We start from the raw sequence: 57,671 nt of genomic DNA on the forward strand, positions 1-57,671 counted from the left end.
GACCGGTAATAAAACCTACACAAAAAAAGATATACATAACTTATTGGACCAAGAGTTTTATTTCGACATTATCTACCAGCAACATAAACAGGGACGCACGAAAGATGATCCATTTGACTATATCGTGGTCATTTCCGGAGATTATGCTTGGCTGCAATCGACTGAGCGTTTTATCCCTCCTGCGGTTTTTGATAAAATGACCCAAGCGTTAAACGATGCAAATATTGACACATCCTGGTTGATTGTTTCCCCTTTTCAAACCGCCCAAAAACTGTACTAGAGAGCAAAAGCCAACCAAGGAACACTATTATTCCCCTGTAGCTGTAACCCTATCCCAATCGGTACCCCCCTTAACCAAAAAAGCGAGATGAGCTAATCAAAGATATTTGAAGCTTGTTATCAAACAATACAACTTTACACTCACATGTTGTCAACATGCACCTTGTCTACAAACAACTAAATATCAGGCAATTACCCTCATTACGCGCATAATTTTCCTTTCGATCTTGGAAGCGATTTAATAATCGTGTTCAAGCCTGTATAATCCCGCGATTCAAGTTTAACCAATTCTGACCATAGAAGGGTCTGGAGAGTCGTTTGGCACATACCTACATCCCGCTCGAGCAATACACACGAAAATGGATTTTTAACCATAAAGATCTGCCTGTGACCGATGAAGATAAGGCATTTATCAAGCCGCTGGATCAGAAAGGCGCGATGGAAGTTTGGAACAAGTGGATCAGTAATCGTAGCAGCTGTACAGAGCAGTTTTCTAAAGGCGACTGGGCCGCGAAAGATACAGCTTGGGTTGAGTCCGATGACTGGCAGAGTGCTTGGGACAGTGAAAATCCTGCACTACCTGAGATGTTTGCCGCCCATTTCGATTGGGCCGATAATACTCCCGTCTATTTCTGTTATGAGAAGTATCAGGTTATCGAGACGCGTTGGGATGTGTTTGTTCGCAATTGGAAATGTTTTCTGTTCTTCGATGACGGTCCCCTGCTAATATCGACTAAACACAAACAAGCCGCGCTGATCCATCAAGATGGCCACTTTCAGCTTGGTCATCGAGGTTAAGGCTGTTTTAGCCTAGGCTCCCCCATAACCAAATAACAAAAAATAAGAGGTTATATGAAGTCCCTCAGTGATTGTTTAACTAAAACCACACTAGCCACACTCATGAGTGCCATCGTCTTAAGCGGCGCGTTAAGCAGTCAGGTCCAGGCTCAAGAAATATCCGGCGTCGAAGTAGCCGAGCAGATTGTTATCTATGATAGCCAGCTGCAGCTTAACGGTGCAGGCGTTCGCAGTAAGTTTTTTATCGATCTTTATGTGGGAAGTTTGTACCTAACGGCCCCTTCCGCTGATCTGGCTAGTGTGATATCAAGTGACGAGTCTGCGGTTCGATTAAATATCACCTCGGGTATGATCACCTCAGATAAGATGCGTGATGCCATCATAGATGGCTTCGATGATGCGACCGATGGCAATACCCAAGACATCCAAGCTCAAATCGATACATTTATGGCCCTGTTTAGTGACGAAATAAAACAGGGTGACCAGTTTACTCTGTTAACCAGTAAGGTTTCAGGCGTCACAGCCTATAAGAATGGCGTCCCACAGGACACCATAGAAGGTGAAGCATTTAGACAAGCCCTGTTGAAAATTTGGCTCGGTGACAGCCCGGCACAGACCAGCCTCAAGCAAGCCATGTTAGGTCAATAGTAATAGATGACTAACACCTGGTTTAATCCTAGGCCTCAAGCGCTAGGATTAAGCTGCTTGTAGCGACTAAAGCTTATAAGCCTTTAAAAACATTGAAATACAGCCTGTTAAATAGCTAGCACGGCTCTCGAGAAGATCATCTACGTTTAAACCTAGCTCCAACTTTAATCTCATCTCACCATACATCATCAGACAGAGTCGCACGGCGCAGCTGCGGCAATCATCAAATTGGTAAACACCTAGCTTGTGCACGTCTTCAAAATAATGGGTCAATAAGTTGAGTAAGTGTTGTGGACCGGCGTCGAAGAAGAGTGCCGATATTCCTGGGTGGGTCTCAGACTGAGCCACGCAAGTGGTAAATACTTTCAGCGCTTCGGGGCTGACAATCAAGTCACCGAAATATTCGGCAAAACTACTCAGGGCCATTTCAGGCTGACTGGGATCGGTAAATACATCCTCGGATAAGCGCTGAATCACGCATCGTGATTCTATCGATGCGACAAATAATTCATCCTTGCTGCCAAAGTGAGAATACACAGTCTGTTTCGAGACACCGGCTAACTTAGCCACCTCATCCATACTGGTATTGGGAAAACCCTGACCGCAAAAAAGATCCATGGCCGCTTCGAGTATTTGCAGACGCTTTTGCTCACTACGGGTTAAATTTTCGTTCGGAATAACCGATTCCATACACAAGCCTCTTTTAATAAGGTTTTTACATTTTAGACACATTCAATCACAAAGTAGACTAGACAGTCCAGTTCTTTGTAAATAGACTAGGCAGTCTAGTTTAACGTTTTTGCAACCTAACATTAACCAAGGAAGCGTGTCAGGATGAGTATTTTAACAGCCGTCTCAATCTCGAGAGTGTCAATAAGCCTACTGTATGCCCTTGCACTTGCCGGGTGTCAGGGTGAGGTGACTCAGCATGCAGGATCACCAATAGTGCAAACAGTGACTACCGCCACGCTTACCCTCTCCCCCTCTTATCATCATACTCAAGAGTTTACCGGCACGATTAAGGCCGGTAACACCACAGGCATAGGCTTCGAATTAGCGGGGAAAATTAAACTCATTGCCGTGGACAGCGGCGACTCGGTTAAACTCGGTCAATTACTGGCTCAACTGGACACGCGACTGCTCGAAGCCGAGCGAGATGAGCTCAATGCTAGCGTGTCACAAAATAGCGCCGATCTGCAACTGGCAAAGAGCACCTTAAACAGAAGTCTGGAACTGCAAAAACAGGGATACACCTCGGAGCAGACACTCGATGAACTCAAGGGCCAGCTCAACAGCCTAATTGCGGGTCAGAAAAGACTAAAAGCTGCCGTATATGCCAACGCGCTGAGAATAGAAAAATCATCACTGCTGGCACCTTTCGATGGTGTGATCAGCAAAAGAAGCAGCAACCTAGGCGAAGTCATCACCTTGGGCAGTGCCATCTTCACCTTAGTCGAGAACAACAACCCTCAAGCCATCATAGGAGTGCCGGTCCATGTGGCACAACACCTGAGTCCTCAACAGAAAATATCACTGCGTGTGGCTAAAACCCATTATTGGGCTCACATAGAAGGCATAGGTGCCGAAGTAAATTCGGTGACCCGAACCGTACCAGTACGCCTCTCTCTGCCGAAAGATTCCAAGGTACTCAATGGCGAGATAGCCTATTTGGCCTACGAGAAGGAGATCCATCAAGCGGGATACTGGGTGCCTATCTCGGCGCTCACCGATGGCATTCGCGGACTTTGGAACCTGTATGTACTGAGTTCAGAGCCACATCAGAATAATCATGAAACCTTCAATATTGAGCGCAGAGACATAGAGATCCTTTATACCAAGAATGAGATGGCCTTCATTCGAGGCGCGGTTCATGTTGATGAGGCTTATATCGCGCTAGGACTGCATAAGTTGGTCGTAGGTCAAGGTGTCAAACCCACATCTACAGCAGCCACGGCTACGAGGTAAATAAGATGGTTAAAGCTTTAGTAGAGAATGGACGCTTAGCAAGCTTATTTATCGCCCTCTTGATCGTGGCTGGATTAGGCGCAATATCCAGCTTGCCGCGAATGGAAGATCCCGATATTACTAACCGCTTCGCCTCGGTGATCACTCAATATCCAGGAGCATCAGCCGAACGAGTCGAGGCCTTAGTCACCGAAGTATTGGAGAATCGCCTACGTAGGTTAGAAGAAATAAAATTGATCCAATCCACATCAAGGCCGGGGATTTCGGTTATTCAGCTCGAACTTAAAGACAGTGTACAAGATACGGATCCTGTGTGGTCCAGGGCGAGAGATCTCATCGCCGATGCCAAGCCTGCATTGCCTGTATCGGCACAAAATCCACTACTGGACGATCAAATTGGCTATGCCAGCACAGCCATCTTAGGACTGGTTTGGAACGGCGGCGGTGAAATCCGTATCGATATGCTCAACCGTTACGCTAAAGAGTTACAGAGTAAGCTTAGGCTGCTCAGCGGAACAGATTTCGTCAAGCTTTATGGTTCCCCTATCGAAGAGGTATTGGTACAGCTCGATGGCAACAAGGTCAATCAGCTTGGACTCACGCCGGCGTCCATCGCCCGTATTCTCAGTAACGCCGATACTAAGGTGTCGGCCGGAGAGATTAATAACAATAATTTCAGAGCCCTGATCGAAGTCTCCGGAGAGCTCGACTCACTCTCGAGGATCCGCCGAGTGCCGTTAAAGGTGGACTCACAGGGGCAGATTATCCGCTTAGGCGATATCGCGACCATTAACAAACAAGCTAAGACACCAGCCAATTCCATTGCCCTGATAGAGCAAGATCAAGGTGTGATGGTGGCCGCCCGCATGCTCAATAATACCCGAGTGGACCTCTGGCTAGCCAAAGTCAGAGTCGAAGTCGATGCCATGCAGGCGTCGGTTCCGGCCAATATCGAGATCCAATGGCTGTTCGATCAAGAGAGTTATACCAGTGACAGGCTGGGCGGACTGGTAGGAAGTCTACTCCTAGGTTTCATCATTATTCTGCTAGTCTTGATGCTGACCTTAGGTTTGCGCAATGCCCTCATCGTCTCTTTATCCTTGCCTCTGACTGCACTCTTCACCTTAACGTGCATGAAGTACATAGGTCTGCCTATCCATCAGATGTCTGTCACAGGTCTGGTCGTTGCGCTGGGGATCATGGTCGATAATGCCATCGTCATCGTCGATGCCATCGCCCAGCGAAGACAACAGGGTTTATCGAGAATCGAGGCGGTCAGCGCGACACTCAAACACCTATGGTTACCGCTGGCAGGCTCGACCATCACGACTATGCTCGCCTTCGCCCCTATCGTGCTTATGCCAGGTGCGGCCGGTGAATTTGTCGGTGGTATCGCCATCTCAGTCATGTTTGCCCTGCTGGGGTCATACATCATCTCTCACACCTTGATAGCCGGCTTAGCGGGCCGTTTCGGTGTAGCAGGAGATCAAGACAAATGGTATCAAACAGGCATCAGCTTGCCACGAGTCAGCCAGCTGTTTAACGCTTCATTGACCCTGGCCCTCAAGCGCCCTCTGCTATCAGGCTTATTGATTGGCATCTTACCTATCACAGGCTTTATTGCTTCGGGTCAGATGACAGAACAATTTTTCCCGCCCTCAGACCGAGACATGTTCCAAATTGAAGTCTATCTTCCTCCCCATGCGAGCGTGGCGAGTACCCGTCATCTCGTTGAAAAAATGGATCAACAGCTAAGAGAGACTCAGGGCGTGACCCGTATAGACTGGGTCATAGGCGGCAATACGCCCTCTTTTTATTACAACCTGCTACAACGCCAGCAAGGCGCGAGCAATTACGCCCAGGCCATGGTCAAAGTCGAAGACTTCGACACCGCTAACCGTCTCATCCCTCAGCTGCAACAAGCCCTAGATCTCGCCAACCCGGAGGCGCAGATATTAGTCAGAAAGTTGGAGCAAGGGCCTCCCTTCAATGCCCCGGTTGAGCTAAGGGTATTTGGCCCTAACCTAGATCAACTCAGGCTGATTGGCGATGAAGTCAGGCGCATCTTAAGTGATACCCCCGATGTGATACACACGCGAGCGACCCTAAGCGCCGGTGCCCCTAAGATATGGTTCCAGGTCAATGAAGATGCCAGCATGATGAGCGGCCTCAATTTGACTGAGATAGCCGAGCAGATCCAGATGGCCACGACCGGCATCAATGGCGGCAGCATCTTAGAGCAAACAGAATCGATACCCGTGAGAGTCAGGTTACAAGACAGTACTCGGGAGCAGCAGACCAAGCTCTCTGAGATCAACCTGGTGTCCTCATCAGGAGTAGGCATTCCCTTGTCGGCCCTCGCCGAAAGCCAGATCCAAGTCAGCCGCGGGGCGATTCCTCGCCGCGATGGCCAGAGGGTCAATACCATAGAAGCCTATATTGTCAGCGGCGTACTGCCGCAACAGGTACTCGACGATGCTAAGGCGCGAATAGACGGGCTTAACTTACCTGCTGGCTATCATATCGAAGTCGGCGGTGAGAGCGCTAAACGCAATGAGGCCGTGGGTAACTTACTGTCTAATCTAGTGCTAGTCGTTACCTTACTGTTAGCAACGCTAGTCTTGTCATTTAACTCATTCAGGCTAACGGCCATTATTCTGTTTAGTGCGATGCAGTCGGCGGGGCTGGGTTTACTGGCTGTCTACCTGTTCGGTTATCCGTTTGGCTTCACCGTGATCATCGGCCTATTGGGCCTGATGGGACTCGCCATCAATGCGGCTATCGTCATCCTGGCCGAACTTGAGGACCAGAGTGATGCCAGAGAAGGCAATATAGACACCATAGTCAGGATCGTATCGGGCTGTGGTCGTCATATCGGCTCCACGACCATTACCACAATAGGTGGCTTCCTGCCCTTGATTATCGCCGGTGGTGGCTTCTGGCCTCCCTTCGCCATCGCCATTGCCGGTGGTACCTTGCTCACCACCTTACTCTCGCTGATCTGGGTACCAACCATGTATAAACTGGTGATGCGACCAGAGAAAACAGCCAATAAAAATAACCAAGACAAGGTGCTTTTAGCCAGCCACAATTAACCGCTACCTACGACACCGAGGAGCATACAAGTATGTTCCTCTTTTTTATCCTATTTGCGCAATCCTTTCATATCCCCCCCATTCAACCTCTGTTCATACCGGTTTTCATTCCTGTATTGATACACAATAAATGAAAATATATCCGAAAACACACTCATTCATGTCGCTTTTAGATCTATATCAATTCATTGATTGTTGAAGTGATTTAGATTGACACTACAACAATAGGAAAGGAGTTCTAGATGAATTATAAAAACTGGCCAATTGCGAAGCAAATAGGGACATTAGCGTCAATGTTGACGGTTGTAGTATTCGGAATATTGAGTAGCATCTCCTATCTCACAGCCGCCGATGTGTTAGAAGAAAAAGGCATCAGTGCCATACAAGCGCAGATGCAGGGTACCTCAGACTTGATAGAGCTGCAATACAGCAACCTACTCGCCCTCGCTAGGCGTAACGCCGATGTTTTACGGGCCATGTACCCGGGTCAGTTTAGGAAACCAGATAAAACCGTTCGCGTGTTAGGCAAACCCACACCGGCACTCGCTCACGAAAGCGCACAGATCAATGCCTCTAAGAGCAAGGTCGACCGTTATGCTAATCTCACCGGTGGTAATGCCACTGTGTTTGTTCGAGATGGTGATGACTTCCTGCGGATCTCGACCTCACTGAAGAAGGCCAACGGCAAACGAGCCTTAGGGACATATCTGGGCAAGAAGCATCCAGGATATTCACGTTTAATCAAGGGGGAAAAATACGAAGGCTATGCCAAGTTATTTGGCAGAGACTATATGACGGTATATCGCCCGATTAAGAATATCCAAGGCCAGGTCATAGGTATTTTATATATTGGCTTCGATATCTCAGCGTCATTGACTGAGCTTGAGCGATCGATGAATCAACTGAAACTCGAAGAGTCAGGTTATTTCATGCTCATTCGAGAAAGTGATCAGTCTATCCTCACCCACCCAAACTATGAAGTCGGCACTAAGGTGACCGCAGATATGTTGGATGGCCTGACCATGACTCAGGCACTCACTCATAAGGGATCATGGGAATATACCAACTCAAAAAATCAGGCCATGTATGCCTATAGCGTTAAGATCCCTGGCTGGAACTGGGACCTTGTAGGCATAGCAAGGATGAGTGAACTCAATGAAGAGAGCCTTAAATTACTCAGTATTAACGCCATGGTGGCGGCAGTGGGCATCATAGTGATCACCTTCATGCTCTCTTTGGTTCTGGTCAAAACTTTGAAGCCTCTACGCATTTTGCAGCAACAACTGGATATGCTCGGTAAAGGAGAATTAAATCAGGAGTTTGCCAAGCCAAACTTAAACAGTAAAAATGAAGTGGATAAGATCACCATAAGCACCTCGCAGATGGCCGATAGTCTGAAAGAATTAATATTGGCACTGCAGGGCTCCGTGAGTACCCTAGAGACTCAGGCATCACATGCGCAGCAAACCGCACGACTCAACGGCGAAGAAGCTCAGTCTCTGATGACGCAAACAGATCAAATAGCCACTGCCATCGAAGAGATGTCGATGTCAATCAGAGATGTGGCCAGCCATGCCAGCGAAGGAGCGTCCAAGAGCCAGCAGGTCGATATAGCCTCACGCGAAGGACATGAACAGTTGAATCTAGTGGTTCAAGGCTTGGCCAAACTCAGCCAACAGTTAAATGCAAGCCATGTCAGTGTCGAGAGTGTCACCAAGGAGAGTGTCGCCATCAGCAAGGTGACCGAAGTCATCAATGGTATCGCCGAACAGACTAACTTGCTGGCGCTCAATGCTGCCATCGAAGCTGCCAGGGCCGGAGAGCAAGGCAGAGGATTTTCCGTCGTCGCCGATGAGGTGCGCACCTTGGCCCAGAGAACACAAGCGTCGATCACAGAGATAGAGCTGACCATCAATCAACTCCAGTCTCAGGTTAAAACAACCGCAAGTCAGATGGCGCAGAGCCAGCAACTTGGGGTGTCATCGGCAACTCAAGGCGCAGAGGCCAATAGTCAACTCAATCATATCACTAGCAGCATAGGAGAGCTCGCAATAGCCTCGAGCAGCATAGCCAGTGCCACAGAACAACAGAGCGCCGTCGCTGAGGAGATCACCCGCAATCTGCATCAGATCACAGAGCTGGCACGAGACGGCGAGCAAAGAGCCGGTAAGACGGTCGATTCAGCCATGGCGTTGTCGAATATCGCCGCCGAAATAAAGCAACAGATCAGCATATTTAGGGCCTAAATAAGCTAGAAACTCGTTGCGGGTGACAAGATAACAAAGAGGGACGCTTCATTGCTATGGCGTTTCTCTTCTCGTGACTCGTGACCGCAACCAGCCAGTATGTTATTTAATATCGGGTACAAAGGCGATAAGGCGACTTTTACTTAAAGCGAACAGACTTTCAAGCATTCAAGCTGGATTCCGGCCACAAGCATGCCGGAATGACGTGTCCCCTGAGCCTTCTTGGCTCTATCTTAAGCCTTCTTAGCTCTATCTCGAATCTTCTTAGCTCTATCTCGAATCTTCTGGGCTCTATCTCGAATCTTCAGGGCTCTATCTTGAGCCTTCTTAGCTCCAATAAATAAAAAGCCCCGCTCCTTTCTCAGGGGCGGGGCTTTTTTAGTATCGAATAAAGCTAAAAACAATTAATCTTTATTGTCTTCTTTCTCTGCATCTCTGTCCATATTCTCGGTGTTCTCGAGCCAAAGGGCATTGATGATACCGAATGAACAAGCCAGCAATACTCCGAGCATCCAAGCAAAATACCACATAGATTAAACTCCTTATTAGTAAAGTGACGTCTTATTGTCTTCGATGAAACTGCGAGATAGACGGCCAAACATCTTATAGTAGGTATAGATAGTGTATGAAAGTACTATCGGGATAAAGATAATCGCAGCCCAGGTCATCACAGTCAGAGATGTTTCACTCGCCGTGGCATCCCACATGGTCAAACTCACATTCGGCTCCAATGATGACGGCATAACGAATGGGAACATGGCAGCGCCACAGGTCAAGATCACGGCTGCAATAGCCACTGAACTAAACAAGAAGGCGAAACCTGAACGATTCAGGCGACTGGCGACTATGACCAAGAGTGGCATGACGAGCCCCAAAACAGGGAACATCATGGTCACAGGGTACTTGTCATAGTTTGCCAACCAGGCTCCAGATTCTACTGCAACCGTCTTAAGCGTTGGATCCGATATGCCATAAGTATCCAGAGCAGAGGTGATCACATAGCCATCGATACCATTGACCAGCCAGACACCGGCAGCACCAAATAAGACAAATAACAGCAGACTCAGCACTTGTGCGGCCTTAGCAGCACGAACCCTAAGATCAGTCTCAGTCTTCATCTGTAACCAGGTCGCACCTTGCATCATAAACATGCTGACGCAGATAAGACCCGCGATGATACCGAAGGGGTTCAACAAGCCGAAGAAGCCACCATAATAAGTCGCACGCAAGTATTCATCGAAATTGAACGGCACACCTTGAAGCAAGTTACCGAAGGCGACACCTATGATCAGCGGCGGTACGAAGCCACCGATAAACAATGCCCAATCCCATGCCGATCGCCATCTTGGATCTTCTATTTTAGAACGATAGTCAAATCCTACAGGCCTGAGATATAAGGCAAACAACACCAACATCATAGCTACATAGAAGCCCGAGAACGACACTCCGTATACCATGGGCCAAGCTGCGAATAAAGCGGCACCGGCACTGATAAACCAGACCTGGTTACCGTCCCAATGGGGCGCAATGGTATTGATCATAATACGACGATCGGTGTCATCTTTACCTAATATAGGCAAGAGTGCACCGACCCCCATATCGAAACCATCGGTCACGGCAAAACCAACAAATAGTAAGCCAATCAGCGCCCACCAGATAAATCTTAACATTTCATAATCGAACATAATCAGATCTCCTTTTAGGCATCCAGATTTTCAAAATGATAACGACCCGTCTTCAAACTACTGGGGCCAATTCGAACAAATTTAAGCATTAGAAACACTTCGATCACCAACAAAATAGTATAGAAGGCCGTGATTGAGATGATACTGAACCAAAGATCGGCTACGGTGACACTCGATGCGGACATGAAGGTCGGCAAGATCTCTGAGATAGTCCAAGGTTGACGGCCATATTCGGCCACAAACCAACCACACTCTATGGCAATCCAAGGCAAGGGTAAGCTATATAGCGCCGCTTTGAGCACCCAAGGTTTCTCTTCGATACGATGACGTGTGCTCTGCCAGAAGGCGGCAGCAAACACGAATAGCATGATGATCCCTGAGGCCACCATGACGCGGAATGACCAGAAAATTGGCGCTACATTTGGAATTGAATCCTTAGCCGCTGCCACTATCTGCTCTTCTGTCGCATCGACAATCTTATCTGTGTAGCGCTTGAGTAAGAAACCATAGCCTAGATCAATTTTTGCCTCTTCGAAGGCCGCACGCAGTTCATCGGTTTCATTACCATTGCGTAATTCGGTCAACATGGCGTAAGCCTGCATGCCATTTCGAATGCGAACTTCGTGCTCGGCAATCAAGTCATGTAATCCAGTCACCTCTTCATCTAGAGAACGGGTGGCAATGATCCCCATTAGATACGGGATCTTGATGGCGAAATCAGTTTCCATGGTTTCCTGATTAGGGAAGCCTATAGCGGTAAATGCTGCTGGAGCTGGCTCAGTGTGCCACTCAGCTTCAATCGCTGCTAACTTGACTCGTTGCACCTCACCGACCTTATAACCTGATTCATCACCGAGTACTATGACTGACAAGATCGAGGCCATGCCAAAGCTTGCGGCAATCGCGAACGAACGACGAGCAAACGGCAAGTCTCGTTTCTTAAGGATATAATAAGCACTGATAGACAAGACGAACATGGCACCGGCGACATAACCTGCCGCCACGGTATGAACAAACTTAACTTGAGCAACCGGGTTAAATAACACTTCTCCCCAATCCGTCATCTCCATTCGCATGGTCTCATAGTTAAATACTGATCCCACTGGGTTCTGCATCCAACCGTTGGCAATCAAGATCCACAAAGCAGACATGTTAGAGCCAAACGCGACTAACCAGGTGACCGCCAGATGCTGGCGCTTACTGAATCTATCCCAACCGAAGAAGAACATGCCCACTAAGGTAGACTCGAGGAAGAAGGCCATCAGTCCTTCAATTGCCAGTGGTGCCCCGAAAATATCGCCGACGTAATGGGAAAAATAGGACCAATTAGTGCCGAACTGGAACTCCATAGCGAGTCCGGTAGCGACACCTAAAGCAAAGTTAATGCCGAACAACTTACCCCAAAACTTGGTCATGTCTTTATAAACCTGCTTATCTGTCATCACATAGAGTGACTCCATGATAGCCAGCAAGAAAGCGAGGCCCAAAGTTAAGGGAACAAACAAGAAGTGATACATGGCTGTCATCGCAAATTGAAAGCGAGAGAGCTCAACAACTTCTTCTAAAATCATTAGTGACTCCTTAGGTGGTGCAACCATCAACTAAGATTAGATCCCCATCAATCAAAGTTAATGCCTATTGAGGTATTTTATTTTAAGCCTTTTACTCGCTCAGCGGCGGCAAAGACAGGCTAAATATCGTTTTTACAAAATGTTCGAAATAAGCACAATAATATTCTAATCAAGCCAATTCCATGACCAAGTTCACAACAAAGAATATATTTGCGCTAAGTGCATGGGTAAAACATAACAAACTAGAAGCTAAATCTTTATTATCAAAAACTTAACCAAATCACAGACTATTCTCACCGCTATTTTATACCATTCAAATTTGATTCAAATCAATCAATCACTAGGGTTAACATGGGTTTTGTGGCTAAGGACACAGTTCACTACACGACCCTATTGACAAAAAACAACTACCGTGCTAGGCGGCGATTACACTCCAACATAAACCAAGCTTTTACCAGTTAATAACTTATTTCAAAATAAACACCAAGAAAGTCGGTGTAAACAGTAAAAAACATCAAATATATTAAACAAACAAAATGCTGACGATGAAATGAAAAACACCTAACCAACTGTTATGAATGCAATTAAATGAAACCCAACACTATTGCATCATCAACAAACACATATTAATGATTAGTTTTGATAATGACTAACTATAATTTTTCTCGCTTGATGATTAATTCATACAAGAATAATATACGTCTTGTGCTCAGGAACGACTGAGGTGATCCGGTGAAGTAGCCCGGCCTAGTCCAACTCCGCTCACATAACCCTTTAACTGTGTGGAGATACCATTATGAAAAAATTATTGAATCGTTTAGCAAACAACTACAAGCGTGTTTTTGTTGAACTTTATACTGCTAGAGAACGTTAAACTTCCACTAGAGTAGACAGATATATTTGAAGTTTTGTTAGCGCAAAATGGCCACCTGACTGATTCAGCTAGGTGGTTTTTTCATATCTAAACCTTTAAAAGCCCCTGACTCTAGCCTTTACTCAAAATCTAATCAAGTGATCACTTATATACTAGTTGAGTCTATTACTAATCGCTAGCACTCCAATTACACTCTTGCCAATAGATCTACAGCTAACTGTGTATTTATCACTGTTTAGTACACCCTAACTCTCTAATGTGATCCTAACCCTCTATTTAGTAGTGAATAAATTATGGTTATTGCCCTCAAAAAAAAAGAGCACCGAAATTTTCGATGCTCTTTTTCAACAGATTGACTGCCGTTGAAGTTAAAAAAACCAAGCCAAATCTAGACTCGACTAAAAGTCAACTTAACCCAACTTTACTCGCGCATTCCTGAACATTCTCATCCAAGGGCTGTCTTCACCCCATGAATCGGGATGCCACGAGTTTGCCACGGTTCTAAACACACGTTCAGGATGTGGCATCATGATGGTCACACGACCATCTGTGCTACATATCCCCGACAGTGCATTTGGCGAACCGTTCGGATTCTGCGGATGCTTAGTGGCGATCTCGCCTTGGCCATTCACATATCTCAGCGCAATAGTGCCAGAGGCTTCGGCTAATGCCATGGCTTCAGGCGATGCAAACTCGGCGCGGCCTTCTCCATGTGATACCGCGATAGGCATACGCGAGCCTTGCATCCCTTCGAAGAAGATTGAAGGATTCTGCTGTATCTCTACTAAGCTAACACGAGCCTCGAAACGCTCGGAGCGGTTACGGACAAAACGCGGCCAATGCTCGGTGCCAGGAATGATCTCTTTGAGCGTGGATAACATCTGGCAACCATTACATACCCCCAGAGAGAAACTGTCTTCACGCTCGAAGAATTGAGTAAACTGCTCGCGGGCACGCTCATTAAACAAGATTGACTTAGCCCAACCTTCACCAGCACCCAGCACGTCACCATAAGAGAAGCCACCACAAGCCGCTAGGCCCTGGAACTCATCTAAAGTAACCCGACCACTGAGGATATCACTCATGTGAACATCACGACTCTCAAAGCCTGCTCTGTCGAAGGCTGCTGCCATCTCCAGGTGCGAGTTAACCCCTTGCTCACGCAAGATGGCCATCTTAGGTGCGACGCCTTTCAAGATAAATGGCGCGGCGACATCTTGACTCGGGTCGAATTTAAGCTCGACAGTCAAGCCAGGCTCGCTTGCATCATGTTTAAGCTTAAACTCTTCATCGGCACACTCAGGGTTATCCCGCAGTGATTGCATCTTATGGGTCGTCTCGGCCCAGATAGTCCTGAGCTCAGTACGCGACTCGACCAATATTGCTCTGTCACCATCATTGATGGTAATAGTATCGTCGGTCGTTAAGCTGCCAATAACGTGACAGGCGACGCCCGCGGCATTGAACTTAGCTATGATGGCTTCACTTTGTGCGCAGCTTACCTGAATGACACCACCAAGCTCCTCATTGAAGAGTCGCTCAATATCGGTGCCGTCTACATCTGCAAGGTCGATATTAAGACCCGTGTTACCGGCAAAAGCCATCTCAACTAAGGTGGTAAATAAACCACCATCACTGCGATCGTGATAGGCAATAACATCACGCTGCGCGACTAGCGGCTGAATCACCTCGAAGAAACCACGCAGTAAACTTGAGTCTTGCAGATCCGGCGCACTATCGCCAAGCTCACTGTAAACTTGCGCAAGACACGAGCCACCGAGGCGATTATTGCCAGCACTCAAGTCAATCAATAACAGCTCAGTCTCACCTTTATCGCTGCGAAGCTCTGGCGTGACCGTGTTGCGGATATCTTGCACTGCACCGAACGCGGTAATGACCAGCGACATAGGCGAGGTCACCGACTTATCGACGCCCTCATCTTGCCATGCTGTCTTCATCGACATCGAGTCTTTACCGACCGGAATAGTCAAATCGAGTTCAGGACACAGCTCTTCACCAATGGCTTTAACGGCTTCATATAGACCGGCATCTTCACCCGGATGACCCGCAGCAGACATCCAGTTGGCTGACAACTTGATGCGCTTGAATGAACCAATATCGGTGCCGGCTATGTTCATGATGGACTCGGCAACGGCCATACGTGCAGATGCGCCAAAGTCCAGCAGTGCCAGCGGAGTACGCTCACCCAGAGACATGGCTTCACCAGTATAGGAATCGAAACTCGCGGCCGTCACGGCGCAATCGGCAACGGGGACCTGCCAAGGACCCACCATCTGATCGCGGTTAACAAGACCCGTCACACTTCTATCACCGATAGTGATAAGGAAGGTCTTCTCGGCGACTGTGGGTAGTCTAAGGATGCGACGAACGGCATCTTTAATGTCAATCTTACTCTGGTCCACAGCCGGTGACTCGGCTTTGGCACTGACCACATTACGGCTCATCTTAGGTGCTTTACCTAATAACAGCTCCAGTGGCAGATCGATTGGCTTATCGTCGAAATGCGCATCACTCAGTGATAAGTGACGTTCTTCAGTTGCGACGCCAACGACAGCGAAAGGCGCACGTTCACGTTCACATATCGCAATGAAGGTGTCTAGGTTCTCGGGTGCCACAGACATCACATAACGCTCTTGTGACTCGTTACACCAGATCTCAAGCGGGCTCATGCCAGGCTCATCCGATGGCACATTTCTTAATTCAAACTTGCCACCACGTTCGCCGTCGTTAACCAGCTCAGGGAATGCATTAGACAAGCCACCCGCGCCCACATCGTGGATAAATTGGATCGGGTTGTTATCACCCATCTGCCAACATCGGTCGATCACTTCCTGACAACGACGTTCCATCTCAGGATTTTCACGCTGCACCGAAGCGAAATCGAGATCTTCGTTTGACTCACCGGATGTCATCGAAGAGGCTGCGCCGCCTCCGAGTCCGATATTCATCGCCGGGCCGCCCAGTACAATCAGCTTAGCGCCGACGGTGATCTCACCTTTTTGTACATGCTCACCACGAATGTTACCCAGGCCACCGGCAAGCATGATCGGCTTATGGTAACCGCGCACTTCGACGCCGTTATGGCTGCTGACTTCCTGCTCATAGGTACGGAAATAACCTAACAATGCCGGACGACCAAATTCATTGTTGAATGCCGCGCCGCCCAATGGGCCTTCGGTCATGATATCCAGCGCAGTGACGATACGCTCAGGCTTACCGTAATCGGCTTCCCAAGGCTGAACGAACCCAGGGATCTTAAGGTTAGATACGCTAAAGCCCGTTAAACCGGCTTTGGGCTTAGAACCACGACCGACCGCCCCTTCATCACGGATCTCACCGCCAGAACCTGTGGCAGCGCCCGGGTATGGGCTGATCGCCGTAGGATGGTTATGGGTTTCAACCTTCATCAGGATATGCATAGGCTCGGTGTGGTAACTATATACACCATCATCTTCAGGGAAGAAGCGACCCGCGGTATAGCCTTCCATCACGGCGGCATTATCTTTATAGGCAGAAAGCACACCATCTGGGGTAACGGCGAAGGTATTCTTAATCATCTTGAACAAGGATTTTGGCTGAACTTCACCATCGATAGTCCAATCTGCATTGAATATTTTATGACGACAATGTTCTGAGTTTGCCTGAGCAAACATCATCAGTTCGACATCATTTGGATTACGGCCCAATTTAACGAAGTTTTCGACTAGGTAGTCGATCTCATCGTTCGCTAGGGCTAAACCAAGCTGTGTGTTGGCAAGCTCAAGCGCACTACGGCCTTCACCTAAGATGTCGACACTCTTGACGACTGCCGGCTCTGTGCGTACGAAAAGTGCAGCCGCCTGTTCGAAGTCAGTAAGAATGACTTCAACCATGCGGTCATGCAAGAGTGCTGTCAGTGACAGCGCTTGCTCGGTCGTTAGCGCATCAGATTCTACATAGTAAGCAATACCACGCTCTAATCGTTTAACTTTATTGAGACCACAGTTATGGGCAATATCGGTAGCCTTAGAAGACCAAGGAGAAATTGTACCAGGACGTGGTGTGACAAAATGAAGTGTGCCTTGTGGCGCATGGGCTTCGATAGCCGGGCCATAGGTTAGGAGTTTTGCAAGTTGCTGGGTCTCGTTGTCGTTAAGAGACTCAGTTAAATCTGCTAAATGTATGTACTCAGCATAGATGCCAGAAACAGGAAGCGAAGCGGTCTCACAAGCTTCCATTATCTTTTGAACTCTAAACGCCGATAAAGCTGGGGCTCCGCGGATGATCTCCATCACGTCATTTCACCTTATATATTATAATTGCAGGGTCAGAACTGGCGACATTATAGGGAAAGATGACAGACAAAGCACCCGTAGTGACCAGCGAAAACAGTGTTCTGTGTAACGAAAAATAGTCTCGTACAAATTTTGTTCTCTGCTGGCTCTGAAATGAAAAATTAATCGACAATATAACTCATAATATTAACCAACACTTAGCCACGAAGTGAGTGCTTTTTGTACAAAAATACTGTTTTTATTCAGTTCGCGAGCAATATGATACAATTGGCCGCTATGCCTAGCAAAATAACGAGATAATTTAGCGCCAAATGACAAGAATTCTGGTTGTTTTACTAACACTTACTCTACTGGCTGCCTGCCAGAAAGTGGCTGTGGAACAAGCTGAAGTGATGCCCGAACCTGCGGCTAAAACACAATTAAACGTCGGCACTCTCTATGGTTCACAAATTTTCGTCACCACAGGACAAGGTGAAGCTGGTTTCGATTTTGAGATGGCTGCAGGTTTCGCCGATTTTCTCGAGCTCGATCTGGAAATGAAGCCTTACGCCAACATAGGTGAGCTCTACACTGCACTTGATAAAGGTGAAATCGATTTTATTGCGGCAGGTCTTGCTGATACACAGAAACGACGGGAGATGTTTCGTCTCGGCCCGCCTCTGTACCGTGTGGATCAGGTACTCATTTATAAACAAGGCACCAAGGTGCCCAAAGATATCTCTCAATTAGAAGACAAGATCACTGTCATCACAGATTCTTCCTTCGTGGAGACACTGGCGCAACTGCAGAAACTTTATCCCGATATCCTCTGGGAACAGGAAAATGACAGAGACAGCGAAGAGTTGATGGGCATGATTGCCAGAGGCGAGATAACCTACACCATAGCCTACTCGACCACCTTAGATATCAACCGCCGATTTATGCCCGAGCTGCGCGCCGGTCCCATCTTGAAAGAGAGCCAAGCCATAGTCTGGTTACTGCCCCCAAATAAGAGTGATCAGTTGATGAGTGATCTCTTAACCTTCTGGCACCAAGAGAAACGCAGCGGCACTCTGGCACATCTCAACGAAAAATATTTTGCCCATGTGAAGCGCTTCGATTATGTCGATACGCGTGCATTTCTACGAGCCATCGATAACAAGTTGCCGAGATACAAGGACAAATTCCAATTTTATGCCGGCGATATAGATTGGCGTAAACTGGCCGCGACCGCTTATCAGGAGTCTCATTGGAACCCTAATGCTCGCTCTCCCACAGGCGTCCGCGGGCTGATGATGTTAACCTTACCTACGGCGAAGCAGGTAGGGATACAAAACAGGCTAGATCCAGAGCAGAGCATCAAGGGAGGCGCCAAATACCTCAATGATATTTTAAAGCGCTTACCCGATTCAATTCCAGAAAGTCAACGCATGTGGTTTGCTTTAGCCTCCTATAATATCGGCTACGGACATGTGGAAGACGCCCGTAAGCTCGCCGAGTCTATGGGGCTCAACCCCAGTGCATGGAGAGATCTGAAAGAAGTGCTTCCATTACTGCAGAAACGTAAATACTATAAGCGTACTCGGTATGGTTATGCTCGCGGCAGCGAGGCGGTCCATTATGTTGACAGCATTCGCCGCTACTATGACACCTTAGTCTGGGTAGATAATCAGAACCAGATGATAGAAGATGAGAAAGCCAGAGCCGAAGAGACTCAAGTGGTCGAGCTTTCCAATAACGAGAATAGTGAGCTATCGGGGCTACCACCTCAGTAGCAAGACAAATTAATCGGCATACCTATGCTGTTCAGTAGTACTCATGGATTTAACGGAAATATAATGAAAAAGAGAAAATTGAAATTTAGTTCTACCAGGCGCAGAACACAGCAAAAAGCCAAACATCTACGCACCTTAAGCCGTCAGAAAATGTTCTTCGCGTTTATTCAGCCTGCAGAATAACAAAGGGCTTTGTCACTATTTAAACAGACAAACACCTAAGCTTAATCGTTTAGAATCTGCTTTTCAGCCTCAAGCCTTTTCTCTAGCTTCCTCTGCTCTTTTTTCTCTTTGCGTCGACGCCTGAAGAACTGACTCAGCTGTTCACTGCATTCATCGGCTAACACGCCGTCACTGACTCGCAGCTGATGATTAAATGCCGGGTGTCTCACCAGATCGATAACCGTGCCAGCCGCCCCTGTCTTCTCATCTTTTGCCCCGAAGACCAGACGTTCGATACGAGAATGAACCATAGCGCCGGCGCACATGGCGCACGGCTCCAGAGTGACATAAAGCGTGGTGTTGAGTAGACGATAATTCTCGAGCAGCTTGCCAGCCTGGCGCAAGCACTGCATCTCGGCATGAGCGGACGGATCGTGCAGCCCGATACAGTAATTGAACCCCGCACTGACTAGCTCGCCATTTTTGACTAACACGGCTCCAACAGGCACCTCACCTACCGCTTCGGCTTTACGGGCCATCTCCATCGCCATTGACATGAAGCGTTTATCTAATGCCAACTGTGAAGCGTGTTCATCAGGCTGCTCTTGGGACTCTTTGTTGTGCTCGGACTTTTTGTACTCAGACTTTTTGTGCTCAGACAAGGGGGATTCCACCAGGTAATTCCAGTTCTATTAACGTCCTTTTTCAAGGAACAAAAAAGGCGCCGAAGCGCCTTACTATTTTACACCTAACTAGACTCAAGAGTCAGTTAAATTATTCCCACTCGATAGTCGCAGGGGGCTTACCCGAAATATCGTAAACGACCCGTGAGATACCATCGATTTCATTGATGATACGGTTAGATACTAGGCCTAAGAAGTCGTAAGGAAGATGCGCCCAAGTTGCCGTCATAAAGTCGATGGTTTCCACTGCACGCAATGAAACCACCCAGTCATATTTACGCCCATCGCCCATCACGCCAACAGAGCGTACTGGTAGGAACACAGTAAATGCCTGGCTGACCTTGTTATAAAGGTCGGCTTTATGCAGTTCTTCGATGAAGATAGCATCGGCAAGGCGTAGCAGATCACAAAACTCTTTCTTCACTTCACCAAGTACGCGCACACCTAGACCCGGTCCAGGAAATGGATGACGGTAAAGCATGTCATATGGCAGACCCAGTTCAAGACCTATCTTACGCACTTCATCTTTAAACAATTCACGCAGTGGCTCAACAAGGCCTAGCTCCATATCATCAGGCAGTCCGCCGACGTTATGGTGTGACTTGATCACATGAGCTTTGCCCGTGGCACTACCGGCAGACTCAATAACATCTGGATAGATGGTTCCTTGAGCCAGCCATTTAGCGTTGGCACATTTCTTCGACTCTTCATCGAATATCTCGACAAACACACGGCCAATAATCTTACGCTTAGCTTCTGGATCGGCCTCACCTTTCATGGCATCGAGGAAACGATTTTCAGCATTCACATGAACTATTTTTAGTCCGAAATGATCGCCAAACATGTCCATCACTTGCTCGGCTTCATTGAGACGCAGCAGACCGTTATCGACGAATACACACGTCAACTTGTCGCCGATAGCGCGGTGCAGCAACATGGCAACAACCGATGAATCGACGCCACCAGACAGCCCTAAGATAACTTCATCATCACCAATCTGTTGCTTAAGCTTAGCAATCGCATCTTCAATGATAGAAGCTGACTTCCAGTTTGCTTCACACTGACAAATATCTAATGCGAAGTGTTCAAGCATACGCTTGCCCTGACGGGTATGCGTCACTTCAGGGTGAAACTGCACGCCGTAAAACTTTTTCTCTTCATTTACCATGGCTGCAAACGAACAAGTATCAGTCTTGGCAACGCTGACGAATCCTGCAGGGATTTCAGAAACTTTATCGCCGTGGCTCATCCACACATCGAGCAGTGGCTTGCCAGTTTCACTGACAGCGTCTTCTATGCTGTTAAACAGAGCCGAATTGGTTTGAACTTCTACCTGAGCGTAACCAAATTCACCTTCGCCAACGCCTTGAATCACCTTGCCACCCAGCTGCTCTGACATGGTCTGCATGCCGTAGCAGATCCCCAGTACAGGAACGCCAGCATTGAAGACGTACTCAGGGGCACGAGGGGAACCTTCAGCGGTTACGCTCTCAGGGCCACCGGCCAGGATAATACCGTTGGGAGCAAAACCTTTAATTTGCTCTTCACTCACATCCCAGGCCCATAGTTCACAGTAAACACCTATCTCACGAATACGGCGGGCGATGAGTTGTGTGTACTGAGATCCAAAATCTAAGATCAGTATCTTATGCTCATGAATATTGCTCATGGGGAACCTTTATTTGTTTATCTAATTTTCGGTATCAATCTTAATTTAACGCAAATTACGTCAACTAAGATCGGCATAAATAGGGATATTTAAAATAGGCGGCTCAATGCCGCCCATTGTTAAACAATTGTTAGCCAGCTAAGTTATGAACCTGGGCTATAGTTAGGCGCTTCTTTGCTGATGGTCACATCATGTACATGGGACTCGCCCATGCCAGCAGAAGTGATCTTCACAAACTCGGCTTTTTCATTCAGCTCTTTAATCGTGCCGCAGCCTGTCAAACCCATGCATGAACGTAGACCGCCCATATACTGGTGAATGATCTCTTTAAGTTTGCCCTTATAAGCAACGCGGCCCTCGATACCTTCTGGCACTAACTTATCGGCAGCATTGTCACTCTGGAAGTAACGGTCCGATGAACCTTGTGATTGGTTCATGGCGCCCAGAGACCCCATACCTCGGTATGACTTATAGGTACGGCCATTGTGCAGTTCAGTCTCGCCCGGCGCTTCATCGGTACCGGCAAACATAGAACCTGCCATGATACATGAAGCACCAGCGGCCAAGGCTTTAGCCAGATCACCTGAGAAACGGATACCGCCATCGGCAATGACCGGAATATCTAAATGCTTAATGGCTTCGGCGGCATCGGAAACGGCGGTGATCTGAGGCACACCCACACCGGTAACGATACGAGTGGTACAGATAGAACCAGGGCCAATACCGACCTTAACAGCGTTAACACCGGCTTCAACCAGCGCCAATGCACCTTCGGCGGTTGCCACGTTGCCACCGACAATCTGTAAATCTGGGTATTTAGCACGAGTATCACGAATACGCTGAAGTACGCCTTCAGAATGACCATGTGATGAATCGATAAGCAGAACGTCGACACCGGCAATAACCAAGGCATCTACGCGCTGTTCGTTACCAGGACCGGCGCCGACGGCTGCGCCAACACGCAGGCGACCTAGCTCATCTTTACAGGCATTGGGTTTTTGCTCGGCTTTTTGGAAATCTTTTACTGTGATAAGACCCTTGAGCTTAAAATTACCATCAACAACCAGGACTTTCTCAACGCGATGAGAGTGCATCAATTTTTGCACTTCATCCAACTTGGTGCCTTCGGCAACGGTAACCAGACGATCTTTAGGTGTCATCACCTGATCGACAGTACGGCTCCAATCAGTGATAAAGCGCACGTCACGGCCGGTGATAATACCAACAAGTTCATTGGCCTCGTTGACAACTGGGTAACCGGCGAAGCCATTCTTCAGGGTCAGAACCTTAAGATCGGCCAAGGTCGTAGTAGGCGTCACAGTCACAGGTTGTTGCACGATACCGGCTTCGTAAATCTTTACTTTACGGACTTCTTCGGCCTGTTGCTCAATTGTCATATTTTTATGAATAAAACCTAGACCACCTTCCTGTGCGATGGCGATAGCCAAACGAGCTTCAGTCACGGTATCCATGGCTGCAGACACAATAGGAGTATTGAGTTCTATTTTATTAGTTAGACGAGTCTTGAGAACGGCGGTATTAGGGAGTACGGTCGAGTGTGCAGGAACAAGTAACACATCATCAAAAGTGAGTGCTTCTTTCTTTAAACGTAGCATGGCAACATCTCCCAAATAGAGTAAGTTTCGAGTGAAATATTGCGGCGAGATTATACCTTGCATATTGGCCTTGGTAAATGGAAAATAGTAAAAAAGTACGGTTAACCGCAAAATCCCTATGAAAAAGCCAAAAAATAATGTTTATACCGTTTCACGCCTCAACGGTGAAGTTCGTCAACTTCTGGAAGGCGAGCTGGGTAAAATATGGCTTAATGCCGAAATTTCAAACTTCGCCGCCCCGGGGTCGGGACACTGGTACCTGACTCTCAAGGATAATCAGGCTCAAGTTCGCTGTGCCATGTTCAAGGGCCGCAACCGCTCGGTAACCTTCAAGCCAATTAATGGTCAACAAGTCCTGGTTAAGGGCTCAATCAGCGTCTATGAACCCAGAGGCGACTATCAACTCATCATAGAGTCTATGCTTCCCGCCGGCGATGGCCTGCTAGCGCAGCAATATGAAGCCCTGAAGATGAAGTTGGCGGCGGAAGGCTTATTTGCTGCCGACACCAAGCGCCCTATCCCATCCAACATTCAGAAGATAGGCGTCATCACCTCGGCAACGGGCGCAGCCCTTAAAGATGTACTCCATGTGTTAGCCAGGCGTGACCCTTCTATCGAGGTGGTGATCTACCCGACACAGGTACAGGGAGAGCCGGCGGCTCAACTGATTTGTAACGCCATCGCCATCGCTAATGCCAGACAGGAAGTCGATGTGCTCTTGCTGACCCGAGGCGGTGGTTCCCTCGAAGATCTCTGGTGTTTCAACAGCGAAGATCTCGCCCATGCCATCTATAACAGCGCCCTAGCCGTGATCTCGGCTGTCGGCCACGAGATAGATACGACGATCAGCGATTATGTCGCCGATGTTAGAGCCCCCACGCCCTCGGCAGGCGCCGAATTACTCTCAAAAGATGCCGAAAACAAGAGGGAGAAACTCGAGCAATTTATCTCAAGGCTCAGGCAGAGCTGGCAGCATTATCAGCTGAAAACCAACAGCCGCATAAGCACCTTAACCCATCGTCTGCAGCGACAGGATCCCCAGCGTCGCCTGCAGCAATACGGCCAGAGCTTCGATGAGATGCAGTTTAGGCTAGATGCCGCTATCGACAAGAAGCTGGCTAGTCTCGCGCTCAAACAGCAGCAACTGAGCCATCGCTTAAATCAGCAATCGCCAGCAAACAAGCTAGATCTAGCGAGCCAGAGGCTGAGCTATTTAACCTCAAGGCTCAAAGATTCAATCAAAGAGACATTAGCCAGCAGCGAGCAAAGCCTCAGCGTCAGTGCCCACCAGTTACAGACAGTGAGCCCGTTAGCCACACTGAGCCGGGGTTACAGTATTACTCAAGATTCAAATGGTAAGGTGTTACTGAACGCCGCAGATGTTAGCGTCGGGGATATGTTGACGACTCGATTACTCGAGGGAGAAGTTCAATCCAAAGTGGTTTAGTCACTCGTTGGATAACGAGTCACTGAAATATCTGTCGTGGGTTCATTGGGCGGATTTTGCGTTAGCTTGGTTTTCTCTGTTCAATTTATGTTTTGTTATTATCGATAGTTTCTCTACGGCTCGTCATTCTCGCAATATGGGATAGCAATTCAATACTTGTCTTTCCCTCAATGCTTGTGGGCGGGAATCCAGCCGCTTTGGCTAGCCTTCGAATGAGGCTGATCACATTTAGGTGGTTTAGCTTCTCGCTGACTTGGTATTGGGGGAGTGTGATGATAACTTTGAGCTGCATGGTTATCTAATTTACAGCCTCTAGCAGTTGTTACTTAAACCTGAAATCCTAGATCACTTGCTGCCCTTTGGAATATAAAACAAGCCGCATCCGCCACTAGATACGTATGCTTACACTCTCACACTTCACCAGACAATTATTTAACCTTTGCATCAATATGTTACTTTCAATAAGATCAATTGTAACACTGTTATTTATTATACGTTTATTGTTGACGACTTAGTTTATTTTGATATGCTACATTAGCAATTGCACTCAAATGGAAAACGCCGATGCAAACATTGAAATTAATACGTGACTAGACTTCCAGATTGCAACAACTTCTTTGCAATCACTTTCAATAGATAATAATGAATATTCTAATTCAAACAACATATCAGTAAAGAAGAGTCTATTGATTGAAAATTGAAGCACATAATTTTTATATTAATAAAGGCTGACGAAGAAGATAACACTACTGACCTTATAGACTAGGTCTTGCTATCAGAGATTATCATGCTATGTCACTAGGTTAGAGCAGCAGCCACGGAGTTCCTGTTGATACTCACGACTAAAGAGAATCATGGGTAGGTAATAAGCTCTTTTTCCAATTAGAGAGTAGTGAATTTACTGATAAGTAATGTGACTATCGATACCTATGGACACATTGGTATTAATAAACGATGACGATAGCATAAAGTCCATAATTTATAATTATATAGGAGAATATCTATTCTATTCCGAGTTAAATTAGTGCCGACGCTATTAACACTAGTCATTCATAGAAAATATACACCGGCCAGGTTAAGTGTTTAAAATGGTTAGCATTAACAACTTACTATCTAGCTGCCAGGATAATTAACAACGGACTATAAAGTGTAACCGTTCATCATACACTTTGATTTACAACAATATTAGACATTTAAATAAGATCACCATAAACATACCTTTTGTACTAAATATGTTCGCGTCCCCCCTGGTGATAAGGTGAATCGAATATCGGAAATACAGTTAATGGATCAAACTGCCACGCTATCAAACCAAGACCATCAAAAACTAGATAATTTTTTCAAATCATGTCTTCACTTCCAGCATAGGAATATCGGCTATCCGGTTGCAGCGGATTTCAACTACAGCGAATTATTTAAATTTCTACAGTTCTCCTTGAACAATTGTGGGGATTGGGCGCAAGAGTCGAACAACCCATTAAATACATTTCGTTTTGAGAAGGAGGTTATGGAGTATTTTTCAGACAAGTTCGGCACCTGCCTCTCTGAGTCTTGGGGCTATGTCACCAACGGAGGAACCGAGGGGAATATGTATTGCTGCCTATTGGCACGGGAGAAGTTCCCTCAAGGTACTCTTTATTACTCCGAAGACTCCCACTACTCCGTTGATAAGATAGTTAAGCTTCTAAGGATCAAACACAAGGTAATCAAAAGCCTCCCAAACGGTGAAATTAATTACGATGAACTAAAATTTGAAATTTTAATAAACAAAGAGTCAAACCCAATAATTTTTGCAAATATAGGCACAACCCTGTATGGAGCAACGGATGATATTGCAAAGATACAAACCATACTCTCAGAATTGAACTTCAAAAAAAATGAATTTTACCTGCATGCCGATGCTGCCCTTAATGGAATGATTTTACCGTTCGTTGACCAGCCACAACCCTATAACTTTTCAGATGGCATCGATTCAATTTCAGTATCTGGCCACAAAATGATAGGCGGCCCCATACCATGCGGAATCGTTCTAGCAAAAGCTAAAAATGTTGAGTCTATAACTAACGAAGTTGATTACATAGCAGCACCAGACAAAACCATATCGGGCTCAAGAAATGGCTTCACCCCTCTTGTCCTCTGGCATGCCATCAATTCAACGTCGGAAGCACAAAAGAGAGCAAGGGTTCAAGGCTGTTTGAATTTAGCAAAAGAACTTACAACTTTACTCATAAAAAAAGGCATACCCGCTTGGAGAAATTGCAATTCTATAATCGTAGTATTCCCAACTCCTTCAGAGTCAATATGGAGAAAGTACGGACTTGCTAATTCAAAAAAACACGCTCATGTGGTCGTTACCGGTCACATGATTGAAAACCCATCTCTGCTATATCAGCTTGCAGAGGATATGGCTAAGGACATTGTAAATCAGAGAAAAAATGAAGCAAAAAATGAAGCCACCCATTGCTAATCAATAAGATATCCAGCCTATAGTCAATTATCCATATGCTTGTTCCACATAAACCCTATCGAACAAGTTAATGGTATATCCAAAGTCAGCAATCTTGTGAAAAAGAGTGTTTAGTAAGAAAAATGATGACATTCAGACGGATGCCATTACCTCAAGCGACAGAGGAAGAAAAGATGAGAAGAGTGAGTTGATTGAGTTGTCAGCTTGCTTCTAGATATTTACAGCATTGAGAGAAATGCCTTCGCCGCTTCTCAAGGTGTTTACAATAACGGGTGAGTTCTTGCAAGGTTCCTACTGGGCCATGAAATATCTTGCCAAAATCTCTGGTTATTTTTATCCAGTTATCTGCTGAAATATTCAGTTGGGTTAATATCTTAGCTGCATTTTCAGAAATAGCTCCTCGTTTATCATCACGAATGATTCTACCGGTTTCATCGACCAGCTCTAGATAATCTTTGAGTGAGAAGTTTATGCCTTTAGCTTGGTTCAGTTGTTCATTTCCAATAAAGGGCAGTAGCTTTGTCGGTTGTTTGCCCTTTAGTGCAGCTTTGACTCGTAACTGAAGGCTGGTGTGATCTGAATCTGCAATTGTTTTTGCCATTTTTGCGCGTATGGGATTGAGCTCTACATAGGCCATACAGGCTAGCACTGCGGCTTCATCGAGGAGGGCTTGTGACTTGAACCGACCCTCCCAGAAATGCCCTGTACAGTTATCCTCGATATTGGCTTTTCTTGCTATAGGCTCATTGAGGCAGCGCATAAACCAGGAAATATCGCTCAGTCGACTACGGTATTGGGCTATTGAATGCTTTAGCGCATTAATTTCAAAGCTTTCTACAATCTCACCTTTTGCAAATATCTGAGTTATTTCAGTTCCTTTGAACACTTGATGCCAATGCTCTACGACCTCCCTATCGGTCCAGTTATTAGCAAGCTCAATATCAATATGAAGTACAATGTGCAGGTGATTACTCATGACAGCATAAGCCACCACATCAATGGCAAACATTTCAGCTAAGTTGAATATCTGTTCTTCTATCCAGCCACGTCTATGCTCATAAGATTTTCCTGTAATATCATCTACTCCCGTGAGATGGGCGCATCTAACAGTTCTGCTGCAGCAATGATAATAAGGTGTATCTTCAATACTAATTTGAGTGCTGCGGGGACGGGGCATAATAAGCTCCAACAGAGGATCATAATTAAAGCTTAGTTGGAGGAATGTAAGTATGCCATTAACAATAGCCTACCGGATTTAATTATGGCTGGCCTGATTTAATTCTCTGAAAGCGTGAGAAAACATGCCACTCCGTCGACAGCTATACTCCTGACTCTTCTACACAAATATGGAGAAAATTGAACTTTATTGAATTTCCACGATCTGATCATAAAATTCAATAACTTAAAGTTTTTCAAAATGTCAGTTTTCAATGCAGAAGAATGGGCTAAATCTCTCTTTCAACATGCTAAATTAGGTGATATGCGCCGTGCTGATAGGTTAGTCAGTACCGCAGCCAACATGGCTCGTAGCAGCGGTAAGTCTATCGCGCTATCATGCCGTGGCAATGAAGCTGAACTAGAAGGGGCTTACCGATTGATCCGCAATGATAATGTTTCTCCAGATATGATCCGAGTCGCAGGATTTCAACATACCGCAAAAGAAGCCGTGTCGGTTGCAGAAATTCTCGCGCTAGAAGACACCACCTCACTGAGCTATAAGCATCAGGTCGCTGCCGATTTGGGCAAACTGGGCCAAAAGACCGATAGATCACGTGGTTGGTGGGTTCACTCAGTCATGCTGCTGGATAGTCACACCACCAGAACCATTGGCTTAATCCATCAAGATTGGTGGTGTCGCCCTAATCATCCCGAAGATGCTGATGAAAAAGAAAGTGGCAAGTGGCCGGATGCGTCACATTTTTGCCGAGAGCGTTTAGGTGAAACCATGTCACGGGTGATTTCAGTCTGTGATAGAGAGGCCGATATATTAAGTTATATCCAAGATAAACAAAAGCATAACGAACGGTTTGTTATCAGAGCAAAGCATTCCAGAATCATTGAAAACTCAGACATAAAACTGTTTGAATATCTTGAGGCGCAGCCCATTTTAGGGACTTATAGCATTGATATAGCTCAAAAGGGAATGAAAACAAATAAAGGAAAAGCAACCAATCGAGCGGCAAGAAAAGCCAAGTTAACGGTCAAAGTCGCCAGCGTCACGCTTAATGCTAAAGAAGGCGTGAAATCAGTCAATGTAATTTACGCCCAAGAGAAAGCATCAGCCACGGTTACCGAGCCATTACGCTGGATACTATTAACCACAGAACCCATAGAGACTTTAAAACAAGCCCTGCATGTTATTGATATTTATGCTGCCAGATGGCGAGTAGAAGATTTCCATAAAGCCTGGAAAACAGGCGCTGGTGCTGAGCGGCAGCGAATGACGGAGCCACAAAATTTAGAACGCGCCGTTTCTATTTTGGCCTTTATTGGTGTGAGATTACTGCAACTGCGAGAAGTCATGACCTTAGCCCTCTACCTCAGAAAGAAAGGGCTTAGCGATGCCAAATCAGTGCTGTGACAGCGTATTAGAAGCAGATGAATGGAGGGTATTGCTGCAATATTACAAGATTATAGGTCATGACGGTAAAACCGCTCCAGATATGAAATGGGCTTATAAATCATTAGCTAAGCTAGGTGGTTTTACTGACAGTAAACGAACAGGTATGGCGAGTTGGTCGACTATTTGGGAAGGCTGGGACACATTGCAGGCTCTGGTTTCAGGCTATCGTTTGGCTAAAGAAATGTTGGCTGCAGGTAAGGTGCTATGAGATGTGACTAAGAGACAGGCTATACTCTGCTATGGAAGACATCAATGATGGCTGGCTTGATTTAATAGATAGAATCTCGCCAGCCGCTAACCTGAAACTGAGTCTGTATATTACGCTGATTTGACTTGCAGTTCATCCGCTTCGCCACAAAGAATCTATAAGAATTTATCAAGCCACCCAGCATAAAAATCGGCCGTCCCACCTCATGTAGACTCTGACATTACGCTCGCCAAATACGATGTAAGTCACTTTTTTATACGTAATTTATATGTCAGCAAGGTGGGCTTTACGCAACAGAAATAAGTGGACACCCATAAGATTTTGACACTTTTATTTTGAACAAAAGGGTTGGCACTTAGTGCTGAAATCTAGTAATCCATTCTCGAAATGATGCTCAAACCATACAAGATACATACACAGCATGCTAGGTACTTTTTATTGCTTTGATCAATATATTTCTTATGGGAAATTGTGATGGCTGGCCTGATTTAATACTATGGAAGACATCAATGATGGCTGGCCTGATTTAATAATGATGGCTGGCTTGATTTAATAGATAGAATCTCGCCAGCCGCTAACCTGAAACTGAGTCTGTATATTACGCTGATTTAACTTGCAGTTCATCCACTTCGCCGCGGGAACTAGGGAGTCTCGCCTTATCATTGTTTTTGTCTGCCAGACTTTTTAGATGCAGTCCTGATAACGTTAAAGCAATACCGGTAATCGAACCTATCAATGCTAATGAACCAAACCAAATTAGCCCAACTAGGGTTAAGGTCTCATTTTTAATGTCTTTATAGTGATTAACATTATCAATATAAGAGGCCGTACGGTAAATCTGGTTAGTCAAAGCGACGGTATTGGTATCGATTTCTATGATACGTATATTATAACGCAGTGTAGAGTTTTCCATCTCTAGATCGGTAACATGTCTATTTTCCTTGGAAAATTCGATGTCTAGCTTATCTAGTTTATCCTCTATATTAAGCAGTGACAGCTGTTTATCTTTAGATAATTGGCGCTGTGTTTTCGCAAGATTTTGACTGCTCGCATTGACTGCCTGTTCATATCTTTGTGAAAGTGATTTTACTTGTAAACTTCCTTGTTCAATCATATCGTCTTTAAGCGCTAATAGCTCAGCGTAATAACTGTCTAAGAAGTTGGCAGATTCAAGATTAGGTTGGGTACTTTCCCCGCTAATGGTTCGTTCGTTAATGTCACTAAGCTGATTTTCCGTGTAGCGGATTTTTTCATCAAAATCCTTTTTCACCCCATCTGAGGTGAAAAAGTTGGCATCAGCTAAGGCTTGCTTTCTGTCACGGGTAAGAGTGGCAATTTGCCTCAGCAAACGATTACGTTCCGTCTGCACTGTCGCAGTAGTACTTTGCATACTTTCCAAGCTCGACTGGAGTCGCTGCTCTTTCTTTACTGCAAATTCTTGTAACAACTCTGACTTTTCAACTTGAAGCTGGTTCAACGCCTTAGTCGCATTGGCTAATGAATTACTCAAGTACGGGACATTGCTGGACAAGCGTTGATTACGTTTTACCGCATTGCCATACTGTGTAAGATACTGCTTCTCTACGGTATTCTTGTTTGATGTAAGGGTGTCAGTCTTATCATTAAAGTCTTTAAATGCTGACTCTATAATATCTTGATTTATCTTTATCTGATTTTCAATACGGCTAATTTCAGTCTCACCAAGTTTTATCTGGCTATTTATTGAGGTAAATGCTCTTTCAAAACCATTGAGCAAGGTTTCGAACGTGATTATCGACAAGAAACAAATCATAATAAAATACAGAATAAATGATTTTCTCGAATACCAGAGTCCAACAACGAAGGGGATCTTGGTCAATTCGACGATGGAGACCATGACAAAGGGTGCTGATAATATGATAGAACTGACGATATTATCACCATCTGCTACCAGTGATACAGCAATGCTTAAGCCAATAGTCACGACTATAATTTCAACAAACCAGGCCATTTTTCGTAAAAAAACGCTATGTTTGTAAAGTTCATCTGTACCGTCAGTCGTAATAACACGGGGAGAAAACACAGGTTTAATAATATTATCGGTCACGTTAACGCCATCAATTAATTAAATCAAATAATCGACAACGATAAGAGCATTAGCCAATGAAATAAATAACTAACCCGAAAGATAATTTAATAATAATTTAATAATAATTTAATCCCATGAACTGCTACTTACGTGTTGAATATTGGTTGCGCTAAGCGGGTAGATTATTCGCCCTTGTTGCGCTAACAATAATGGCTTGCGACTAGTTTGGTGTTCGATAAGACCATCAAGATGCGAATAAAATGGCTAAGGCCTGAAAGTCCGAGGCTGTGCTGGATTTTTGAGTGACAGGTTCGCATCAAAGAGGGATCCAGTACTATGCTCCCCGGCTCAATAATGAGAAGTTATGCCGGTGAGTTACGCGCTCAACTTAACTGCTGTGCCGAAAACCATTATTTCACAAGCACCTTCCATAATCGCACTCGTGGTAAAGCGGATCCCTATGACTGCGTCAGCTCCTTTTTGATTAGCATTTTCAACCAAACGTTGAACTGCAACATCTCTAGCATCGGTGAGCATTTCTGTGTAGCCTCTAATTTCGCCACCGACTAAACTTTTTAAACCAGCCATGATGTCACGTCCAATGTGTTTCGATTGAACGACGTTACCCGTCACTACACCTAATATTTCGACTATTTCCTTTCCTGGAATTGTTTCAGTGGTCGAATAAATCATACAGCTCCTTGAGAACGCCCATTTAAAAAATTATGCATGTGCTGGCGGGCGACTTGCTCAGCAACAAGCTACAGCCTAAGTGGATCTGAATTCTGAGGCTTGCTATAAGCCTGCCAATGACTGACGTAAGTCATTTATATTTTGGAGCCCGAGATGGCTGCTATGCCACCCAAATTTATCACCGTCAAAGCGTGGGAACACATGAAGATGATAATGCCCTAAATCATTAAATTTACCGTTATTTTGAATAAAGCTAATGCCGTCTGGGCTAAACTTAGCGTCCAATCTCAAGTATAAACTCCTAGCCACCGCATTTATCTCTGCCAATACCGGCTCTGGAACATCAATGAAATTTTCATAAGGCAACGTTGGGGCTATCAGTAGGTGGCCAAAGTTAATCGGGTCATGATCCGCAAAAGCAATAACGTTAGCTGACTCATAAACAATAACAGCATCTATTTTACGACTCACTATTTGTTCAACTATCGTCATAGTTCCCTCTAAGTCCGATCTGGCTTAAATCCATGTCTTAGCTAACACAGCAAAAATCAGAACCTCTTGCTGTTCTTAGTAATCAAGGATAAATGACACTAATATTTCATGTGGATAACTCTAACATCTGCTTGAAATTATTCAAGTTAAAATATTACCTATCATTAAGAACATAGGCGATGCCAATGAAAACTGAACCACACCAGCATTCAATCTAGCCCTATATAAATGCAGTAGATGCGGCTGCGAGCTTCCAAAAAAGGGTGAGGTATCACAAAGTGATACTCTCCGAACGAGAGGCTGGGTGAATATGGCAACGCCATTCACTCATGAACGAGAAGCATGGATGCTGAACTGGCCTTTGTATATGGACATATTTTGCCGAACTGGCCGTTAAACATGGACGTTGTTTGATTTGGCAGAGCCCACAGGGCCAATTTTGTTCCTTACAAAATTTGCCATTTCCTCCTTGACCTACAGGGATGTAGGAATGCCATAATGATACCGGGAGTATCATTAGCCCTGGAGGTCAGAAGTGTTTTCGGCGCCTCGTAGAAGTATCTGCACATAAGCCTACTGCAAGCAATTAGTAGCAATGAGGCTAGGATTACCTGCTATCCAGCAAGCAAAACAAAGCCCAATGAACCCAACTGAGCAACCTCAAAATCGAAGCAACACACTAGCCAACACCTACTCAGCCAGAAGCTAAACAAGAAAAAGCCAGTTAAAATGATTTAACTGGCTTGTATCGATAAAACAAGATCCCAGGCACTATAACCTAGTGCCTAAACTCTATTTGTTATCTTTATCTTTATCTCTGATGTGACTCATCATACGCTTGCGGCGGCGCTCCTGACTCACGGTAAGCCTCTTAGTGTGCAAGCCTTCAAACGGGTTAGCACCGTCCTGGAAGCGCACCTGGATAGGCGTGCCCATGACTTTAAGCGAACGACGGTAGTAGTTCATCATGTAACGCTTGTAGGAATCCGGCAGTTTCTTAACCTGATTACCATGGATCACGACGATGGGTGGGTTGTAACCACCGGCATGGGCATATTTAAGCTTAACACGGCGACCATTCACCAAAGGTGGCTGGTGATCGTCTTGCGCCATCTGCATGATACGCGTCAGCATAGACGTACTTACGCGGCGCGTGGCACTGTCATAGGCTTCTTCTACCGACTCATACAAGTGACCAACACCAGTGCCATGCAGTGCTGAGATGAAGTGAATACGTGCAAAGTCGATGAAACCTAGGCGACGATCCAGTTCACTCTTAACTCTGTCTTTAATTTCTTGATCGATACCGTCCCACTTGTTGACGGCAATCACCAAGGCACGGCCGGCATTAAGGGCGAAGCCCAACAAGCCAAGGTCTTGCTCTGCGATGCCTTCACGGGCATCGATGATCAATAAGACCACATTACAGTCTTCGACCGCTTTAAGTGTCTTAATGACAGAGAACTTCTCGACGGTTTCATGGACTTTACTGCGGCGACGAACACCGGCAGTATCGATAAGCACGTATTCACGCCCTTCTCGCTCCATAGGGATATAAATACTGTCTCGAGTGGTTCCTGGCTCATCATAAACAACGACACGTTCTTCACCTAAGATGCGGTTAATCAAGGTAGACTTACCCACGTTGGGCTTACCAATAATCGCCAGCTTTATCGGCAGGTCCTGCAGACGCTTCTGCTCGGCTTCGGCTTCCTCTTCGCTGTATTCTCTCTCCTCAACCTCTATATTGCCCTCGCCATCGCGATGCAGGCCGAGCGCCTCGGCATAGGGTGCCAGAGCGTATTCGATCATGTTGGTGACGCCGCGTCCCTGTGACGCCGCCATTTGATAGACCTCACCCAGACCTAAGGCCCAAAACTCGGCACAGGCAGAGTCGGCATCGATACCATCAATCTTGTTGGCTACCACGAAAGTGGTCTTATCACGTCGACGCAGGTGCTCGGCAATCGCATGGTCTGCTGCGGTTAAGCCCGCTCTCGCATCGGTCAGAAATAGCACCACATCGGCTTCTTCAATCGCTGCTAAGGACTGTTCGGCCATATGAACTTCTATGCCCTCTTCGGTGCCATCGATACCACCGGTATCGACTACGATAAACTCGTAGCCTGACAGGGAGGCGCGACCATATTTACGATCCCTAGTTAGCCCTGGAAAGTCGGCAACCAAAGCATCTCTGGTGCGGGTAAGGCGATTAAATAGGGTCGACTTACCGACATTGGGTCGCCCAACAAGGGCCACAACTGGAATCATTTTTTTGCCTCTAATCTACTGTTTTCAAATCTATAAAATATCAATAACTCGGATCTTGACCTAGTTAAGACTAGCCCAAGCCGATACTACATCTTGCTTATATGTTTATATACTAATCACTTAGCAAAAGTACTTAACCAAATAACCTAAAAAGTACTTAACACAAAAAGCCCCCAGAAAGACGTCCAGGGGCTTAATATCAATTCAGTTAACGCTTACGGAAGCGTTATTCTAGCAATTGTTCCCGCACGAGTCTGAACATAAATGCTATCACCGACAACCAAGGGCTGGCTATACAAACCAGAACTGTCCACTTCGATGCGTCCAACGAGTGCCCCCGTCGACTTATCTATAAAGTGCAGATAACCTTCGAAGTCACCGACAACCAGATAACTTTTAAACACGGCTGGCGCGGTTAAATTACGGTTAGTTAACTCGGTGTTGCTCCAAGACTCTAAACCATTTCGTCTATCTACAGAGTAGATGCGACTAAAATCGTCCACCAGAAACAGGTTCACACCTGAGTTAGTCAATTCATGGAAGCTTGAGTACTTACGCGACCAAACCACACGTCCCGTCCTCACTTCCATGGATACCAGGTTGCCATTAAAACTCACTGCATATAGGTTGTCACCTATGATCAAGGGCTGCATATCCACATCGGCCATACGGGTAAACTCGTTGCCCCCTTTTGGCGTGTAGATAGCTTGTTCCCAGGCAGCCTGACCATTATTTTTGATCACCACGGCAACCTTACCATCGGCAGTACCGATGAAGAAACCACCGGCTTCATAGGTTGCCGACCCAGTGCCACGCAGTGTCAGCGTTGGCAGCTTAGACTCATAGGTCCAAAGCTTTTCACCGTCTTCGATTTTAAATGCTTCTAGGGTACCAGCGCTGGTGCTGACCACAACAACATCTTCTGCAACCGTAGGGGCAGAGAGTAGCTCACCACTGGCAATGCTGGACCACTTAGTATCGCCGGTTTCAGCGTCAAGAGCACCGAGTAGACCACTTTCGCCACCGATAAAGACCATGTCTCTCGCGGCAGTGACTCCGGCCGCTAACTTAGCGCCCTTGTTCTTGGCCAAGATATTATCTTTAAATGCCGAGCTGAAATCTCTGCTCCAAACCTTAGCCCCAGTTGCTTCATCGAAGGCAACCACTTGACCATATCTATCAGCAACGAATAGCTTGCCGTAGTTGGCTGCGGGGCGAAGACGAGAATAATAATCACCGACGCCGCTACCAACACTCGCACTCCAACTTATTTCAGGAAATACGCTTGCTTCTAATTCTGGTAATGGACTTACCGTTTCTTCTTCAACGTCGCTGGATGAACAGGCAGATAACAGGCCAATACTCAGACTACATGCGACTAGTGTTTTGCACCAAGACTTCATGGGCGTTTCCTTATGCCTTGTTCAAATTATCTAGCTTCATCTGTAGCGCAGGGCTTACACTGGTTCCACCGTTGTTAACGGCGGCCTGATAAGCAGCTTTAGCCAGCTCTTCATCGCCTTTACGCACCAAGAAATCACCTTTGAGCTCATCTCTTTGTGCCGTGAAGGCGGGATCAGAGACCTGATCTAACGTAGTGATAGCCGTTGCGATTTGGCCTTGCTCCGCTTGAACGCGAGCCAGGCGCATGGTCGCGACCATGACTAGACCTTTATCGGGTGCTGAAGAGACGACACTTTTCAGTGTGGCTTGGGCTTTATCAAGATCACCGGCTTCCACAGCCGCTTTAGCCACGATAAGCTCAAGCAGTGATTGATAACCTTTCTGGCTATGATCTTTGGCAAACGTTTCTGCCGCGGCTAACATACTGGTATCAGTAATATTGCCAGCACTCACGGCCTGAAAAGCTTCAGATGCCAATTCAGCTTGTGCAAGCTTGTGATCTGAATAATAGTTCCAGCCAAATAAACCACCCAGACCAACCACGGCACCTACAACGATAGAGGTACCATAATCTTTCCAGAACTGTTTGATAGCATCTACTTGTTGTTCTTCTGTGCTATAAATTTCCACGTAATCTTCCTCTTTAAATCAGTTCTGCGATATAAGCTGCCAATCCGTCACGGGCAACTAATGCTTGTTCTTTGTTTTCACGCAGGTATTTAACCGCGACCTGGTTATTGGCCAATTCATCTTCACCGATAACTAGGGCGATGAATGCACCACTCTTATCTGCGCGTTTCATCTGTTTCTTAAAGTTTCCGCCACCACAATGGCTCATCACTCTCAAGCCAGGTAAGTCGCTGCGAAGTGCTTGAGCAATTTTAATTGCTTCAACTTTACTCGCATCGCCCATGGCGGTGACATACACATCCACAGTAGCCGGAATGTCATCGGTCAACTCAAGCGTCTCTAGCATCAAGACGATACGCTCCAACCCCATAGCAAAACCGACAGCAGGGGTGTTCTTGCCGCCTAGCTGTTCGACCAGTCCATCATAACGACCGCCAGCAAGGACTGTGCCCTGAGAACCCAAACTTGTAGTAACCCACTCAAAAACAGTGCGATTATAATAATCTAAACCACGAACCAGACGTGGATTAATGACGTATTGGATGCCAACTGCGTCTAAGAGTTCACATAAATGTGAAAAATGTGCACGAGTTTCCTCGCCAAGGTAATCCATCAACTCAGGCGCGTCGACCAAAAGTGCCTGTACGTCGGGGTTCTTAGTGTCCAACACGCGCAGCGGATTGGTATACATACGGCGCTGACTTTCTTCATCCAGCTGCTCTTTAAACTGCTCAAGATAAGCAATAAGCGCTTCACGATAGGTGGCACGCTCGGCAGGATCGCCTAAGGTATTAAGCTCCAGGGTCACATGGTCTGTGATCCCCAGTTTTTCCCACAGGCGGGCAGAAAGCATCAAGACTTCGGCATCGACATCCGCAGTTCCCATGCCATACACTTCAACACCAAACTGATTAAATTGACGGTAACGTCCCTTCTGTGGGCGCTCATGCCGAAACATAGGACCCATATACCAGAGGCGTTGTTCCTGGTTATAGAGTAAACCGTGTTGATTACCCGCACGCACAGTAGATGCGGTACCTTCTGGGCGTAAGGTTAAGCTATCGCCGTTTCTGTCATCGAAGGTATACATCTCTTTTTCGACAATATCGGTGACTTCACCAATCGAACGTTTAAAAAGATCGGTACTCTCTACGATGGGAGTACGGATCTCACTATAACCATAGGCACTCACGGTTTCACGGAGTACGGCTTCTAGTTTTTGCCATAGAGGGCTTTGGGTAGGCAGAATGTCATTCATTCCACGAATCGCTTGGATCTGTTTTGCCACGATATAGACTCGTCCGATTTAGCTAAAAAAAATTAAAAACGCCCCGCAGTATATCCTGCAGGGCAGTATTATCAAACTCAAAACTGTTAATTTGCAAACTGTTCGAAACAAAAAAGCAGACTCAAGCAGAAACTAACTTGTATCTGCTTAGTCGGAGAACTTATTTGCTGAGATCTTTGGCTGGAATTCTCTCGTTGATTATACAGGCCTTGGCTCTAATCTTGGCTTCCAGCGAGTCGACTATGTTGTCATTATCGAAACGCTCTTTCTGCCTGACACCGTCATCGAAATAACCACTCTTGCGATGGCCGCCTGTGAGGCCTATGTCCGATACCAGGGCTTCACCGGGACCGTTTACCACACACCCTATGATAGAGACATCCATAGGAGTGACGATATCTTCTAAACGTCGCTCGAGCTCATTGACTGTGGAGATAACATCGAACTCTTGGCGCGAGCATGATGGGCACGCGATGAAGTTGATACCACGGGAACGAATTCGCAAGGATTTTAAGATATCGAAACCGACCTTGATCTCTTCGATGGGATCGGCGGCCAATGAGATACGCAAGGTATCACCTATGCCTTCGGCTAACAGCATGCCCAAACCAACGGCTGACTTGACTGACCCGGCTCTGGCGCCACCGGCTTCGGTGATCCCCAGGTGCAGAGGTTGTACAATTTGTTTAGCCAGCAAGCGATAGGCTTCGACGGCTAAGAATACATCGGAGGCTTTGACGCTGACTTTAAACTGATCGAAATTGAGTCTATCTAAGATGTCCACATGGCGCATGGCGGATTCGAGCAAGGCAGCCGGCGTCGGCTCCTTGTATTTATCCATCAAGTCTTTTTCTAACGAGCCGCCATTGATACCGATGCGAATAGGAATATTCTTGTCCCGTGCACATTCGACAACGCTACGAATTCGCGCTTCATTACCGATATTACCCGGGTTAATACGCAGACAATCTACACCATATTCGGCGACCTGAAGCGCGATACGGTAATCGAAATGAATATCGGCAATCAAAGGAATATTGGTCTGCTGTTTAATCAACTTAAACGCTTCGGCGGCATCCATGGTAGGAACAGAGACACGCACAATATCGGCACCGACGTTTTCAAGCGCGTTGATCTGGGCGACGGTAGCGGCCACGTCGGTCGTACGGGTATTGGTCATCGACTGAACGGCAATAGGAGCGCCATCACCTATGGGCACATCTCCAACATAGATACGGGTAGAGGCACGTCTTTTGATCGGGTTTTCGTTGTACATCTTATTTACTCTATATCCTGTTTGCCCCATGCATGGGCAAGTTTAACTCTAGTCATTAGAGCGAAATTCATCAGACTAAACTGAATATTTTCAATTTATTACGTCTATACGCGAATACTGCTCAACCAACTGCAGGAAGGGTTAATCGTGCTACTCGCCCACTGGGATAGTCCCTAAGGCTTACGGCTTCACCGTTAAGTTCAATGCTCACAGCCTGTGGCGCACCTAAGGTTAATTTAAATGGCGCTTCACCAGCAACATTAAGCTGACTGCCCGCTTTTTTAAGATCGTTGATCAGTACGTTACCTGCAGCATCGGTGACCTTGATCCAGCAATCGGCAGATAAGCTTATGGCGAGTGCGGAAGGGATGACCTTATTGACGGTATCAGTGATAGCCAAAACGACTGACTCAACTTCTGATTGAGTCACTGGCAGAGTTGCAGTCTCATTAATACTTGCTTCATCATTTGGCCCGGAAGCTGGAACAGAAGTCTTGTCACTGGCTTCGATAGCCTCAGTTGAGGGCCGTCTCTCAATGATGTTTTCGATGCCAGTGTTGGCATTACTGCTGCCCGGTTCGAAATCACTGGAAATGCCGCTGGGCTGGCTCAGTGGGGCGGCAATCTCTTCGGCGGTAGGCTGAGAAAAGTCAATGGATGAGAGCGTATCCGATTTCTGTACCCACCAAAGCACTAACAAAGCCAGTAAGATGAAGGCGATCAAGTAACTGACAAACGTCAACCGGCCATCACGTGCCTGGCGAGTCCTCTTACGGGAAAAGCTCTGCATCTGTGGATCTGGCGCTTGGGGGACTTGTTTAGCTAAGCAGCGCTTAATCGCCTTTTCATCGGCTTGGACGATGCGAGCAAAATTCTTTACATAACCTTTCACATAGGTAGGAGAGGCTATCTCGTCAAAATTATCGGCTTCAATATCCTCGACGATACAGGGCCTCAAATGTAATTGGCCGGCAATATCGGCGACACTGGCGCCCATCTTTTCACGGGATTGTCTTAACACTGACCCTATCGTTTCGCTATCGGGTGTGTCTGGGTGTGTATCTGCTTCATCCTTTAGCATATCGATTTTTTTATTTGTCATTATTGCATACTGGCTCGATACTGTTTGGCTTCGATTGACCCTGGAAATTTGGCTAGGAGTTGTATACCAAACTTGCTTACTGCATCAGGGGCATCTAGGCCTCGCTCAATGGTTATTCCCAACGTCAAACTCTCGGCTGATTCTGCAACGACTCTGTGGTAACGAACGAGTTGAGCACGTGCTTCGATATAATCGCCGGTATCGACGTCAATCTCGGTTAATTCAATTAAAGACACTCGTCTTCTGGGGTCATACTGTAGCGCCATAGTAAAATATTTTTGCGCTTTTTCTAGGTCTCCCGCCTTGCGACTACAGATACCTAAATTTTCATAGCTAGCGGCGGCGCGAGTATACTTAGGCAGCTTGATCGCCTTAAGGAACACCTTCTCTGATTCCGCATATTTTTGCTGCTGACAGAGAAACACGCCGAAGTTATTCATGCCATCGCCTGTCGCATCAAGACTATTGATGGACTTACGATAATACGTTTCGGCAATATCCATCTCACCGACTTGCTGGTAGTAGTGCGCCATAGAGACATTGACGGCTTCGATATTGGGCGCAAATTCAACGGCTTTGTTTAAATTAAACTTAGCCTGAGCGCTATTGCCTCTCTGTAAATATGTGAGGCCGAGTTGAGCTCGCTGTTTGGCGGCCGAAACATTATCAAAGGTTCTCTCGGCAACAGGAATATCTGTACCGGTATACACTCGCTCAGACACACACCCAGTCAACAAGCTTGAAGACAAGATCAGTAATGGAGTAAGTCTTAGCAATCCATGTATCATTGCAATGATATATACCTAAATATTCAGATAATTAGTTTATTGTGACTGATATTTGATTCTCTTGCATGCGTTTTTTCGCTAAACGCTTAGTTCTGTCTCTAATATCCCCAGCTAACTGGCCACAAGCTGCATCGATATCGTCTCCGCGGGTCTTTCTCACTATGACTGTCAGGCCATATTCCATCAAGACTTTAGAGAAGCGATCGATACGTGAATTAGAAGAGCGACCGTAAGGAGAGCCAGGATAAGGATTAAATGGAATTAGATTAATCTTACACGGGGTGTCTTTCATCAGTTTAGCCAACTCATGGGCCTGATCTGTGCTGTCATTGATATGGTCTAACATCACATATTCAACAGTCACACGACCTCGGTTAGCATTAGACTTGGCAATATAGCGACGAATACTGGCTAAGAACTCCTCGAGAGGATACTTCTTGTTCACCGGGACTAACACATCACGTAATTCATCATTGGCAGCATGAATACTCACGGCTAAGGCCACATCGATGGCATCACCAAGCTTATCCAGGGCCGGAACGACACCGGACGTCGACAGGGTCACGCGCCGCTTAGACAAGCTGAAGCCGAAATCATCTAGCATGATATCCATAGCCGGGATCACATTTTTAAGATTTAACAGGGGTTCGCCCATGCCCATCATGACAACGTTAGTGATCGGACGGTCGCCAGTTTCTTTAACGAAACCGATAAAATCGGCGACACGCCATACCTGACCTATGATTTCGGAGACGGTCAGATTACGGTTGAAACCTTGTTGGGCCGTCGAGCAGAAGGTGCACTCGAGTGCGCAGCCTACCTGAGAAGACACACAAAGTGTGGCTCTATCGCCTTCGGGGATGTACACGGTCTCAACTTCCTGACCATCACCCACATTAATGGCAAATTTAATCGTGCCATCTTCTGATTTTTGATAACTGGAAATCTCAGGCGCTTTAATTTCACAACGCGCGGCGAGTTTAGCCCGCAATACCTTATTAATATTAGTCATAACTTCGAAGTCAGTGACGCCAAAATGATAAATCCACTTCATCAGCTGATCCGCACGGAACGGCTTTTCACCCATATCGGTGAACAAGGCTCTCAGTCCTTTACGATCCAGATCCAATAAATTGATCTTCTTTTCACTCATTTTGACTAACCTCAACACTTAACTGATCTAATACCTGCCACAGGGCGGCGAATTATACAGATTTGTGCGTATATTAGCTAGTAATGCGCGCTTCTTTCACTTCAGGTCAGCAACGCCAGTATTGAGTTGGCGGCTCGACCCAAGTTCACCGTGTAGGCCGCAGCAAGATACATCTCTAGATTATCCACTTAAAGGCCATTGGTTAACCTTGAAGTGATTGCGGGTTATGGTAGAATTCACTTGGGCTAATATCGGTCCGTCAATGTAATCCCCTAAATGATCACCCTCATTACTATTGTAGCTGTCGCTATCGGAGTCTCCTTCCTTTGTAGTGTCTTCGAAGCAGTCCTGCTTTCAGTAACGCCTAGCTATATTGCAAATTTATCTCAGTCCAACCCTGATGCTGCCACACGACTCGGACGTCAGAAAAAAAATATAGAGTCCCCACTGGTTTCAATCCTGACGCTCAACACCATAGCCCATACGGTTGGTGCCGCAGTCGCCGGTGCCCAGGCGGCTAAAGTATTTGGTGATGATATGCTGGGTGTGTTTTCTGCCGTGCTCACTTTCTTAATCCTGTTTTTCTCTGAGATCATACCTAAGACTCTTGGCGCAAATCATTGGCGCAAACTGGCGCCGAGTGTTTCGCTCGCCCTCTTGTGGATGGAGCGGTTCACTAAACCGCTTATTTGGATGTCCAGCCAGGTCACCCGCCTGTTAGGTAAAAGTGATGACGGTCATTATATCCGTCAAGAGATGAGTGCCATGGCTAAGATAGGTCATGAATCCGGTGAACTTGACGAACAAGAATCTAAGATTTTGACCCAGATGCTATCGGTGAAAGAGATGCCAGTGACCGCAATAATGACCCCGAGAACCGTCATGTTTAGCTTGCCGTCCTCGCTGTCAAAAGAGGATTTTGCATCACGTCATCAGGCCACACCATTTAGCCGTATTCCTATCTATGATAAAGATCGCGATGATGTCATAGGTTATATCAACCGCAACGAAATCTTGCTGGCAGAACGTAACTCTCCTCAAACACCAATCGGTGATGCCATGTGTGGTCTGGTTATCGTGCCTGAGACGGCTAAGATTTTACCCCTGTTTCAACTGTTAATTAAACGCAATACTAAGATCGCCATGGTGGTCAACGAGTACGGCACCTGTGAAGGCATTGTGACTCTGGAAGATATCATCGAATCTCTGTTGGGACTCGAGATAGTTGACACCAATGACCCGGTCACAGACATGCAGCAACTCGCACGTAAGCAGTGGCAGAAACGCATGATAGATAAAGGCATACGCCTCTCTGATGACGGTGAGTTCGAATCTTATCTACAAACTCCAAAGAGTGACTCGGCAAAGCATTAAGCGGCTAAAAATCGAGCCGAGTGTGAGCGCTTATTTACGCCATCAAAAAAGGGAAACGCAAGTTTCCCTTTTTGGTGTTTAGCATTCGGTGATACTATCGCTCCCCGAATGGACACTGAACAGACGCTATGCCCCACAAATACACGCTTAAACTTGCCCACATCAATGACACTCACTCTCACTTCGATGCCAGCCGCATAAAATTCTCCTTAACTCATGCCGGTAAGCAATTGGATGTATACAGTCACACTGGCGGTTACGCGCGTATTGGTCATCAAATAAATCAAGCAAGGGTTCAGGCGGAACACGATAAACAAGCGTTTCTCTTTCTCCATGGCGGTGACAGCTTTCAGGGAACCCTGTATTTTCGTCAGTTCAAGGGGGTTGCCAATGCCCATCTGTTAAATCAGCTCAAGCCCGATGCTATGGTGCTTGGCAATCATGAAATAGACGCGGGTAACGCCCCGGTATTAGCCTTTCTCAATAATATCGAATTCCCACTGCTAGCCGGTAATATGGACTTGAGCCGAGAAGAGGCGAGTAAGGAGAGTCCCATGAGCGGCCATCCTCGCCTGCTCGACTATGATAGCCAGACAGGCAGGGCTAAAGTACTCCTAAAACGGATCCAAGATAAACCTCTGGCTATAGTAGGTATCACGTTAGATCAGATGACGGAGATCGCACGGCCCGATCCAGACACCTATTTTATAAATGCCATCGAGACCACAAGAAAGACAGTTGCACACCTTAAGTCCCAAGGCGTCGACCATATCATAGTGCTGAGTCACCTTGGACTCGATCAAGACAGGTTACTGGCCGACACTGTGGATGGGATCAGCCTTATCGTCGGCGGCCATAGCCATACCCTGCAAGGTGATTTCAGACCGCTAGGCTTGAGTGCCACCACTTACGGGGAACGGGTCAATAACACACCTATACTGCATGCGGGTAAGCATGCCGAAACCTTAGGTCTGGCCGACATAGAGTTCGACGCTAACGGCCGAGTCACTCGCCTCCAAGGCCACAACTATTTCATGCTGGATCAGCAATTTATTCTCGAGTCGGCTGCTGGAGTCGCGCCTGAAGATTATACTGCAGTCCGTGATCTGCTTGAGCAACATCCGGGGATCCTCTGGCAACAAGAAGATCCAGAAATCATCGATATTATTACCTCTGAATATCGCCCGGCTATCGCCGCGATGGACAAACAGGTATTAGGTTTTCTTCCCAGAGATCTAATTCACACCCGTTTACCCAGTAAGGCCCTGCCCCACGGCAGTGAAATCGCCCCTTGGGTGTGTAAAAGTATCTATCATGAAGCGAAACGCATCCACCCAGGTGTCGATTTTGCCCTGCATAATGCCGGTGGTGTGCGCCAATCCTTGAGCAAGGGTGAATTAACCTTGGCCGATGTTATTGGTCGCCTGCTGCCCTTCGAACTTCCCTTAGTCAAGTATCAGATCTTAGGCCTATACCTGTTCGAGACGTTAGAGTCGGCGATCAACTCGGCGACAAATAACAGCGTTACCGGCACTGGCGCTGGCAGTTTTCCCTATACCTATGGACTCAAGTATTGCTACGACGGCAGAAAGCCACAAGGCGAACGCATCCTAACACTGGAGGTACTGTGCCCGAACAGCACACAGGAGAAGTGGATAGCGATAGATAAAGCGCAACATTATGTTGGGGTTTCTTCGGCCTACACGGCCTCGGGAAAAGAGGGCTATCATCCATTGCTCAAGGCCCAGTGGCAACGCCCTCTCGAAGAGCTAACCCTTCCCGACGCCTTCATTCGCTTCATCAAACGTGAGCAGACACTGGAGCAGGAATTATCGCCTCAGGTGATGTATACCAGCCATGCAGAAGCGGCAAACTAATCGCTGGCACTCACTAGATGTACTCACTAGTATTCTATAAGCCCCTGTCAGCACGGCTCAGGTTATCGGCTAATATTAAATTTAGCCTAACGACTTGCTCATCAAATACCCCATGATCACCTGGCCTAACTTTTCCTGATAGCTTCTATGGTTAACGGTAAATCCATAGGAAAGAAACAGCGGCTTTGACAGACGAGATGCATCGACACTGAGCGCTTCATATCCTTGCTCCCGCGCCCAAAGCTCCAGCGCTTGATATAAGGCCTTCGCAATACCTTTCCCTTGATATTCGGGATGAACATATAAGCTATCGATATAGCCGCGACTATGAAATCCCATTTCTATATTGATAAAGCCGCAGCAGGGTGGCAGCCCATCATGCATAGAGCGAGTATCGATAACCAGCCAGGCTTTCGAGCGAGTCATGCGCTTATGCCAATGGTAGGCTGATCTTGGTTTAGCCGACCAGGCAGATTTATCGGCCAGAGAATATTGCGCCTCATCTATGGCATGAATGGCATCATGGAAAAGCTGACTGACACTTTGAGCGTAGGCCGCTTGATAAGGGATAACTAAATACATTAATGACGCGCTAAAAAGAAAGGATAAGGCTATTTTGCATGAGAAATGACATGAGATAAACACAAAAATGGTGGCCGTCACCTAAGTAATCGAGCCACCATTTATCACATTCAATCATACTCAACTAAATTGAGAAAAAGTTACTTCTTATCGATACGTCCGACGAAAAGCAGTTCTTCGAAGGTGCGATCCAATGACTTACTGGTAAAATCATTCATCCACATCTGCTCTTGAACGACGACGGTGTCGCCCTTGTTAACTTCAACTTGAGGACCTGCCGCCCAAAAAGTATTATCGGACGCTTCAATTTGCACATAAGTGTAGCCACCACCATTCATGGTATCTAATACAGTGCCTTCATGTACTAGGCCTGCAGCCCATGCACTTGAGATGCCTAATGCGAGAGTGGCAACTGCTGCCAACTTTATTAATTTAGCTATCATTGCTGGTTCCTTGTTTTAAACGTTATGGCGTCATTAGAACATGGCGAAAATAATAAATCTCTGATGCCAATCACGAAACCCGCAGCCAAAGTTCAAGTTTTAGAGCAAGATCTCACAATCGAAAAATCTCACGTTTTTTACGGAACTTAAATCACCGACGCGATTTATTTAATAGAGGCTCTAACATGCCTTCTAAGCCGTTAAGTTTAATTTCATACATTAGGGCTAGTTGTTCACCTAACTTACCTTCGGGAAAACCTTTGGAGTGAAACCACACCAAATAGGGCTCTGGCAACTCAAGTAGCTTCCTTCCGGCATACTTACCAAATGGCATTTTCTGGTTAATTGCATCGAGTAGTACCTGTTCATTCATCTTTTGAGCCCGACTCATCATAAAAATAGCTCAGCAGGATAACCAACAGGTTGGAAATCACAAGGAAATATCGCACCTTTACCCTTTATGTGCCAGTCAAAGACACTTTTTACGCCACTGTCACCCCTATAAGTACTCATTAATCATAACAAATTCGAATAACAAAATTGCTATCAGCTTATTATTGGAATTTAAATATCGACAACACCGGCATAAATTCGCATAAATTAAAAATGGCTAAAGGTCGAAGAGTACTAAAACCCAGGGGGAGTTACAAGCTACTGATAACATCGTGATATTGCCACGCATCATTAGCCACCTACCGACTCGTCAACATTCAGTCGAACTCAGTGTTCTGTCAAATAGATGGCGCAGAACATAAACAAGAGCAAGCTTCCATCATAGTCGATTAATGACAATCTCTACCTGTTTCTCCCAGCCTTAGCTGGCATCCTTGTTATCCAAAAGAGTAGTTTCCGGGCTGTCAGCATTTTTTGTTCTTGGTTTATCCCGCGAATTTATACCATCTAATCTCAATCTATGATTGAAAATCAGCCTCTTCACCCTTATCTCATGTATTAGCAATAGATAAATATAAGGTAATCATGATCGCCATCTTTCTCGTTAGCTTGATCGCATCGGCCGCCATTGGCTGGATAATATCGCGTAACTGGCGTGTTGCTCGCCGCCGAATGCGCATCACCCAGATGCCCTTTCCCAGACCATGGCGGCAGATCCTTAAGAGACGCATGCCCTATTTTCGCTCTCTCCCGGCAGACCTTCAGTTACAGCTCAAGAAGCATATCCAAGTCTTCCTCATTGAAAAAGAGTTTGTCGGTTGCGATGGCATCATTATCGATGATGAGATACGTGTCACCATTGCCGCCCAGGCCTGCCTACTGCTACTGAACAGAGCGACCGACTTCTATCCAAACCTTAAACAGATCTTAGTCTACCCTTCGGTATTTTTTGTCAATAACCAGGAACACAGAAGCGGCGGCGTAGTGAGTGACCGCCAACGTATCCTATCCGGTGAATCCTGGCAAAATGGCAAGGTTATCTTGTCTTGGCAAACGGCTCAGGCCGATGCAGCCAACCCGGTGGATGGCAGTAATGTGGTCATACATGAGTTTGCTCATCAACTGGATCAAGAAGATGGGAACGCCAACGGTGCACCAATTTTAGACCGGATGAGTGATTACTCTGCCTGGTCAAAAATACTCAACCAGGAGTTTGATAACCTACAACGCAACGCCGAGCAAGATATCCCTTCACTCTTTAGCTATTATGGTGCCACCAACCCGGCCGAATTTTTTGCGGTGATCACCGAGGTATTCTTCGAGCGACCCGATGACTTCTATCGAGAGCACAGAGCACTCTATCAAGAGCTGAGCCTGTTTTATAAATTAGATCCGGTAAACTGGCATTGAGCCCAAGTGGTAAGTGGTAAGTTTTAAGCTAATAGCCCTCGTCATTCCGGCAAGGTTTTGGCCGGAAACCCGCTTTAAGTGGTAAGGCTCAAATTCGGCTAAAACAGAACTACCTGTGATAAAACTTGAATAATAACTAAAATAATAACAAAGAGGTCACCATGGCAAGACTAGAAAACACACTCGACCAGGCTAAGAATGACAATGGCTCCATTTCGGTATCGTCAGCTAACACATTATTGAAGGCATCGGTTATAGCATTAAGCGTCATCGCCGGTGCTAGCTTAGTCACAGTCCAAGCCTATGCAGCTCAAGTAACGGCTCCTCAGTTAACAACAGACAACACCAGTAAACCTTTCCCTAAAGCGGCAGCGGTATTGGACAAATTACATCAAGCGGCGACGCGAGCCGATTGGGACACCTATTTCAGTCTGTACTTACCAGAAGCGGTATTTATCGGCACCGACGCCACTGAGCATTGGAGCATGTCAGAATTTGAAGGCTACGCACGTCCGACTGATGGCTGGCAGTACACACCTAAAAATCGGCAGTTTGTGTCGGTAACAACCCAACACAATGACCGAGTATTGATGTTCGATGAGCTACTCGACAGCGCCTCCTACGGGCTTAGCCGCGGTACAGGCACTCTAATCAAGACAGAAAACGGCTGGAAAATTGCCCTGTATCACCTCAGTTTTCCCATCCCCAATGAGATAGCTAAGGAGATAACGGCAAGGATTAAGTCAGAGAAATAGATAAAAGAAGGGCCGAGTTCCTAGGAGCTAGCCCCTAGGATCTCATGGTTCAAGCTCAAGACTAATGTCCCATAGTTGCAGTGAGACACACATTGGCAAGTTGTGCGAAGTGAGTGAAATCATCAAACTCGGCCTGAGTCAATGTACGCTCTGAACTCGCGCGGTCAGCATAGATCATACCTATCACTTTTTGATCTATTACCAAGGGGAAAATCATGAAGCCCGTGGCTGATACCTTGCTTTTCAGATCAGGATCCATATACAAACGCCACTTGTGCGAGCCTGGATCATCAACAAACATGGCTTGCTTGAGCTCGATACTGTCACAAAAGAGACATTGAGGCTGTTCTAGGGTAATAACAAATTCGCGCTTCATCTGCTCCGCCCCCTCGCCTAATACGATACGCGGCTGTAATCGTTTACGATTAGGGGATAACAATAAAACACCGCAGCGATCCACACCCACTCCCTCTAACAATCCCTCTAACGTGGTGGTGATCACCTGATTAAAGTCGGATTTATTTATGGCACAATCCGTGAGTTCACGTAACTTCTTCAACTGTAAGGTCATGTTCGGCATACGAACCAGGGGGGCATTAATCTCGGCAAGCAGATCCTTCTTAAGATGCATGGGGTTAGGCAGATGCTCTATAAGCACCTTAGCGCCATAGGCTTCGGCTAATTTTTTTGTGGCGTTACTACAGCGGATCATACGAAGTTTCAGTTCATCGACCTCGATACCTAACATGCTGGCAGCTTGTTTTAGCTTAAGCTGCAGTTCCTCAGGTGCCGGATTTTCTTGTGCCAAGATTTCACTAATTTGATTGGCTAGATAAATACTGCGGATCTCTGGGGTACGCTCATCGGGACTACTCAGAGATTTAAGTAACACATCTCCCAGCCCCCAGCTTCGGGCGATACCCAAAGATAATTTATTGAAAGAGGTACCTAATATCTCACGAATGACCCCTTTCTCTTGTTTGTTATCGCTACACTGCTCCATAGCCACATCGAGCACAACCGCCTCATCACAGCCGGTACTCCAAAAAGCGCTTTCACCTAAGTGATACAACAAGGATGCAATAAACACTTCCTCCTGCAGCTCTTCATCGTGATCTCTAAGCATCATCTTGGCTAACATAGCCGCTTGAAAAGCACGGGCCATCAGCTTGATGAGTCTGTGATATACCGGCTCGGACAGGCCTTTTGATTCGAGTAAGCTACTGAGTAATTTAGCGGTTATGCAGATATTACGTATGGTATCGAAACCTAACACCACAGTGGCACGACTCACGGTCGTCACCTGATTCTGGCCTTTATTGTAAGTGGCGCTATTCGCCACTCTTAATATTCGAGAGGTCAATGCATTATCGTGCATCACGCTCTTCCCGAGTAACCCCAGAGAAGACACGTCGTCTTTAGCCAGCTTCTCCAGTGTTTTAACCGTAGAGCATAATGCAGGCATCTCCTGATCGCTGATGCGCTTAGTCCAGTAATCGACTCCCTTCGATTTAACCTGAGATTGACTCTGAGTGTGGGAATTCAAATCGTTCTCTTCTCATAAATGCTTATAATGAATTGAAATAATTTTTTACCTACAAATAAAGTATAGGCATAAAATTTATAACATAATTAATACAAATAGTACCAATAAACATAGCCGAGCTTAAGTAAAAAACCGAAACTGTTTGATTTGGATCTGCTTACCGGCATCTGCAGGCTATTTATTAAACACGCCGTATACCTGTTGAGATCTAGACTGGGCCATACTCAATACATCTTGTGTCATTTCCCCCTTCCTCTTCTGCGCTATTTAACGATGCATTAGCAGCACTTCGTCGACATCAATCTCGAATCTATTGCCATGTTCGCATTTGAGCAACAGCGTGACTCTCGAGTCGCTTGAATGTTCCATGAGCTGAATGCTGTCTCTGTATTTTGAACAAAAACTACTAATAAAAGCGATCATTTGCAATGGCAAGTCAGTACAAGCTGACGTTACTTATTCGATAGGAATGAAGAGAAACAAGGAGTTTAAACGCGCGCTTTAATCTTAGAAAAAATCACAAAATATCGAATAGCTCATGAAGAAGTAAGCTAGAAGGGTCTCTGCTTAGAACTGAAATAGATGATACTAAGGGGGATAGGAACGCTAGAATGTTGGAATGAGACCTCCAAGGACCAATGATACTCTCGGTATCATCTTGGCAATTCATTATCCCTGTAGATCAGGTTCAGTAGCTACGAGCCCAAGGATAGGTAAAGGTAGTATAATGCAGCAGCATTTATGCTGTGGAATTTAGGAATACAGCCTTCAAGCTGGCTGAAGAGATAAAAGGCACTAGAGTGTCGATACCCTATCACCTTCATACAGCTTGCTAAAAACTGCTTTCTATCTCAGTGTCGCTATATTACTAACCTAGGCAGTTAACCTAAGCCGCTATCCTAGAGCCATCTTACTCTTTTGATAACCAGAGCGACTCTGCTCTATCTCAGGCTTATAGCGTGTGACACAGTTACGCCCCTGCGCTTTAGAGTGATACATGGCGATATCGGCTCGGTGCAGCAAGGGATCTAAACTCAAGTCATCCTCACTACTGGTCGATACGCCAAAACTTGCCGTCATATCAAAATTATGGCCAGAAAATCTGGTCTCTATCGATTGAATAAGGCCACGATACTCTTCCGCCATGGCAATAGCGTCAGCTTCATCCGTATTAGGTAAGAACAGGGCAAATTCCTCACCACCGAAGCGGGCAAAAATATCATCGCTTCGACTGGCTTTATTGATCACTTCCGCCACCTTCTTGAGTACCCAATCTCCGGTACCATGGCCATAATAATCATTGATGCGTTTGAAGTAATCGAGATCGAACATGATGACACTAAACCTTTCTCGCTTCGATAATGTCTTAATAAAGCTGTTTTCGGCAATGTTCTGCGCCGTGCCACGATTAAAGATACCCGTCAGTGCATCGTGCTGGGCCAACTGTTTATATTTACGCTTCTGCATCGTCGTCACCAAAGCGAAGATAGCCAATACAACAAGGCCACCGAAAATAAGCGTATTCATCATACGTTCATTTCTTCGTTGCGACTCAGTCAAGGCGGCCTTAGCGGTATAGAGCTCGCGGTCTTTGTTGAGATAACGAATTTGGCGCTCTTTTTCAAGATAATCGAGTTTCGTCGTCTCAAAAGCTATAATTTTACTTTGGGTTTCACCTAATACCTTAGAATAATTTTTTTGATAGAGTTTTAAATACTCTAGAGCTTTATCAGTCTGCCCTAATTCTTCATACAGCTCTGAAACTAACTTATTTGTTCTCGCGAGCAATTGTATTTCTTCCTGTTCTTCAGCAATATTCATAGCTATTAATACATGCTTTAATGCTTTAGAGGGCTGATGAACTAACTGCTCAATTTGTGAATAAAGTATATGAGCCTCAGCTATATCTAACGCATACGGAACAGACATCGATAGTTTAATGGCTAGTTCCACAGTCTCTCTAGCTTTTTTTAAATCATGTAGTTTAACAAATATACTAGCTCTACCTAGAAGTGAAACGGCCATAATCATTTTTTCACTAGCCTCATTACAATGGTCATATGCTACTTGATATAAATTTTTTATTTCATACCAACTTTCTTTTTTATCTTCATATACTCCATTATAACTTTCTGCATAGTTGAACGAGGCGAAGCACTTATGCCGAGGTAGAATTATCGAGTCAAACTTTTGCAAAAGAAACTCTGCATACTGCAAAGCTTCATCATTGAGTTGTATCTGACCGAATAGCTCTGTAGCTAATGTATAACCATACACTTCACTTTCAATGTCATTTATATCACTTAAAAGAGGCAATAACTGATGTAGAGTCTGTAATGCATCCGCGTATTGATTAAAATGAGAATAAGTATTTGCCAACAAATATAGAATTCTAGTTTTATATTTTAAATGGCTTTCGTGGAATTTTTTATATAATTCAATTTTTAACAAATTTATTGCTTCGTCAGACTTACCAGACAAAGCATAGGAGTGGGCTCGGAGCAGTATAAATCGATATTTTTGCTCTTGATTAAATTTAACAAAATTTTGAGATAATGATGACAAAGAATCAGTAACCAACTGCGGCGACTGAGTCCTAACCGACTCAAGAGATAGCAAGATGGTATCAATATCACTATCATTATCGACTTCAAGGGCTGCAGATTCACTTATTAGAAAGGTAAGCAACATGAAAAAGACCGATAACATCATCAGTCTTTTAAAGGTCACTCTACAAACAACTAAGCCATTAATAGAATACAAAAAAACTCTCTGTAACACTCAAAAACACAACAAAAATGATATAAATTTCTTAAAAGAAGTTAAAATCAATCTGGGTTTCTTATGTGCTTCTTATAGACTGATTTATCACCGGTTAGATCAACCAGGCTCTTCTCGTCACCAGAAAGCATCGCTTTCTTCTCTTCATCATTTAGCTCGGCCTCTTCCATCACCAGCTCAGGATTTCCAAGGTATTTAGCCTTTAATTTTGCATCTGAACTTAGGTTTTCTAACAGGTCATTTAACTTTGACATTAACTCACTCCTTCTCTGTAATTACTGTAGTGTTGGTTTATTATTTCTAGCGATATTTCAATGCTAGCTAACTTTTTCTTTAACCTATAACCCTGACTTTAAAGCTAAAGGTTACGACTGAAGTCATAAAATCACTTAGCCTAAATCCGCTGCCGTGATGCCTAACTTGGCCAGGATCTCATGATTGAGCTCAAGCTTTCTCGACGGCGGAATAAGCAAGGTACTGCTATCAGTCAAGCGAGCGAAAGGCAGATCTTTCAAGGGAAACTTATCAACTCTAGGTTGCTGTATCGGCAAGTTGGCCGCTTCATAGAGGATGATTTCATGATCGAGTGGATACCATTCATTGAGCTGTTCCACCAAGACTTGCAAGCGATCCGATGAAGTATGAAACTCGGTCAAGGTGTGCTCACCTGCGATGCCTATCTGCCACAGTAATAGATGTGTTGTTGGGTCTGGTGTATGTTTGTAAAACATAAACTGACTCGCTTCAAAACTCTGATGGCCTGAATGACCGGGATCGATACCTAGGTCGGCCCAAAGGCAAGCCTCCGCCGAAATACCCGGCTCCATCTTAGCGCTGTAACCCTCTTCCCTCGCCAGCTCAATGGCAAAGTGAGACACACAGGCAAATACCCCTGGATGACCATAGAGTGCACAAACCACTTTCTTACCAGCGCGAACCGCATTTAAAATCGCTTGCACCATCTGGTCGTAAGTATCACGACGGTTCTTAATTTCGTCACCTTGAGCATAGTAAGGCTGCAGGCTACGAACGTCACTATTGAGGGTTTCCAGCCAATGCTGTGCAAACCCATCTGGTACTAAGGAAAAAACCACATCGGCATTTTCTATGTAACTCTTGCTGAGGACGCTTATCTGACCGGCTAGATTTAAGCCGGTACCGACACAAACCAGACTACCTTGATGACATGTACTATGTTGTCGCGTCGGCATTAATTAAGCTCCCTGGGATAGACTATTCGTCAGAAACATATTCTCATAACTTTTCTGTTACTTTGCAAGTTCTTATTGCTAAGAAGACAAAGTTAAATAAATTAATATGTTGCAGTTCAAGTCGACAGTTTAAAAACCGAACTCGGTACATTTGTTACCACTTTATAGCGTTTTCAATCTCAACTATCTTATCCAGGCTGCAGCCCTTCCCTGATAGGAAACTGCATTTTGAACACGCAACAAATTCTTCACACCTGACCTATAGCTGGGTTTTACAGCCGACGTTATACATAATAAAGTAGACCGATAAACCTATAATGTTAACGATTGTGAACCAATTGAAAAGATGATGGTCGAATCAAGCGGTCTTACCAAGAGATTGGCACGACTCAAATTAACGGAATAATGTTCCATCAACCCTTGTCACAGTAGCTTGTGCTTGGGTATGATGACCGATAGATTTTTATGAAGTAGTGTATTCAATGACAATTAAAAAGAAGAGTCTTACCCTTTTGGGCGCCGTTGCGCTCTCGTTATCAGTATCAGGATGTGGTGTATTTGACTGGCTGATCTATAAGCCGGATATTCCACAAGGTAACTATATGGAAACTCAGCAGGTAGAGAAACTGCGTATTGAGATGACCAAGGAGCAAGTTGAATACATACTCGGTAGACCCGTATTACGTGACAGTTTTTCCGACGATACCTGGTATTACGTGTATCACTTTAAGAGTGGACGTGATGCCAGTATCATACACAAGGAACTGATCATTCACTTTGAAAATGACATGCTGACTAAAGTAGTGGGTGATTACGATCTTGCGGAAGATTTTGATACACCATTAGAGCAGAGTCGTCTTCCTGATGCGCCTATGCTAGACACTGAAGCTGAAAATAGTGAAGCGCCCTTGCTCCCAGAGCAACGTCCTGAGCCTGTACCATTAGTGGAAGAAGAAGGGTCTGAATATCAAGCAGAAAAACAGTTTGAATAGCACAAACTTAATTGCATAATAAATGAATTAAGTCGCTGAGTTCCTGACGTATGACGTTAGGAACTCATTCAAATATCTTCTATATCTTTCCGCCCGTGATCTTATTGCTGCGACCTTCCTCTTTAGCTTTCTCGGCACGTCGTCGTCGTACATCTTTGGGATCGGCGATCAAGGGGCGATAAATTTCTACTCTTTGGCCCGGTACTAAGACTTCGTTATGCTTAACCGCACGGCTAAAAATCCCTAGCTTGACCGTTTCAAGGTCGATTTCAGGAAAGTAGGTGGTCATGCCACTCAATTCCACCGCTTCAATACAGGTCGTTCCCGGCACCACGTTTATCTGGATACGTTTTTGCTGTGTGGGTAAGGCATAGATAATCTCTACCGCAAAATGTTCCTGCTCTATGTTCATCAATTTATCTCTTTCAATATGAATCAAGCTAAAGGCACTTAGCTAGTCGCTGGCGACTATCGATAAATCACTTTTGCTCTGCCGGTAAACGCCGTCACCATCGATGACATCAAGTCTTTAAACACCTTGCCAAAAGCCAGTTCAACGAGAGAGCTAGAGAACTCGAAGCTTAACTCGAATTCTATCTTGCAGGCATCCTCGGTCAATTCAGTGAAGCGCCACTCGCCAAGCAGATGCTTGAAAGGGCCATTTTCTAACGAAAGCTGAATACGCTTACCCGGTATGACTTGATTGCGGGTCGTGAAGGTTTTACTAATACCAGCTTTAGACACATCTACAGATGCGAGCATAGTCTCGCCGTCAAATTCGAGCACCTTGCCACCAACACAACCGGGCAAAAACTCTTTATAGGATTCAACATCATTGACGATCTCATACATCTGCATTGCACTGAAGCGCACTAACACACTGCGGGATATTTGGGGCATTCTACTCTTTACCTGAAACAGTTTATCTCAACAACTTGATTAAACCAGTGACCGAAGACAATCATCTACACCAAGGTTAAAGATGATCACTAATGGCAGGATTTTAACACGATCAAACAAAAACGCATATTGACCTCTTGCTAAAGTGAGACACATA

General features: G+C 45.8%; 43 protein-coding genes and 1 pseudogene. 15 read left to right on the plus strand and 29 right to left on the minus strand.

The genetic code is table 11. The features are described from left to right. The 3 genes from HRU42_RS08855 to HRU42_RS08865 form a co-directional block, all read left to right on the plus strand. A partial coding sequence (locus tag HRU42_RS08855) for a hypothetical protein (protein ID WP_295030389.1) occupies nucleotides 1-280 on the plus strand: 280 nt, incomplete at its 5' end. Between the two features lie 317 nt (nucleotides 281-597). After that, a complete protein-coding gene (locus tag HRU42_RS08860) occupies nucleotides 598-1,077 on the plus strand; it encodes a DUF2947 domain-containing protein (protein WP_295030391.1) in 480 nt (159 codons plus the stop codon). Nucleotides 1,078-1,131: 54 nt separating this feature from the next. Beyond that, a complete protein-coding gene (locus HRU42_RS08865; protein WP_295030392.1) occupies nucleotides 1,132-1,725 on the plus strand; it encodes a chalcone isomerase family protein in 594 nt (197 codons plus the stop codon). A gap of 66 nt (nucleotides 1,726-1,791) precedes the next feature. On the opposite strand, the gene HRU42_RS08870 is transcribed toward HRU42_RS08865, so the two are convergent. After that, nucleotides 1,792-2,415 (minus strand): TetR/AcrR family transcriptional regulator, encoded by a 624-nt coding sequence (locus tag HRU42_RS08870; RefSeq protein ID WP_295030393.1) that lies wholly within the window; start codon nucleotides 2,413-2,415, stop codon nucleotides 1,792-1,794. A 144-nt stretch (nucleotides 2,416-2,559) separates the two neighbouring features. On the opposite strand from HRU42_RS08870, the gene HRU42_RS08875 reads away from it, so the two are divergent. The 3 genes from HRU42_RS08875 (at nucleotide 2,560) to HRU42_RS08885 (ending at nucleotide 9,031) form a co-directional block, all read left to right on the plus strand. After that, nucleotides 2,560-3,690, plus strand: a complete 1,131-nt coding sequence (locus HRU42_RS08875) for an efflux RND transporter periplasmic adaptor subunit (RefSeq protein WP_295030394.1) — start codon at nucleotides 2,560-2,562, stop codon at nucleotides 3,688-3,690. Nucleotides 3,691-3,695: 5 nt separating this feature from the next. Beyond that, nucleotides 3,696-6,785, plus strand: coding sequence for an efflux RND transporter permease subunit (locus HRU42_RS08880; RefSeq protein WP_295030396.1), 3,090 nt, complete (start codon nucleotides 3,696-3,698; stop codon nucleotides 6,783-6,785). A gap of 242 nt (nucleotides 6,786-7,027) precedes the next feature. After that, nucleotides 7,028-9,031 (plus strand): methyl-accepting chemotaxis protein, encoded by a 2,004-nt coding sequence (locus HRU42_RS08885; RefSeq protein WP_295030397.1) that lies wholly within the window; start codon nucleotides 7,028-7,030, stop codon nucleotides 9,029-9,031. A gap of 404 nt (nucleotides 9,032-9,435) precedes the next feature. Here the strand turns inward: HRU42_RS08885 and cydX are convergent, their stop codons facing one another. The 4 genes from cydX to purL form a co-directional block, all read right to left on the minus strand. After that, entirely contained in the window at nucleotides 9,436-9,561 is a 126-nt protein-coding gene (gene cydX / locus HRU42_RS08890) for a cytochrome bd-I oxidase subunit CydX (protein ID WP_295030399.1), read from the minus strand. 15 nt (nucleotides 9,562-9,576) lie between these two features. After that, a complete protein-coding gene (cydB, locus tag HRU42_RS08895) occupies nucleotides 9,577-10,716 on the minus strand; it encodes a cytochrome d ubiquinol oxidase subunit II (RefSeq protein WP_295030400.1) in 1,140 nt (379 codons plus the stop codon). Nucleotides 10,717-10,730: 14 nt separating this feature from the next. Next, nucleotides 10,731-12,287, minus strand: coding sequence for a cytochrome ubiquinol oxidase subunit I (locus HRU42_RS08900; RefSeq protein WP_295030401.1), 1,557 nt, complete (start codon nucleotides 12,285-12,287; stop codon nucleotides 10,731-10,733). 1,284 nt (nucleotides 12,288-13,571) lie between these two features. Then, nucleotides 13,572-17,453: a phosphoribosylformylglycinamidine synthase gene (gene purL, locus HRU42_RS08905; RefSeq protein WP_295030493.1), complete on the minus strand. Its 3,882-nt coding sequence runs from the start codon at nucleotides 17,451-17,453 to the stop codon at nucleotides 13,572-13,574. A gap of 314 nt (nucleotides 17,454-17,767) precedes the next feature. Between purL and mltF the strand changes: the two genes are divergently transcribed. Continuing rightward, entirely contained in the window at nucleotides 17,768-19,210 is a 1,443-nt protein-coding gene (mltF, locus tag HRU42_RS08910) for a membrane-bound lytic murein transglycosylase MltF (RefSeq protein WP_295030402.1), read from the plus strand. Nucleotides 19,211-19,434: 224 nt separating this feature from the next. Here the strand turns inward: mltF and tadA are convergent, their stop codons facing one another. The 3 genes from tadA to guaB all read right to left on the minus strand — a co-directional run bounded on the left by tadA (nucleotide 19,435) and on the right by guaB (nucleotide 23,340). Then, a complete protein-coding gene (gene tadA / locus HRU42_RS08915; protein WP_295030495.1) occupies nucleotides 19,435-19,929 on the minus strand; it encodes a tRNA adenosine(34) deaminase TadA in 495 nt (164 codons plus the stop codon). 217 nt (nucleotides 19,930-20,146) lie between these two features. Beyond that, nucleotides 20,147-21,724, minus strand: a complete 1,578-nt coding sequence (gene guaA / locus HRU42_RS08920; protein ID WP_295030411.1) for a glutamine-hydrolyzing GMP synthase — start codon at nucleotides 21,722-21,724, stop codon at nucleotides 20,147-20,149. 143 nt (nucleotides 21,725-21,867) lie between these two features. Continuing rightward, on the minus strand, nucleotides 21,868-23,340 hold the full coding sequence (guaB, locus tag HRU42_RS08925) for an IMP dehydrogenase (RefSeq protein WP_295030413.1): 1,473 nt from the start codon (nucleotides 23,338-23,340) through the stop codon (nucleotides 21,868-21,870). A gap of 118 nt (nucleotides 23,341-23,458) precedes the next feature. Between guaB and xseA the strand changes: the two genes are divergently transcribed. Both xseA and HRU42_RS08935 read left to right on the plus strand, forming a co-directional pair. Further along, a complete protein-coding gene (xseA, locus tag HRU42_RS08930) occupies nucleotides 23,459-24,787 on the plus strand; it encodes an exodeoxyribonuclease VII large subunit (RefSeq protein WP_295030414.1) in 1,329 nt (442 codons plus the stop codon). 1,285 nt (nucleotides 24,788-26,072) lie between these two features. Further along, entirely contained in the window at nucleotides 26,073-27,254 is a 1,182-nt protein-coding gene (locus HRU42_RS08935) for a histidine decarboxylase (protein WP_295030415.1), read from the plus strand. Nucleotides 27,255-27,453: 199 nt separating this feature from the next. Here HRU42_RS08935 and HRU42_RS08940 read toward each other — a convergent pair whose 3' ends face one another. Next, entirely contained in the window at nucleotides 27,454-28,431 is a 978-nt protein-coding gene (locus tag HRU42_RS08940) for a transposase (protein WP_295030417.1), read from the minus strand. Between the two features lie 240 nt (nucleotides 28,432-28,671). Between HRU42_RS08940 and HRU42_RS08945 the strand changes: the two are divergent. Continuing rightward, nucleotides 28,672-30,085, plus strand: a pseudogene (locus HRU42_RS08945) (IS4 family transposase). Between the two features lie 598 nt (nucleotides 30,086-30,683). Here HRU42_RS08945 and HRU42_RS08950 read toward each other — a convergent pair. The 11 genes from HRU42_RS08950 to HRU42_RS09000 all read right to left on the minus strand — a co-directional run bounded on the left by HRU42_RS08950 (nucleotide 30,684) and on the right by HRU42_RS09000 (nucleotide 43,250). Then, nucleotides 30,684-32,171 (minus strand): hypothetical protein, encoded by a 1,488-nt coding sequence (locus tag HRU42_RS08950; protein WP_295030419.1) that lies wholly within the window; start codon nucleotides 32,169-32,171, stop codon nucleotides 30,684-30,686. 357 nt (nucleotides 32,172-32,528) lie between these two features. Next, nucleotides 32,529-32,846 carry a heavy metal-binding domain-containing protein gene (locus tag HRU42_RS08955; RefSeq protein ID WP_295030422.1) on the minus strand — a complete coding sequence of 106 codons (318 nt, stop codon included), beginning with the start codon at nucleotides 32,844-32,846 and terminating at the stop codon, nucleotides 32,529-32,531. Between the two features lie 102 nt (nucleotides 32,847-32,948). Then, nucleotides 32,949-33,338, minus strand: coding sequence for an HIT family protein (locus HRU42_RS08960; RefSeq protein ID WP_295030423.1), 390 nt, complete (start codon nucleotides 33,336-33,338; stop codon nucleotides 32,949-32,951). 792 nt (nucleotides 33,339-34,130) lie between these two features. Further along, complete coding sequence (gene der / locus HRU42_RS08965) at nucleotides 34,131-35,609, minus strand: ribosome biogenesis GTPase Der (RefSeq protein ID WP_295030424.1); 1,479 nt, start codon at nucleotides 35,607-35,609, stop codon at nucleotides 34,131-34,133. Between the two features lie 215 nt (nucleotides 35,610-35,824). Next, nucleotides 35,825-37,012 (minus strand): outer membrane protein assembly factor BamB, encoded by a 1,188-nt coding sequence (gene bamB, locus HRU42_RS08970; RefSeq protein ID WP_295030426.1) that lies wholly within the window; start codon nucleotides 37,010-37,012, stop codon nucleotides 35,825-35,827. Between the two features lie 10 nt (nucleotides 37,013-37,022). After that, nucleotides 37,023-37,643 carry a tetratricopeptide repeat protein gene (locus tag HRU42_RS08975; protein ID WP_295030427.1) on the minus strand — a complete coding sequence of 207 codons (621 nt, stop codon included), beginning with the start codon at nucleotides 37,641-37,643 and terminating at the stop codon, nucleotides 37,023-37,025. A 13-nt stretch (nucleotides 37,644-37,656) separates the two neighbouring features. Continuing rightward, nucleotides 37,657-38,931, minus strand: coding sequence for a histidine--tRNA ligase (hisS, locus tag HRU42_RS08980; RefSeq protein WP_295030429.1), 1,275 nt, complete (start codon nucleotides 38,929-38,931; stop codon nucleotides 37,657-37,659). A 160-nt stretch (nucleotides 38,932-39,091) separates the two neighbouring features. After that, a complete protein-coding gene (ispG, locus tag HRU42_RS08985; protein ID WP_295030431.1) occupies nucleotides 39,092-40,207 on the minus strand; it encodes a flavodoxin-dependent (E)-4-hydroxy-3-methylbut-2-enyl-diphosphate synthase in 1,116 nt (371 codons plus the stop codon). 121 nt (nucleotides 40,208-40,328) lie between these two features. Next, nucleotides 40,329-41,309, minus strand: coding sequence for a RodZ domain-containing protein (locus tag HRU42_RS08990; RefSeq protein WP_295030433.1), 981 nt, complete (start codon nucleotides 41,307-41,309; stop codon nucleotides 40,329-40,331). Beyond that, nucleotides 41,309-42,097, minus strand: a complete 789-nt coding sequence (pilW, locus tag HRU42_RS08995; RefSeq protein WP_295030434.1) for a type IV pilus biogenesis/stability protein PilW — start codon at nucleotides 42,095-42,097, stop codon at nucleotides 41,309-41,311. Before pilW ends, HRU42_RS08990 begins: the two co-directional genes overlap by 1 nt. A gap of 31 nt (nucleotides 42,098-42,128) precedes the next feature. After that, the gene (locus HRU42_RS09000; RefSeq protein WP_295030436.1) at nucleotides 42,129-43,250 is read right to left on the minus strand and encodes a bifunctional tRNA (adenosine(37)-C2)-methyltransferase TrmG/ribosomal RNA large subunit methyltransferase RlmN; all 1,122 of its coding nucleotides are present in this window, start codon (nucleotides 43,248-43,250) and stop codon (nucleotides 42,129-42,131) included. 276 nt (nucleotides 43,251-43,526) lie between these two features. On the opposite strand from HRU42_RS09000, the gene HRU42_RS09005 reads away from it, so the two are divergent. After that, complete coding sequence (locus HRU42_RS09005) at nucleotides 43,527-44,624, plus strand: CNNM domain-containing protein (RefSeq protein ID WP_295030437.1); 1,098 nt, start codon at nucleotides 43,527-43,529, stop codon at nucleotides 44,622-44,624. Between the two features lie 128 nt (nucleotides 44,625-44,752). Beyond that, nucleotides 44,753-46,501, plus strand: a complete 1,749-nt coding sequence (locus HRU42_RS09010) for a bifunctional metallophosphatase/5'-nucleotidase (protein ID WP_295030439.1) — start codon at nucleotides 44,753-44,755, stop codon at nucleotides 46,499-46,501. A gap of 81 nt (nucleotides 46,502-46,582) precedes the next feature. Here the strand turns inward: HRU42_RS09010 and HRU42_RS09015 are convergent, their stop codons facing one another. The 3 genes from HRU42_RS09015 to HRU42_RS09025 form a co-directional block, all read right to left on the minus strand. Then, on the minus strand, nucleotides 46,583-47,083 hold the full coding sequence (locus tag HRU42_RS09015; protein WP_295030441.1) for a GNAT family N-acetyltransferase: 501 nt from the start codon (nucleotides 47,081-47,083) through the stop codon (nucleotides 46,583-46,585). Between the two features lie 140 nt (nucleotides 47,084-47,223). Further along, the gene (locus HRU42_RS09020; RefSeq protein ID WP_295030442.1) at nucleotides 47,224-47,526 is read right to left on the minus strand and encodes an NrfJ; all 303 of its coding nucleotides are present in this window, start codon (nucleotides 47,524-47,526) and stop codon (nucleotides 47,224-47,226) included. A gap of 151 nt (nucleotides 47,527-47,677) precedes the next feature. After that, nucleotides 47,678-47,899 (minus strand): DUF3820 family protein, encoded by a 222-nt coding sequence (locus tag HRU42_RS09025; RefSeq protein ID WP_193632524.1) that lies wholly within the window; start codon nucleotides 47,897-47,899, stop codon nucleotides 47,678-47,680. A gap of 605 nt (nucleotides 47,900-48,504) precedes the next feature. On the opposite strand from HRU42_RS09025, the gene HRU42_RS09030 reads away from it, so the two are divergent. Continuing rightward, entirely contained in the window at nucleotides 48,505-49,329 is an 825-nt protein-coding gene (locus HRU42_RS09030; protein WP_295030443.1) for a zinc-dependent peptidase, read from the plus strand. A gap of 161 nt (nucleotides 49,330-49,490) precedes the next feature. Next, nucleotides 49,491-50,084 carry a nuclear transport factor 2 family protein gene (locus HRU42_RS09035; protein ID WP_295030444.1) on the plus strand — a complete coding sequence of 198 codons (594 nt, stop codon included), beginning with the start codon at nucleotides 49,491-49,493 and terminating at the stop codon, nucleotides 50,082-50,084. 61 nt (nucleotides 50,085-50,145) lie between these two features. On the opposite strand, the gene HRU42_RS09040 is transcribed toward HRU42_RS09035, so the two are convergent. The 4 genes from HRU42_RS09040 to HRU42_RS09055 form a co-directional block, all read right to left on the minus strand. After that, entirely contained in the window at nucleotides 50,146-51,549 is a 1,404-nt protein-coding gene (locus HRU42_RS09040; RefSeq protein ID WP_295030497.1) for an HDOD domain-containing protein, read from the minus strand. 975 nt (nucleotides 51,550-52,524) lie between these two features. Beyond that, complete coding sequence (locus HRU42_RS09045; protein WP_295030445.1) at nucleotides 52,525-54,393, minus strand: GGDEF domain-containing protein; 1,869 nt, start codon at nucleotides 54,391-54,393, stop codon at nucleotides 52,525-52,527. Between the two features lie 65 nt (nucleotides 54,394-54,458). Further along, nucleotides 54,459-54,665 (minus strand): hypothetical protein, encoded by a 207-nt coding sequence (locus HRU42_RS09050; RefSeq protein ID WP_295030446.1) that lies wholly within the window; start codon nucleotides 54,663-54,665, stop codon nucleotides 54,459-54,461. Between the two features lie 135 nt (nucleotides 54,666-54,800). Beyond that, a complete protein-coding gene (locus HRU42_RS09055) occupies nucleotides 54,801-55,622 on the minus strand; it encodes an SAM-dependent methyltransferase (RefSeq protein WP_295030447.1) in 822 nt (273 codons plus the stop codon). A 482-nt stretch (nucleotides 55,623-56,104) separates the two neighbouring features. Between HRU42_RS09055 and HRU42_RS09060 the strand changes: the two genes are divergently transcribed. After that, complete coding sequence (locus tag HRU42_RS09060; RefSeq protein WP_295030449.1) at nucleotides 56,105-56,614, plus strand: outer membrane protein assembly factor BamE; 510 nt, start codon at nucleotides 56,105-56,107, stop codon at nucleotides 56,612-56,614. Nucleotides 56,615-56,693: 79 nt separating this feature from the next. Here the strand turns inward: HRU42_RS09060 and HRU42_RS09065 are convergent, their stop codons facing one another. Beyond that, entirely contained in the window at nucleotides 56,694-57,026 is a 333-nt protein-coding gene (locus tag HRU42_RS09065) for an RnfH family protein (RefSeq protein ID WP_295030451.1), read from the minus strand. Between the two features lie 56 nt (nucleotides 57,027-57,082). Beyond that, nucleotides 57,083-57,514: an SRPBCC family protein gene (locus tag HRU42_RS09070; protein ID WP_295030453.1), complete on the minus strand. Its 432-nt coding sequence runs from the start codon at nucleotides 57,512-57,514 to the stop codon at nucleotides 57,083-57,085. Nucleotides 57,515-57,671: the final 157 nt, after the last annotated feature.

Origin of the sequence: Shewanella sp., assembly GCF_013214165.1 — a bacterium.
In the GTDB taxonomy this organism is placed as follows: Bacteria; Pseudomonadota; Gammaproteobacteria; order Enterobacterales; family Shewanellaceae; genus Shewanella.

Bases quoted from the DNA above. Each gene is read 5' to 3' on its own strand.
- HRU42_RS08865 (WP_295030392.1), top strand. From the start codon at position 1,132: ATGAAGTCCCTCAGTGATTGTTTAACTAAAACCACACTAGCCACACTC.
- HRU42_RS08870 (WP_295030393.1), bottom strand. From the start codon at position 2,415: ATGGAATCGGTTATTCCGAACGAAAATTTAACCCGTAGTGAGCAAAAG.
- HRU42_RS08875 (WP_295030394.1), top strand. From the start codon at position 2,560: ATGAGTATTTTAACAGCCGTCTCAATCTCGAGAGTGTCAATAAGCCTA.
- HRU42_RS08880 (WP_295030396.1), top strand. From the start codon at position 3,696: ATGGTTAAAGCTTTAGTAGAGAATGGACGCTTAGCAAGCTTATTTATC.
- HRU42_RS08885 (WP_295030397.1), top strand. From the start codon at position 7,028: ATGAATTATAAAAACTGGCCAATTGCGAAGCAAATAGGGACATTAGCG.
- cydX (WP_295030399.1), bottom strand. From the start codon at position 9,561: ATGTGGTATTTTGCTTGGATGCTCGGAGTATTGCTGGCTTGTTCATTC.
- cydB (WP_295030400.1), bottom strand. From the start codon at position 10,716: ATGTTCGATTATGAAATGTTAAGATTTATCTGGTGGGCGCTGATTGGC.
- HRU42_RS08900 (WP_295030401.1), bottom strand. From the start codon at position 12,287: ATGATTTTAGAAGAAGTTGTTGAGCTCTCTCGCTTTCAATTTGCGATG.
- purL (WP_295030493.1), bottom strand. From the start codon at position 17,453: ATGGAGATCATCCGCGGAGCCCCAGCTTTATCGGCGTTTAGAGTTCAA.
- mltF (WP_295030402.1), top strand. From the start codon at position 17,768: ATGACAAGAATTCTGGTTGTTTTACTAACACTTACTCTACTGGCTGCC.
- tadA (WP_295030495.1), bottom strand. From the start codon at position 19,929: ATGTCAATGGCGATGGAGATGGCCCGTAAAGCCGAAGCGGTAGGTGAG.
- guaA (WP_295030411.1), bottom strand. From the start codon at position 21,724: ATGAGCAATATTCATGAGCATAAGATACTGATCTTAGATTTTGGATCT.
- guaB (WP_295030413.1), bottom strand. From the start codon at position 23,340: ATGCTACGTTTAAAGAAAGAAGCACTCACTTTTGATGATGTGTTACTT.
- xseA (WP_295030414.1), top strand. From the start codon at position 23,459: ATGAAAAAGCCAAAAAATAATGTTTATACCGTTTCACGCCTCAACGGT.
- HRU42_RS08935 (WP_295030415.1), top strand. From the start codon at position 26,073: ATGGATCAAACTGCCACGCTATCAAACCAAGACCATCAAAAACTAGAT.
- HRU42_RS08940 (WP_295030417.1), bottom strand. From the start codon at position 28,431: ATGCCCCGTCCCCGCAGCACTCAAATTAGTATTGAAGATACACCTTAT.
- HRU42_RS08955 (WP_295030422.1), bottom strand. From the start codon at position 32,846: ATGATTTATTCGACCACTGAAACAATTCCAGGAAAGGAAATAGTCGAA.
- HRU42_RS08960 (WP_295030423.1), bottom strand. From the start codon at position 33,338: ATGACGATAGTTGAACAAATAGTGAGTCGTAAAATAGATGCTGTTATT.
- der (WP_295030424.1), bottom strand. From the start codon at position 35,609: ATGATTCCAGTTGTGGCCCTTGTTGGGCGACCCAATGTCGGTAAGTCG.
- bamB (WP_295030426.1), bottom strand. From the start codon at position 37,012: ATGAAGTCTTGGTGCAAAACACTAGTCGCATGTAGTCTGAGTATTGGC.
- ispG (WP_295030431.1), bottom strand. From the start codon at position 40,207: ATGTACAACGAAAACCCGATCAAAAGACGTGCCTCTACCCGTATCTAT.
- HRU42_RS08990 (WP_295030433.1), bottom strand. From the start codon at position 41,309: ATGACAAATAAAAAAATCGATATGCTAAAGGATGAAGCAGATACACAC.
- pilW (WP_295030434.1), bottom strand. From the start codon at position 42,097: ATGATACATGGATTGCTAAGACTTACTCCATTACTGATCTTGTCTTCA.
- HRU42_RS09000 (WP_295030436.1), bottom strand. From the start codon at position 43,250: ATGAGTGAAAAGAAGATCAATTTATTGGATCTGGATCGTAAAGGACTG.
- HRU42_RS09005 (WP_295030437.1), top strand. From the start codon at position 43,527: ATGATCACCCTCATTACTATTGTAGCTGTCGCTATCGGAGTCTCCTTC.
- HRU42_RS09010 (WP_295030439.1), top strand. From the start codon at position 44,753: ATGCCCCACAAATACACGCTTAAACTTGCCCACATCAATGACACTCAC.
- HRU42_RS09015 (WP_295030441.1), bottom strand. From the start codon at position 47,083: ATGTATTTAGTTATCCCTTATCAAGCGGCCTACGCTCAAAGTGTCAGT.
- HRU42_RS09020 (WP_295030442.1), bottom strand. From the start codon at position 47,526: ATGATAGCTAAATTAATAAAGTTGGCAGCAGTTGCCACTCTCGCATTA.
- HRU42_RS09025 (WP_193632524.1), bottom strand. From the start codon at position 47,899: ATGAATGAACAGGTACTACTCGATGCAATTAACCAGAAAATGCCATTT.
- HRU42_RS09030 (WP_295030443.1), top strand. From the start codon at position 48,505: ATGATCGCCATCTTTCTCGTTAGCTTGATCGCATCGGCCGCCATTGGC.
- HRU42_RS09035 (WP_295030444.1), top strand. From the start codon at position 49,491: ATGGCAAGACTAGAAAACACACTCGACCAGGCTAAGAATGACAATGGC.
- HRU42_RS09040 (WP_295030497.1), bottom strand. From the start codon at position 51,549: ATGCCTGCATTATGCTCTACGGTTAAAACACTGGAGAAGCTGGCTAAA.
- HRU42_RS09050 (WP_295030446.1), bottom strand. From the start codon at position 54,665: ATGTCAAAGTTAAATGACCTGTTAGAAAACCTAAGTTCAGATGCAAAA.
- HRU42_RS09055 (WP_295030447.1), bottom strand. From the start codon at position 55,622: ATGCCGACGCGACAACATAGTACATGTCATCAAGGTAGTCTGGTTTGT.
- HRU42_RS09060 (WP_295030449.1), top strand. From the start codon at position 56,105: ATGACAATTAAAAAGAAGAGTCTTACCCTTTTGGGCGCCGTTGCGCTC.
- HRU42_RS09065 (WP_295030451.1), bottom strand. From the start codon at position 57,026: ATGAACATAGAGCAGGAACATTTTGCGGTAGAGATTATCTATGCCTTA.
- HRU42_RS09070 (WP_295030453.1), bottom strand. From the start codon at position 57,514: ATGCCCCAAATATCCCGCAGTGTGTTAGTGCGCTTCAGTGCAATGCAG.